At 72.2% G+C, this 51,721-nt stretch carries 50 protein-coding genes; 20 read left to right on the top strand and 30 right to left on the bottom strand.

Annotated elements, in window-relative coordinates:
- Positions 1 to 380: 380 nt before the first annotated feature.
- The 3 genes from ABZZ17_RS33270 to ABZZ17_RS33280 all read left to right on the top strand — a co-directional run bounded on the left by ABZZ17_RS33270 (position 381) and on the right by ABZZ17_RS33280 (position 3,172).
- Complete coding sequence (locus ABZZ17_RS33270; RefSeq protein ID WP_356881792.1) at positions 381 to 1,976, top strand: serine/threonine-protein kinase; 1,596 nt, start codon at positions 381 to 383, stop codon at positions 1,974 to 1,976.
- Positions 1,977 to 2,057: 81 nt separating this feature from the next.
- Entirely contained in the window at positions 2,058 to 2,492 is a 435-nt protein-coding gene (locus ABZZ17_RS33275; RefSeq protein WP_356881794.1) for a nuclear transport factor 2 family protein, read from the top strand.
- 5 nt (positions 2,493 to 2,497) lie between these two features.
- Entirely contained in the window at positions 2,498 to 3,172 is a 675-nt protein-coding gene (locus ABZZ17_RS33280) for a LysE family translocator (RefSeq protein WP_356881796.1), read from the top strand.
- Between the two features lie 32 nt (positions 3,173 to 3,204).
- Here ABZZ17_RS33280 and ABZZ17_RS33285 read toward each other — a convergent pair whose 3' ends face one another.
- Entirely contained in the window at positions 3,205 to 3,684 is a 480-nt protein-coding gene (locus ABZZ17_RS33285; RefSeq protein WP_356881798.1) for a diadenosine tetraphosphate hydrolase, read from the bottom strand.
- A 219-nt stretch (positions 3,685 to 3,903) separates the two neighbouring features.
- On the opposite strand from ABZZ17_RS33285, the gene ABZZ17_RS33290 reads away from it, so the two are divergent.
- The 6 genes from ABZZ17_RS33290 to ABZZ17_RS33315 all read left to right on the top strand — a co-directional run bounded on the left by ABZZ17_RS33290 (position 3,904) and on the right by ABZZ17_RS33315 (position 10,711).
- Positions 3,904 to 4,908 (top strand): alpha/beta hydrolase, encoded by a 1,005-nt coding sequence (locus ABZZ17_RS33290; protein WP_356881800.1) that lies wholly within the window; start codon positions 3,904 to 3,906, stop codon positions 4,906 to 4,908.
- A complete protein-coding gene (locus ABZZ17_RS33295) occupies positions 4,901 to 6,160 on the top strand; it encodes an acyltransferase (protein WP_356881802.1) in 1,260 nt (419 codons plus the stop codon). The genes ABZZ17_RS33290 and ABZZ17_RS33295 overlap by 8 nt, the downstream gene beginning before the upstream one ends.
- A gap of 494 nt (positions 6,161 to 6,654) precedes the next feature.
- Positions 6,655 to 7,974, top strand: coding sequence for a sensor histidine kinase (locus ABZZ17_RS33300; RefSeq protein WP_356881804.1), 1,320 nt, complete (start codon positions 6,655 to 6,657; stop codon positions 7,972 to 7,974).
- Positions 7,971 to 8,642 carry a response regulator transcription factor gene (locus ABZZ17_RS33305; RefSeq protein ID WP_356881806.1) on the top strand — a complete coding sequence of 224 codons (672 nt, stop codon included), beginning with the start codon at positions 7,971 to 7,973 and terminating at the stop codon, positions 8,640 to 8,642. Before ABZZ17_RS33300 ends, ABZZ17_RS33305 begins: the two co-directional genes overlap by 4 nt.
- Positions 8,643 to 8,729: 87 nt before the next feature.
- The gene (locus ABZZ17_RS33310; protein ID WP_356881808.1) at positions 8,730 to 10,055 is read left to right on the top strand and encodes a histidine kinase; all 1,326 of its coding nucleotides are present in this window, start codon (positions 8,730 to 8,732) and stop codon (positions 10,053 to 10,055) included.
- Positions 10,052 to 10,711 (top strand): response regulator transcription factor, encoded by a 660-nt coding sequence (locus ABZZ17_RS33315; protein WP_356881810.1) that lies wholly within the window; start codon positions 10,052 to 10,054, stop codon positions 10,709 to 10,711. The genes ABZZ17_RS33310 and ABZZ17_RS33315 overlap by 4 nt, the downstream gene beginning before the upstream one ends.
- Positions 10,712 to 10,714: 3 nt before the next feature.
- Here ABZZ17_RS33315 and ABZZ17_RS33320 read toward each other — a convergent pair whose 3' ends face one another.
- Positions 10,715 to 10,846 (bottom strand): hypothetical protein, encoded by a 132-nt coding sequence (locus ABZZ17_RS33320; RefSeq protein WP_356881812.1) that lies wholly within the window; start codon positions 10,844 to 10,846, stop codon positions 10,715 to 10,717.
- Between the two features lie 351 nt (positions 10,847 to 11,197).
- Between ABZZ17_RS33320 and ABZZ17_RS33325 the strand changes: the two genes are divergently transcribed.
- The gene (locus ABZZ17_RS33325; RefSeq protein WP_356881814.1) at positions 11,198 to 12,415 is read left to right on the top strand and encodes a cytochrome P450; all 1,218 of its coding nucleotides are present in this window, start codon (positions 11,198 to 11,200) and stop codon (positions 12,413 to 12,415) included.
- A 50-nt stretch (positions 12,416 to 12,465) separates the two neighbouring features.
- Here ABZZ17_RS33325 and ABZZ17_RS33330 read toward each other — a convergent pair whose 3' ends face one another.
- The gene (locus tag ABZZ17_RS33330) at positions 12,466 to 13,056 is read right to left on the bottom strand and encodes a hypothetical protein (protein ID WP_356881816.1); all 591 of its coding nucleotides are present in this window, start codon (positions 13,054 to 13,056) and stop codon (positions 12,466 to 12,468) included.
- A 183-nt stretch (positions 13,057 to 13,239) separates the two neighbouring features.
- Positions 13,240 to 13,629: an Mth938-like domain-containing protein gene (locus ABZZ17_RS33335; protein WP_356881818.1), complete on the bottom strand. Its 390-nt coding sequence runs from the start codon at positions 13,627 to 13,629 to the stop codon at positions 13,240 to 13,242.
- 139 nt (positions 13,630 to 13,768) lie between these two features.
- Here ABZZ17_RS33335 and ABZZ17_RS33340 point away from each other — a divergent pair, with 139 nt between their 5' ends.
- A complete protein-coding gene (locus ABZZ17_RS33340; protein ID WP_356881820.1) occupies positions 13,769 to 14,143 on the top strand; it encodes a VOC family protein in 375 nt (124 codons plus the stop codon).
- A gap of 128 nt (positions 14,144 to 14,271) precedes the next feature.
- Here the strand turns inward: ABZZ17_RS33340 and ABZZ17_RS33345 are convergent, their stop codons facing one another.
- Entirely contained in the window at positions 14,272 to 15,084 is an 813-nt protein-coding gene (locus ABZZ17_RS33345; protein ID WP_356881886.1) for a diacylglycerol kinase, read from the bottom strand.
- Between the two features lie 184 nt (positions 15,085 to 15,268).
- Between ABZZ17_RS33345 and ABZZ17_RS33350 the strand changes: the two genes are divergently transcribed.
- Both ABZZ17_RS33350 and ABZZ17_RS33355 read left to right on the top strand, forming a co-directional pair.
- Positions 15,269 to 16,552: an adenylosuccinate synthase gene (locus tag ABZZ17_RS33350; RefSeq protein ID WP_356881822.1), complete on the top strand. Its 1,284-nt coding sequence runs from the start codon at positions 15,269 to 15,271 to the stop codon at positions 16,550 to 16,552.
- A 263-nt stretch (positions 16,553 to 16,815) separates the two neighbouring features.
- Complete coding sequence (locus ABZZ17_RS33355) at positions 16,816 to 17,409, top strand: hypothetical protein (protein WP_356881824.1); 594 nt, start codon at positions 16,816 to 16,818, stop codon at positions 17,407 to 17,409.
- A 45-nt stretch (positions 17,410 to 17,454) separates the two neighbouring features.
- Here the strand turns inward: ABZZ17_RS33355 and ABZZ17_RS33360 are convergent, their stop codons facing one another.
- On the bottom strand, positions 17,455 to 17,946 hold the full coding sequence (locus tag ABZZ17_RS33360) for a hypothetical protein (protein ID WP_356881826.1): 492 nt from the start codon (positions 17,944 to 17,946) through the stop codon (positions 17,455 to 17,457).
- Positions 17,947 to 18,127: 181 nt separating this feature from the next.
- A complete protein-coding gene (locus ABZZ17_RS33365; protein WP_356881828.1) occupies positions 18,128 to 18,895 on the bottom strand; it encodes a hypothetical protein in 768 nt (255 codons plus the stop codon).
- 184 nt (positions 18,896 to 19,079) lie between these two features.
- Here ABZZ17_RS33365 and ABZZ17_RS33370 point away from each other — a divergent pair, with 184 nt between their 5' ends.
- Complete coding sequence (locus ABZZ17_RS33370; protein WP_356881830.1) at positions 19,080 to 19,610, top strand: carboxymuconolactone decarboxylase family protein; 531 nt, start codon at positions 19,080 to 19,082, stop codon at positions 19,608 to 19,610.
- 1,086 nt (positions 19,611 to 20,696) lie between these two features.
- On the opposite strand, the gene ABZZ17_RS33375 is transcribed toward ABZZ17_RS33370, so the two are convergent.
- The 5 genes from ABZZ17_RS33375 to ABZZ17_RS33395 all read right to left on the bottom strand — a co-directional run bounded on the left by ABZZ17_RS33375 (position 20,697) and on the right by ABZZ17_RS33395 (position 25,594).
- A complete protein-coding gene (locus ABZZ17_RS33375) occupies positions 20,697 to 21,590 on the bottom strand; it encodes an alpha/beta hydrolase (RefSeq protein ID WP_356881832.1) in 894 nt (297 codons plus the stop codon).
- A gap of 172 nt (positions 21,591 to 21,762) precedes the next feature.
- Entirely contained in the window at positions 21,763 to 22,995 is a 1,233-nt protein-coding gene (kynU, locus tag ABZZ17_RS33380) for a kynureninase (RefSeq protein WP_356881834.1), read from the bottom strand.
- Complete coding sequence (locus tag ABZZ17_RS33385; protein ID WP_356881836.1) at positions 22,988 to 23,836, bottom strand: tryptophan 2,3-dioxygenase family protein; 849 nt, start codon at positions 23,834 to 23,836, stop codon at positions 22,988 to 22,990. The genes kynU and ABZZ17_RS33385 overlap by 8 nt, the downstream gene beginning before the upstream one ends.
- Before the next feature lie 128 nt (positions 23,837 to 23,964).
- On the bottom strand, positions 23,965 to 24,378 hold the full coding sequence (locus ABZZ17_RS33390; protein WP_356881838.1) for a DUF3151 domain-containing protein: 414 nt from the start codon (positions 24,376 to 24,378) through the stop codon (positions 23,965 to 23,967).
- A gap of 55 nt (positions 24,379 to 24,433) precedes the next feature.
- Complete coding sequence (locus ABZZ17_RS33395) at positions 24,434 to 25,594, bottom strand: CE1758 family FMN-dependent luciferase-like monooxygenase (protein WP_356881888.1); 1,161 nt, start codon at positions 25,592 to 25,594, stop codon at positions 24,434 to 24,436.
- A gap of 538 nt (positions 25,595 to 26,132) precedes the next feature.
- Between ABZZ17_RS33395 and ABZZ17_RS33400 the strand changes: the two genes are divergently transcribed.
- Positions 26,133 to 27,230, top strand: coding sequence for a transposase (locus tag ABZZ17_RS33400; protein WP_356881840.1), 1,098 nt, complete (start codon positions 26,133 to 26,135; stop codon positions 27,228 to 27,230).
- A 60-nt stretch (positions 27,231 to 27,290) separates the two neighbouring features.
- Here ABZZ17_RS33400 and ABZZ17_RS33405 read toward each other — a convergent pair whose 3' ends face one another.
- The 10 genes from ABZZ17_RS33405 to ABZZ17_RS33450 form a co-directional block, all read right to left on the bottom strand.
- Positions 27,291 to 29,231: a helix-turn-helix domain-containing protein gene (locus ABZZ17_RS33405; RefSeq protein WP_356881842.1), complete on the bottom strand. Its 1,941-nt coding sequence runs from the start codon at positions 29,229 to 29,231 to the stop codon at positions 27,291 to 27,293.
- 107 nt (positions 29,232 to 29,338) lie between these two features.
- Positions 29,339 to 30,109: a BTAD domain-containing putative transcriptional regulator gene (locus tag ABZZ17_RS33410; RefSeq protein WP_356881844.1), complete on the bottom strand. Its 771-nt coding sequence runs from the start codon at positions 30,107 to 30,109 to the stop codon at positions 29,339 to 29,341.
- Between the two features lie 160 nt (positions 30,110 to 30,269).
- A complete protein-coding gene (locus ABZZ17_RS33415; RefSeq protein WP_356881846.1) occupies positions 30,270 to 30,992 on the bottom strand; it encodes a ScbR family autoregulator-binding transcription factor in 723 nt (240 codons plus the stop codon).
- A 207-nt stretch (positions 30,993 to 31,199) separates the two neighbouring features.
- A complete protein-coding gene (fbaA, locus tag ABZZ17_RS33420) occupies positions 31,200 to 32,222 on the bottom strand; it encodes a class II fructose-bisphosphate aldolase (protein ID WP_356881848.1) in 1,023 nt (340 codons plus the stop codon).
- A 275-nt stretch (positions 32,223 to 32,497) separates the two neighbouring features.
- Positions 32,498 to 33,037, bottom strand: coding sequence for an orotate phosphoribosyltransferase (gene pyrE, locus ABZZ17_RS33425; RefSeq protein ID WP_356881850.1), 540 nt, complete (start codon positions 33,035 to 33,037; stop codon positions 32,498 to 32,500).
- A gap of 21 nt (positions 33,038 to 33,058) precedes the next feature.
- Positions 33,059 to 33,847: an aldose 1-epimerase gene (locus tag ABZZ17_RS33430; protein WP_356881852.1), complete on the bottom strand. Its 789-nt coding sequence runs from the start codon at positions 33,845 to 33,847 to the stop codon at positions 33,059 to 33,061.
- A gap of 19 nt (positions 33,848 to 33,866) precedes the next feature.
- Positions 33,867 to 34,745 carry an SRPBCC family protein gene (locus ABZZ17_RS33435; RefSeq protein WP_356881854.1) on the bottom strand — a complete coding sequence of 293 codons (879 nt, stop codon included), beginning with the start codon at positions 34,743 to 34,745 and terminating at the stop codon, positions 33,867 to 33,869.
- A 58-nt stretch (positions 34,746 to 34,803) separates the two neighbouring features.
- On the bottom strand, positions 34,804 to 36,444 hold the full coding sequence (locus ABZZ17_RS33440; protein WP_356881855.1) for a polyamine aminopropyltransferase: 1,641 nt from the start codon (positions 36,442 to 36,444) through the stop codon (positions 34,804 to 34,806).
- 137 nt (positions 36,445 to 36,581) lie between these two features.
- Positions 36,582 to 37,106, bottom strand: coding sequence for a DUF2617 family protein (locus ABZZ17_RS33445; RefSeq protein WP_356881857.1), 525 nt, complete (start codon positions 37,104 to 37,106; stop codon positions 36,582 to 36,584).
- A gap of 206 nt (positions 37,107 to 37,312) precedes the next feature.
- Positions 37,313 to 37,594, bottom strand: a complete 282-nt coding sequence (locus ABZZ17_RS33450) for a hypothetical protein (RefSeq protein WP_356881859.1) — start codon at positions 37,592 to 37,594, stop codon at positions 37,313 to 37,315.
- 297 nt (positions 37,595 to 37,891) lie between these two features.
- Between ABZZ17_RS33450 and ABZZ17_RS33455 the strand changes: the two genes are divergently transcribed.
- A complete protein-coding gene (locus tag ABZZ17_RS33455) occupies positions 37,892 to 39,067 on the top strand; it encodes a pyridoxal phosphate-dependent aminotransferase (RefSeq protein ID WP_356881861.1) in 1,176 nt (391 codons plus the stop codon).
- 131 nt (positions 39,068 to 39,198) lie between these two features.
- Here ABZZ17_RS33455 and ABZZ17_RS33460 read toward each other — a convergent pair whose 3' ends face one another.
- Complete coding sequence (locus tag ABZZ17_RS33460; protein ID WP_356881863.1) at positions 39,199 to 39,741, bottom strand: YbjN domain-containing protein; 543 nt, start codon at positions 39,739 to 39,741, stop codon at positions 39,199 to 39,201.
- Positions 39,742 to 39,864: 123 nt separating this feature from the next.
- On the bottom strand, positions 39,865 to 42,465 hold the full coding sequence (clpB, locus tag ABZZ17_RS33465; protein WP_356881865.1) for an ATP-dependent chaperone ClpB: 2,601 nt from the start codon (positions 42,463 to 42,465) through the stop codon (positions 39,865 to 39,867).
- A 116-nt stretch (positions 42,466 to 42,581) separates the two neighbouring features.
- Here clpB and ABZZ17_RS33470 point away from each other — a divergent pair, with 116 nt between their 5' ends.
- On the top strand, positions 42,582 to 42,986 hold the full coding sequence (locus ABZZ17_RS33470) for a TIGR03618 family F420-dependent PPOX class oxidoreductase (RefSeq protein ID WP_356881867.1): 405 nt from the start codon (positions 42,582 to 42,584) through the stop codon (positions 42,984 to 42,986).
- A gap of 180 nt (positions 42,987 to 43,166) precedes the next feature.
- Here the strand turns inward: ABZZ17_RS33470 and ABZZ17_RS33475 are convergent, their stop codons facing one another.
- Entirely contained in the window at positions 43,167 to 43,481 is a 315-nt protein-coding gene (locus ABZZ17_RS33475) for a (2Fe-2S)-binding protein (protein WP_267088552.1), read from the bottom strand.
- Positions 43,481 to 43,744 carry a hypothetical protein gene (locus ABZZ17_RS33480; RefSeq protein ID WP_356881869.1) on the bottom strand — a complete coding sequence of 88 codons (264 nt, stop codon included), beginning with the start codon at positions 43,742 to 43,744 and terminating at the stop codon, positions 43,481 to 43,483. The genes ABZZ17_RS33475 and ABZZ17_RS33480 overlap by 1 nt, the downstream gene beginning before the upstream one ends.
- 102 nt (positions 43,745 to 43,846) lie before the next feature.
- Here ABZZ17_RS33480 and ABZZ17_RS33485 point away from each other — a divergent pair, with 102 nt between their 5' ends.
- Positions 43,847 to 44,881: a helix-turn-helix transcriptional regulator gene (locus tag ABZZ17_RS33485; RefSeq protein WP_356881871.1), complete on the top strand. Its 1,035-nt coding sequence runs from the start codon at positions 43,847 to 43,849 to the stop codon at positions 44,879 to 44,881.
- A 121-nt stretch (positions 44,882 to 45,002) separates the two neighbouring features.
- Here the strand turns inward: ABZZ17_RS33485 and ABZZ17_RS33490 are convergent, their stop codons facing one another.
- The 4 genes from ABZZ17_RS33490 to dnaK are packed head-to-tail and all read right to left on the bottom strand — an operon-like array spanning position 45,003 to position 49,193.
- Complete coding sequence (locus ABZZ17_RS33490; protein ID WP_356881873.1) at positions 45,003 to 45,455, bottom strand: helix-turn-helix domain-containing protein; 453 nt, start codon at positions 45,453 to 45,455, stop codon at positions 45,003 to 45,005.
- 1 nt (position 45,456) lies between these two features.
- Positions 45,457 to 46,638: a molecular chaperone DnaJ gene (dnaJ, locus tag ABZZ17_RS33495; RefSeq protein WP_356881875.1), complete on the bottom strand. Its 1,182-nt coding sequence runs from the start codon at positions 46,636 to 46,638 to the stop codon at positions 45,457 to 45,459.
- A gap of 39 nt (positions 46,639 to 46,677) precedes the next feature.
- On the bottom strand, positions 46,678 to 47,346 hold the full coding sequence (gene grpE / locus ABZZ17_RS33500) for a nucleotide exchange factor GrpE (protein WP_356881877.1): 669 nt from the start codon (positions 47,344 to 47,346) through the stop codon (positions 46,678 to 46,680).
- The gene (gene dnaK / locus ABZZ17_RS33505) at positions 47,346 to 49,193 is read right to left on the bottom strand and encodes a molecular chaperone DnaK (protein ID WP_356881880.1); all 1,848 of its coding nucleotides are present in this window, start codon (positions 49,191 to 49,193) and stop codon (positions 47,346 to 47,348) included. The genes grpE and dnaK overlap by 1 nt, the downstream gene beginning before the upstream one ends.
- 196 nt (positions 49,194 to 49,389) lie before the next feature.
- Between dnaK and ABZZ17_RS33510 the strand changes: the two genes are divergently transcribed.
- Both ABZZ17_RS33510 and ABZZ17_RS33515 read left to right on the top strand, forming a co-directional pair.
- Entirely contained in the window at positions 49,390 to 49,923 is a 534-nt protein-coding gene (locus ABZZ17_RS33510) for a sugar transferase (RefSeq protein WP_356881882.1), read from the top strand.
- 110 nt (positions 49,924 to 50,033) lie between these two features.
- The coding region (locus ABZZ17_RS33515; RefSeq protein WP_356881884.1) for a (Fe-S)-binding protein at positions 50,034 to 51,721 on the top strand (1,688 nt) is incomplete at its 3' end.

The following is a 51,721-nucleotide window of genomic DNA, read 5'->3' on the forward strand; positions in this document are numbered from 1 at the left end:
CACCACCCAGCCCCGCCGGCGTTTGAGGCGCGGGGGTCCGGGGGCAGCGCCCCCGGCAACGACGCCCCACCCGCATCCGCAGGCGCGGACGCAGCCCGGCCCATCCAGTCCCACCCCTCCGGGCTCCGGCACGCCGGACTCCGGCCCCGCACAGCCCGCTCGCGCCCGGAGCCCCGCCCCACCACCCAGCCCCGCCGGCGTTTGAGGCGCGGGGGTCCGGGGGCAGCGCCCCCGGCAACGGCGCCGCACCCGCATCCGGATCCCGGCCGGCCAGGCCAACCGCAACCGCCCCCACGACCGGAACCGTCCCTCCCCCTGCGGAGCCCACCGCATTACGCTCGGCCCGTCCGGCCAGTGTCAGGGGGAAGGACCACCCGGCGATGGAACAGCTGCACCCCGCCGACCCGCACCACATCGGCCCCTACCGTCTCCTGTCCCGCCTTGGCGCCGGCGGCATGGGCCAGGTGTACCTCGCCCGGTCCGACCGGGGCCGTACCGTCGCCGTGAAGCTCGTCCACCCCGCCCTGGCCCTCCGCGAGGAGTTCCGCAGCAGGTTCCGCCACGAGGTCGCCGCCGCCCGCCGCGTCGGCGGGGCCTGGACGGCCCCCGTCCTCGAAGCCGACACCGAGGCCGAGGTCCCCTGGTTCGCCACCGGCTACATCGCCGGTCCCAGCCTGCGCCAGGCCGTCGCGCACGACTTCGGTCCCCTCCCCGCCCGCACCGTGCGGATCCTCGCCTCCGGTCTGGCCCGCGCCCTCCAGGACATCCACCGCGCCGGACTCATCCACCGGGACCTGAAGCCGTCCAACGTCCTGCTGACCGTCGACGGCCCCCGCGTCATCGACTTCGGCATCGCCCGGCCCCCGCAGCGGCCCCCGGGAAGCCCCGACGCGGGCCTCACCCGGACCGGCGAACTCATCGGCTCCCCCGGCTTCATGGCCCCGGAACAGGTGCTCGGCGGGCCCGTCACCCCCGCCGTCGACGTGTTCTGCCTCGGCGCCGTCCTGGCCTACGCCGCCACCGGCCGGCTGCCCTTCGGGGACGCGGAGCACCCCGGCGGCGGCGCCGGCCTCCTGCTCCGCGTCATCGAAGCGGAACCGGATCTGGACGGCGTACCGGCGGACCTGCGCCCACTCGTCGCGGACTGCCTGCACATGGATCCCGCCGCGCGACCGGATCCGGCGGCGATCCTGGCGCGGATCGGCGCGGGGGACACCGTCGCCGACGAACGGACCTCGGAGCCCTGGCTTCCCGCGCCGCTGGTGGCACAGCTCGGGCGGCACGCCGCCCAGCTCCTCCAGCGCGAGGACGGCGGCCCGGACCGCGCACCCGACCCCGCACCGGCACCGCCGCCCCCGCCCACACCCGCACCGGCTCCCGCCCGCCGGCCCCAGCCCGCCACGTACGCCTACGCGCCGGCCGCCCCCGAAGCGCCGCCCCGCCCGCACACGGCGTCGACGATCTTCCTGCTGGTGGTCGCCGTCGTCGTCGCCATAGCGGCCGGCGGCACGGTGTACGCCGTCATGAGCACCGACCCGGCGCCACGCTCCCCCGTGCCGCCCCCGGTCGTCGGCGCGGGCGGCCCGCAGTCCGACGTCCCTTCGGCCGGAAGCCGGAGCGCGCCTCCCACCGGAAGCCCCGCCGGAACCTCCCCCGGCGTACTGCCCGAGGCGTACACCGGTACCTGGCGTGCCACCTCCGGAACCTCGACCTGGCGCCTGACCCTCGCTCCCGGCTCCGTCGGCGACCCCGTCATGACCCTGCGCGTCGAGAACCCCGGCTACGTCTGCTCCTGGCGGGCGCCCCTGCGCAAGGCCCCCGATCCCGTGGAACTCGACGCCTCCGCCGTTGTCTCCGGCAACCCTCCGACCTGCACGTCCGGCAGCCCGAGCCGACTGCGCCTGCTGCCCGACGGCACCCTCCGGCGCGAGCTTGAGGAGGCATCGATTCCCCCTCTCACGTATCACCGGGAGTAGTCACAGGTCGATTGTGTCGAAGTCAATAAGCCTGCAAGCAAAGCTTGTTGCGTGCGAGCGGCCCGTCGCACACTGCGGCACATGGAGCCGTTGAGGGTAGTGGCACAACTGTGGGAGCGGATCGAGGCACGCGACTGGGACGGCGTGACCGGGCTCATCGCCGAGGACGCCGTCATCGAATGGCCGGTCAGCGGCGAACGCATCGTCGGCCGGGCCAACTTCATCGCCGTCCTCCGTGACGAGGGCGACGCGGCCGGCGGGAGCGGTCCGGACAGTGCGGACAGTGCGGACGAGAGGACCACCGGACCGGTAAAGGTCCTGCGCATCCTCGCGGACGGGGATCTCGTCGTCACCGAGGTGGAGATACCCGAGGACCACGTCCTCTATCGGGCCGTGTCCCTGTGGACCGTGCGGGACGGGGAGATCGTCGGCGCCCGCGAGTACTGGACCAGCCCCGGCCAGGACCCGGCACCCCGCTGGAGAGCGGGATACGTCGAGCCGCTGGTGGCAGACTGAGCCGGGTGCTCACACAACTCGTCGCCGCGACCGGGGTACTGGCCCTGCTGACCGTCGTACCCGGACCGGACATGGCGATCGTGACCAGGCGGGCCGTCTCGCGCGGGCGGGCCGACGGGCTGCGCACGGTCGGCGGGATCGCCGTCGGGCTGCTGCTCTGGGGCGCCCTGACCGTCGCCGGGCTCGCCGCACTGCTCGCCGCCTCGGCCGAGGTGTACCTGGTGGTGAAGCTCGCGGGGGCCGCGTACCTGTGCTTCCTCGGCATCCAGTCCCTGCGCCGGCCGGGCGCGGGCACGGAACCGGCAGCGGGCACGGGTACCGAGCCGGGCACCAGGAGCGAGCCGGGCACGGGCGGCGCCGCCGGCGGGGGCGAGCGCGGCGGAACGGCCGGCGCCTGGCGGACCGGTCTGGTCGCCAACGCCCTCAACCCGAAGGTCGCCGTGTTCTACACCGGCCTGCTGCCCACCCTCGCCCCGGAGGGCCTGCCCCCGGCGGCGGGAATGGCGCTCCTGGTCCTGGTCCACGTCCTGCTGACCGTGGCCTGGCTGAGCACCTACGTCTACGTGCTGTCCCGCGCCCGGCAGTACTTCGCGCGCCCGCGCGTCCGCCGGACGATGGACCGGGTGACGGGCATCGTCCTGATCGGCTTCGGCGTGCGCGTGGCGACGTCGACGACGTAGCTCCCGCGTAGGGCCCTCCCCCAACGGGCGGGCTACCCCACGAGCCGGTCGAGCTCCTCGGCGATGGCGGCGCGCACCGCGTCGTGGCGGGGAGCGAGCGCGTACCGGTCTCCGCGCCAGAACTCCTCGTCCTCGTAGAGCCAGACCGGCCGCCGGACGATGTCGTCGGCCTCCCAGTCGTAGCGGGGCCAGATGTGGGCGTGCAGGTACGGGTCGGTGTTGCCCAGGATCTCGATGTTCACGCGGCGGAAGGCCGGGTCGAGGCGCGCGCAGGCCCGCTCGACGGCCTCGGCGAGCCGCTCCAGGTCGGTGAGGTACGCGATCCGGCGCGCCGGCGGCAGTTCGGAGAGCCGGGTCACGGTGGGGTCGTCGGTGAGCAGCACGGTGTACCCGGGCAGGAACTGCCGGTCTCCGATGGCCGCGAAGCCCGAGTCGAGGCGGCGCAGGACGGTGGGGTTCTCCCCCCGGTGCGCGCTGCCGATACGGTCTTTTCGCCAGTCGATCTTGGTCATTCCCGGACCCTAACGGACGGCCGGGCGGGCGCGGCAGCCTCGGCAGACGCTCGAGACGGGCCTGCGGATGGCTCTCGGGTAGGGCTTGTCATACCTGAGAGCTACGCGCGAAGGCGGCTCCGTAGCGTGACGCCGACGAGGGTCCTTGATCCCTAACTTCGGTACCAGAGCGGGTGCTTGCCCGCTCAGGACCGCAGGACAGGGAAGAGGGAACGCGTCATGAGCAAGGGCAGCCGCATCCGCCGTACTCTGCTGGCCGGCCTCGTCGCCGCGGCCGTCGCGTTCCCCGTGTCCGCCGCCGCGTCCCCGCTGGTGCCCGCTCCCGGACCCCTGGCCTTCGCGGACTCCGCGAGCGCGCAGGAGAGGTACGCCGCCAACCTCGGCAACCTGGCGGAGGCGGCCCGGATGGCGCAGGACGCGGGCCGCGGGGACCGGGCCGCGAAACTCCGGGCCATGGCCGTGACTTCGGCCGACGGGGCGGAGCGGGCCGGTTCCGCGTCCCGGTTCCTCGCCTTCGACGGCCGGGGGCGGGGGCTCGCCGTCGAGGTGCTCGGCGACCTGGACACCGCCGACCGGATAGCGGTCCTGGTACCCGGCTCCGACACCACCCTGGACACCTACCAGCGCTTCCGTGAGGGGGCGTTCGCCCTCCAGCAGCGCCTCCAGGCCGATCATCCGCGTTCCGCCGTGATCGCCTGGCTCGGGTACGACACCCCGGGCACGGTCAGCACCACCGTCCTGACCGCCCGGCGCGCCGACCGGGCCACCGCCGAACTGGGCCCTTTCCTCTCCCGGTTGCGGACCCTGACCGCTGACGGGGCCCGGATCTCGCTCCTCTGCCACTCCTACGGCTCCGTCGTCTGTGCCCGCACCGAGACCGGACCCGGCGTGACCGACATGGCCCTGTTCGGCAGCCCGGGCACGGGGGCCGGGGCCGCCGCCGACCTGCCGACCGGGGCCCGGGTCTGGGCCGGGCGGGGCAGCGAGGACTGGATCGGCGGGGTCCCCCACGTGCGGCTCGGACCGCTCGGGTTCGGTACCGATCCCGTGGACCCGGCGTTCGGGGCGCAGGCCTTCGACGCGGGCTCCGCCGGTCACAGCGACTACCTGAAGCCGGGCACCGCTTCCCTCGACGCCCTGGCCCGCATCGTCCTCGGCCCCCCGTCTCCCGCAGGCCCTTCTCCGGCCGCTTCCGTCACCCCCGTGGAGGCCCGCCGTGCATAGGCTCTCCGCCCGCTGGTCCGCCCTCGTGGACCGCGTCGACCGGGCCACCCCCGCCCACCGGGACCGGTCCGTGGACGCCCTGCGGGCCCTCGCGATCCTCGGGGTGGTCCTCGGACACTGGCTGGTCACCGCGCTGACCACCACCGCCGAGGGTGGCCTCAAGACCAGCAGCCCGCTGGCCCACATGCCCTGGCTGGCCCCGGTCTCCTGGGTGTTCCAGACCCTGGCCGTGTTCTTCCTGGTCGGCGGTCACGTCGCGGCCCGGAGCCTCGCCTCGGCGCGAGCACACGAGGTCCCGTACGGCACCTGGGTCGGGCAGCGCCTCGGCCGGCTGTTCCGGCCGGTGGCCGCGGTGCTCGGCCTGTGGGTCCTCGCGGCGGGCGGGATGCTGCTCGGCGGGGCTCAGTTGGGCACCGCTACGACGCTGCTCAAGCTGGTGTGGTCGCCGCTGTGGTTCCTGCTGGTGTTCGCCGCGCTCACCGCGGCCACCCCGCTCGTCGCACGGCTCTCCCCGGTGGTGCCGCTGGCCGTGGTGGTGGGCGTGGACGTGTGGCGGTTCGGCTTCGGCGGGCCGGAGTGGACCGGCTGGATCAACCTCGCGGCCGGCTGGCTCGTCCCCTACACCGCAGGGATCGCCTGGTCCCGGGGCCTGCTCGCCGGACGCCGTCGGGCCGTGCTCCTGGCTGGCGGTGGGGCGGCCGCCACGGCGGCCCTGGTCCTGTGGTGCGGGTACCCGGCGTCCATGGTGGGGGTCCCCGGGGCGGCGGTCTCCAATCTGAACCCGCCGACGCTGGCCGCCGTCACCTTCGGTCTCGCCCAGTGCGGCCTGGCCCTGCTCCTCCGCGCACCGCTGGCGCGGGCCCTGAGCCGGCCCCGGAGGTGGGCGGTGGTGGCGCTGCTGAACATGTCGGCGATGACCGTCTTCCTCTGGCACCAGACCGCGATGATGGCCGTCACCGCCGTCGGGTTGTCGTTCTCCTCCGGACTGCCCGGGCTGCACACCGTGCCGGGCTCGGTGGCCTGGATCGGGGCCCGGCTGCTGTGGCTCCCGGTGTTCGCGGCGGCGCTGGCCGTCTGCTGGGCCGCGTTCCGCGCCCACGAGCGACCCCGGCCCCCGCGCACGGCGCCGCCCGGCAGCACCTTGCCGCGCACGTCCGGGCCCGCCCGCACAACCCCGCGCCCCGTCCGAACCGTGCCGATACCCACGCCCCCGCCGATACCCGTACCGACTGCGACCACCCCCCGCCCCTAACCCAAACCATGACCCCGCCCCGTCCCCGTACCGCTCCGGCCCGTCCCAGCCCGGCCCAGCCCGGGCCTGGCCCCGACCCCGCGTTTGCCCCGAGCTCAGCCCTGTGCCTGGGCCCGCACCCGTCCCTGAACCCGACCCCAGCCCTGTCGCCAAGACCGACCCCCGAGCACACGCCCGGCCCAGTCCTCAGCTCAAGGCCCAGCCCCAACGCTGGCCCTGACCCCGGATCCGGGCCCCGGCTCGGCCCCAAGCCCGGGTCGAAAACGGCCCCAAGCCCGGGACCAGCCCCCGAGCCCCGGACCGAGTCCGGATCCCAGATCCAGGTCCAGGTCCGGATCCCCGGTCCGCATCCCGAGTCCAGGCCCGGACCCCGGGCCGTCCGAATCCCGGGCCCGGGTCCGGGCCCTGGGTCCGGGCCCTGAGTTCGGGTCTGAAGAACGTTCAGGTCCGCCCTGCCCCCGTCGAGGAGATCGCCCATGCCTAGGCTGACCCGCGTGAGCAAGCAGCCCGCGTCCATGGACGCGCCTCCGCCCGCTGTCCCCGCGAAGGGCGGGAGTCTGGCCTCCGAACTCTTCACCCTGCGACGTGACCCGCTGCCCCGGATGTCCCGGCCGCGGTGGCTGGCCCGGCTGCCCCACGGGCTGGTCCTGGTCCTGGCCGCCTTCCTCGGGTACAGCACCAGCTTCGAGCTGACCCAGGCCTACCGCTTCAGCGGTGTGCTCCCGGTGCTGGCCTGGATCATGGCCTGGGGACCGATCGCCGTCGCGCTCTTCCGCCCGATAGCCGGCTGGTGGCTGGGCCTGGCCACGGCCGGTCTGATCTCCTGGATGACCCACGACCACGTGCGGCAGGGTGAGTCGTGGCCCTGGCTGCCCAGCGAGATGGTGGCCTTCGCCCTCGTCATCCTGCTGGTGGCACTGCGCGTGCCGGCCCGCGTCACCGCCTCGGTCGTCGCCCTCACCGCCGCCTTCTCGGGCCTGGCGCAGACCCTGTTCATGCCTGTCCAGGCCGGGAACAACCTCCCCGCCACGACCCTCGTCTTCGGCTTCGTCGGACTCCTCGGATCCGTACTGCGCGCACTGCGGCTGGCCCGCAGGCAGCTGGTCGTGCAGGAGAACGTGGCCGTGGAGGAGCGGGCCCGGCGGACCCTGCTGGAGGAGCGCAGCCGGATCGCCCGGGAACTGCACGACGTGGTCGCGCACCACATGTCGGTGATCTCCATCCAGGCGCAGGTCGCCCCGCACTTGGTGGAGAACCCCTCCGAGGAACTGAAGGAGAACCTGGCGGGCATCCGGGAGAACGCTCTGGAAGCGCTCACTGAACTGCGGCGCGTGCTGGGTGTCCTGCGGTCCGAACAGTCGGCGGATCCCGCCAATCCGCATCACCCGCAGCCGACCCTCGCCGACCTGGACGGCCTCGTCGACAACGTGCGGGGCGCCGGCTTGCAGGTCACCTCGGAGACGGCGGGCATACGCCGCCCGCTGACGCCGGGGGTCGAGCTGACCGCGTACCGGATCGTGCAGGAGGCGCTGAGCAACTGCCTGCGGCACGCGCCGGGTTCGCGGGTGGAGGTCGGCATCGCGTACGGGCCGCGCGACCTGCACGTGTGCGTGGCCAACACCGCTCCGACCCGGGCCGCCCCGCCCTCTCCGGGGACCGGACACGGGCTGCTCGGCATGCGCGAGCGGGCGGGCATGCTGGGCGGCGAACTGGCCGCGGGCCCGCGGCCCGACGGCGGTTACGAGGTGAGCGCCGTGCTCCCCATGGATCCGCCGGGCGGGTCCTCCTCCGAGACGAAGAAGAAGGACGCATGAGCACTCCGATCAGGGTGATGATCGCCGATGATCAGATGATGGTCCGGCAGGGCTTCACCGTGCTCCTCAACGCCCAGCCCGACATCGAGGTCGTCGGCCAGGCCGTGGACGGTGCGGACGCCGTGGCGAAGGTCGCCGAGCTGGGTCCGGACGTGGTGCTGATGGACATCCGCATGCCGGGGATGGGCGGGATCGAGGCCACCTCGATCATCACTAGCACTCCCGGCTCGGCGGTGAAGGTGCTCGTCCTGACCACCTTCGACCTCGACGAGTACGTGTACGAGGCGCTGCGCGCGGGCGCCTCCGGGTTCCTGCTCAAGGACGCCTCGGCGGATCAGCTCGCCGAGGCGGTACGGGTGGTGGCCGGCGGTGAGGCGCTGCTGTCGCCGAACATCACGAAGCGGCTGATCACCGAGTTCTCCCGGCTGGGGGCGCCGCGGGCCCCGTCGAAGGCGCGGATCGACGCGCTGACGGAACGGGAGACGGAGGTGCTGTCGCTGATCGCGCAGGGGCTGTCGAACGCGGAGATCGCGGAGCATCTGATCGTGGCTGAGCAGACGGTGAAGACGCATGTGAGCCGGGTCCTGGTGAAGCTGGGCCTGCGGGACCGCACCCAGGCGGCGGTGTTCGCGTACGAGACGGGTCTGGTCCGTCCGTCGGGCTACTGACGGACCGGTGTAGTACCTGAGGGGGACCCGGAGAAATCCCCTTCACTGGCGACGCGGACGACGGTGGCCCCCGCCTACGGTTTGTGTATGACCGACACGACCACCGGGGCCACCCCCCGGCCGCCCGAATTGCGGATGGCTTCGGGAATCATGCAGAGCCTGCGTGAGGACCTGATCACCGACGCCTTCGTCTACCGGCCGCTTCCGCCGATGCCCACGGACGGGCCGCTGACCCGCCGGCTGTCGAAGGGGCTGGCCGCGAAGGCGGCCTTCCTGCCCCATACGGCGATATGCGCGACGGCGTTCTTCGTGGTCCTGATGGCGAGTGCCGACGGCGGCGGCGGGATGCCCGTGGGGCACCTGGTGATGGGTTTGATAGCGGCGACGCCGCTGCTGATGACCCTGGTGCGGCCGGTGGGTGCGTTCTGGGTGGCGCTGGCCGGCACGGCCGTCCTGTCGGTCTTCCAGGACCGGGATCTGACCTGGCCGTGGTCGCCGAGCACGTTCGTCGCCTATCTCGCCACGATCACCGCCGTGGCGATGCGGACCCGTCCCCGGGTCGCCGGCTGGATGTGGGTCATCACGCTTCTGTTCGGGACGATCCTGCCGATCCTGGTCGGATCCTCCGATTCGGGGGAGGTCGCCCCGATGGCCTTCGCGTCGGCGGTGACCTTGCTGATCGTCACCGTGCGCAACACCCGTAGGGAGGCGCGGCAGGAGGTCACCGCGCAGCAGGAGGTGACGGCTGTCGAGCGGGACCGGCGGACGCTGCTGGAGGAGCGGACGACCATCGCCCGGGAGCTGCACGACGTGGTCGCCCACCACATGTCGGTGGTGGCGATCCAGGCGGAGGCGGCTCCGTACCGGGTGAAGAATCCGCCGCCGGAGCTGGAGGCGGCGTTCGTCACGATCCGGGAGAACGCGGTGTCGGCGCTGACGGAGCTGCGCCGGGTGCTGGGGGTGGTCCGTTCCGCGGACTACGAGGCGCCGGACGCCCCGCAGCCGACGCTGGCTTCGCTGGACGGGTTGCTGGCCAATGTGCGGGAGGCCGGTCTGAGCGTCGACAAGACGGTCACGGGTGCGGTGCGGGATCTGCCGCAGGGTGTGGAGCTGTCGGCGTACCGGATCATCCAGGAGGCCCTGAGCAACAGCCTGCGGCACGCGCCGGGTGCGGTGGCCGGGGTGGAGGTGTCCTACGTGCTGGGCGGCCTCGGGGTCCGGGTCGTGAACGGTCCGCCGGTCGGCGATGTCCGCCCTTCGCCGGGGGCGGGGCACGGGATCACCGGGATGCGGGAGCGGGTGGCGATGCTGGAGGGTGAGATGACGGCCGGGGAGACCACCGCCGGCGGGTACGAGGTCGCGGTGTTCATACCGGTGCGGAGCCGTCCGGAGCCCGAGGCGGAGTCGGCATGACGATCAAGGTTCTGATCGTCGATGACCAGATGATGGTGCGGGAGGGCTTCTCGGTCCTGTTGAACGCCATGGACGGCATCGAGGTGGTCGGTGAGGCCGTCGACGGCCGGCAGGCCATCGCCCAGGTCGCGGCCCTGCGGCCGGACGTGGTGCTGATGGACATCCGGATGCCGGAGATGAACGGCTTGGAGGCGACCCGGCAGATCGTGGCCGCCGACACGGACGCGAAGGTCCTGGTGCTGACCACCTTCGACCTCGACGAGTACGTGTACCAAGCGCTGCGGGCGGGCGCGTCCGGGTTCCTGCTGAAGGACGCGTCCGCCCGGCAGCTCGCGGACGGGGTGCGGGTCGTCGCCGCCGGGGAGGCGCTGCTGGCCCCCTCGGTGACGAAGCGTCTGATCGTGGAGTTCTCCAAGCTGTCGGAGGCTCCCCGGCTCGCCGACCCGGCTGGGGTGACGGAACTGACGGAGCGGGAGACGGAGGTGCTGGTCCTCATCGCCCAGGGCCTGTCCAACGCCGAGATAGCGGACCGGCTGATGGTCGCGGAGTCCACGATCAAGACGCATGTCAGCCGGATCCTGGTGAAGCTGGGTCTCCGGGACCGGACTCAGGCGGCGGTGTTCGCCTACGAGACGCGACTGGTGACTCCGGCGTAGTGCTCACTGGCAGGTGAGGGTGAACTTCACGTCTCCCGACTTCACGCCCGTCTCGCCGGCCTGCTGGGGAACGGAGAGCTGGACGGTGACCGTGGGTGCCGGGGCATTGGCCGCCGCACGGGGAGGCGCGGTCACGGTGAAGGAAGCGGTCCTGGTGCTGGGGGCTTTGACCTCGACGGTGGGCTGAGAGACCTTGCCGCCTCCACCACTAGGACGGACGGCGGGAACGACGCTGCGAAGGTGCGCCGACGCGGACCGGTCCCGAACCGGCCCGGCATGCCCGCCCGGTGTGGGCTGTCCGCGCGTCACCGCCGGCGGCGGCTCGCCGCCACGGCCCGCGCTGCCCACGAGCCCACGAGGGCGAGAGCGTCTTCTCCCGGCCGGCACCAGACCCGCGGGCCGGACCCGGCGGGGGCAGTACGGGAGACCTGGCCGCGGCGGGATTTCGCCGGTCCTCGACGGGGGGAAACGACCTAGTCTTCGAGGATGGGATTCGATCCGTGGGACGCCGCGTTCGTAGCCGATCCGTACCCCGCCTACCGGGAGTTGCGGGAGCGGGGCCGGGCCGTGTGGTCCGAGGCGACCGGGCAGTGGCTGGTGCCGCACTACGCCGATGTGAACGGGCTGCTGCGGGACCGCAGGCTGGGCCGGACGTACCTGCACCGTTTCTCCCACGAGGAGTTCGGGCGGCAGGCTCCGCCGCCGGAGCACGAGCCGTTCCACGTGCTCAACGACAACGGGCTGTTGGACCTGGAGGATCCCGCGCACGGACGGGTCCGGCGGCTGGTGGCGAAGGCCTTCACACCGCGCACGGTGGAGCGGCTCGCACCGGAGGTGGAGCGGCTGGCCCGGGAACTGGTGGGCGGACTGCGGGAGGCCGGGGGCGGGGACCTGCTGACGGCCGTCGCCGAACCGCTGCCGGTGGCGGTGATCGCGGAGTTGCTCGGGATCCCGCAGGCGGACCGGGGGCTGCTGCGCCCCTGGTCGGCGGACATCTGCGGGATGTACGAGCTGCGGCCGGACGAGGAGACCGCGCGGCGGGCCGTGGCGGCGAGCGTGGAGTTCAGCGCGTACCTGAGGGAGCTCATCGCGGAGCGCCGCGAACGCCCCGGGACGGATTTGATCTCCGGACTGATCGCCGCCCACGATGAGGAGGGCCGGCTCAGCGAGCAGGAAATGATCTCCACCTGCGTGCTGCTGCTGAACGCCGGGCACGAGGCGACCGTCAATACGACGGTGAACGGATGGTGGGCCCTGTTCCGCCATCCGGATCAGCTCGCGGCCCTCCGTGCGGGCTCCGGAGCGGCCGATCCGAAAAAGTTGTCCACAGCTGTGGATGAACTCATGCGCTACGACACGCCCCTCCAGCTGTTCGAGCGCTGGGTTCTCGAAGACATCCAGGTCGGAGGCACTCTCATCCCCCGCGGGGCCGAGGTCGCACTGCTCTTCGGGTCCGCGAACCGGGACCCCGCACGGTTCACAAACCCGGAGGAACTGGACCTCGAACGGGTCGACAACCCGCATCTCAGCTTCGGGGCGGGCATCCACTACTGCCTGGGGGCACCGCTGGCCCGGCTGGAGCTGGCGGCCTCGTTCGGGGCGCTGCTGGAGCCGGGCCTGCCGCCACTGAGGCTGGTGCGGGAGCCCCAGTGGCAGGACGGGTACGTGATCCGCGGCCTGCGCGAGCTGCTCGTGGAGTTCTGAGAGCACGGCCCTCGGCACGCAGCCCTCAGCCGCGCCCGACCGCCGGCCGGTTAGTCGCCTATGTCGACGTGCATGTTGAACCGCACTCCGTTGATCTTGACGAGGAGGTTCCCCTGGACCTTGCGCCGGGCCAGGGTCCCGCCGACGGCGCCCTTGCCGAGCGCGGCCTTGTCCTGCGGCTCGTGACTGACGAACGCGGTGAAGATCCCGCCCCCGGCGAGCCCGGAGGCCCGGCGCCACTCGTCGCGCAGCTCGGCGTACGCGTCCCGGTCCATCGCGGAGCCGCCGAGGCCGAGGTTGACGCGTTCCCCGCCCACGTAGGCGGCGGCGCACTGCTTGAGGATGGTCGGTACGAGGGTGTCCTTCAGGCTGTAGTGCGACGCGACGGCGGCCAGCAGACCGCTCGGGTCCCCCGCCAGTTTGGCCTTGCGGGCGTCCTTCGCGCCCGCCTTGACCATGTCCTCCCGGTCACTGTCGATGGTCTTGCGCGCCTGTTCGAAGCCGAGTTCGGGATCCTGGGCGATCCCGACCGACAGGTCCCACTTGCCGACGGGAACCCATTCGGGGTCGAACCCGATCTGCTCGCAGTAGTCCTTGAGGTTCTGGTCGGCTTCTTCCGCGGACTTGGCGTACTTGGGCACGGGTCCCCCTCGGGTGTCGGTCGTGGCGGGCGCGGTCCACGCTGCCACGCACCGGACGGTCCGTCAGCCGTTCGCCACAGACGGTGAACGGGGCCTACGGATGGGGCCACTGAGGTGCGCCACCAGGCCCGGGCGGCCCGCCCGGTTCGCCCGTACCACCGAATTCCGAACGGCCGTCCCGTGTCAGCAGGTCGAGTGGAAGAGCCCGCCGACTCGCCGCGCGCCGGTCAGGGCGTTGTACAGGGCAACGGCCTCGCGGGTCTCCGCCAGGTGCACCTCGGCCCCGGCCTCCCGCAGCACGGCCAGCGTCTCCGGGGGCACCCGCAGCCGCAGGTCCATGCCGAGGCTGAGGACGATCACCTCGGCGCCCCGGTCGAGCAGGTCGCGTACGTCTCCCGACTGGATCCCGGGGTCGTGCCGGGTGCCGTGTTCGGCCCAGTCCCAGGGGCGGCCGCCGCCCGGGTACAAGGCGAAGTCCTTGCCCGGGGCCAGCCCGTCGACCTCCATCCGGCCCCACTCCAGGGCGGTGATCCGCGGGGAGACCGCGCCGTCGGACGCACCAAGATCTGTCATGCACACCAGCATCGCAGGACCGCCCCCACACTCGCCCCCACACCCGCCCCCGGACCGCACCCCGGTCCCCGCACGGCGGGCCGCCGCCTCCGGAGGGACGATGGGAAGGGGATCCGGCACGTCTACGAACGGACTGATCATGTTCCAGGACACCAAGGCGTTCAGCGGATTCGCGGTCGACGACATCGCCAAGGCCAAGGAGTTCTACGGCGGCACGCTCGGCCTGCGCGTATCCGAGGAGAACGGCATGCTCTTCCTGCACCTCGCGGGCGACACCAGCGTGCTGGTCTACCCGAAGGAGGACCACGAGCCCGCCGGCTTCACGATCCTCAATTTCCCCGTACCCGACGTCGAGCGGGCCGTCGACGAGCTCACGGCCGCCGGAGTCACCTTCGAGCGCTACCCCGGCTTCGACGCCGACGACAAGGGCATCGTCCGCGCGGAGGAGGGGCCGCCCATCGCCTGGTTCAGGGACCCGGCCGGCAACGTCCTGTCGGTGCTCGAACCGATGTGAGTGCTGGTACGAGCTGATGTGAACCGTTACGTCCCGAGGTGACGGCTGGACGGCGCCCACCCAGCCCGCCCAGCCCGCCCGGCCCGCCCGGCCCGCCCGGCCCACCCCGCCCCGCCCGGCGGGGGCCCCTACCCCCGCGGCAGGGTCAGGTGCCAGGCCGCCGTCCGCAGGGTCCACGTGCGCCGCCGGACCGGGCCCGACAGGACGTGGTTGGCCCGGTACCGGAAGTCCGCCCCGGACACCGTCACCGTCCGGGCCCGGCCCGTCAGCGGCGGCGCGCCCGACAGCCGCACCACCACCTCCGCCGGCCCGCCCGGTTCGGGCGTGCGCACGCAGACGTCCTCCACGGGCTGGTCCAGGTCCACGAGCAGCACCCCGTCGACCTCCACCCGCAGCCGGTGCACCCGCCGGGCCGCGGGCGCCGCCGGGCTCGGCAGCAGCGTCCGCAGGAGCGAACGGTACGTACCGCCCCACCGCGTCACCGGCACCGTCCGCGGCGGGGACGGGATCCGCAGCCCGCCCAGCACCACCCCGTCGCTGTCGTCGACGAGGAGGTCCCGCGGCCGCGTCACCCCGTCCAGGGCCGCCCGCGCCGCCGGCACCGCCGACAGCGGTACGCCCAGCGCCCCGGCCAGTGCCAGCGACCCGGGCGGGCCCACCGGAACCAGCGAGAGCGCGCCGTCCCCGAGCCCCCGCTCCCGGTGCAGCAGCCCCACGGCACGCACCAGCGCACCGTCGTCACCCACGATCACGGGCCGCCGATGGCCCCGGCGGGCGAGTGCCCGCGCAAATTCCTCCTGCGAATCCGGGAGGCAGATTTTCGCCGCCGCTCCCGCTGACAACACATCCTTCGCGATTCGCACGGACTCGCCGTCAAGACGGCGGGCGACCGGGTCGACGAGCACGAGCAGGCCGCCTACCGGCGCGCCCGCGTGGCTCATGGTGGGCTCTGGAGCCGACACCTCGGTCCTTCCTCGGGTAGCATCTTTGTGCAAGAGGCCCTTGCGCTATTGCGCCAGGGCCTTCGTCTATTCCGGGGTACCGGTCCGACGGCTCAGCCTGCGGTGTACATCGTCGTACGCCCCCTGACCTTGGACATGCCCCATCCGGAAGAGGTGTACGCCTGTGCCCGCTCTTGTGCTGCTCGGAGCTCAGTGGGGTGACGAGGGCAAGGGAAAGGCCACCGACCTGCTCGGTGGATCCGTTGACTATGTGGTGCGCTACCAGGGTGGCAACAACGCCGGCCACACGGTCGTCGTAGGCGACCAGAAGTATGCACTGCACCTTCTCCCCTCCGGCATCCTCTCCCCCGGATGCACCCCGGTCATCGGCAACGGTGTCGTCGTCGACCCGGCCGTCCTGCTCTCCGAGCTGCGCGGCCTGAACGAGCGCGGCATCGATACCTCCAAGCTGCTCATCAGCGGCAACGCGCACCTGATCACGCCGTACAACGTCACCCTCGACAAGGTCGGCGAGCGCTTCCTCGGAAAGCGCAAGATCGGTACGACCGGCCGCGGCATCGGTCCGACGTACGCGGACAAGATCAACCGCATCGGCATCCGCGTCCAGGACCTGTACGACGAGTCGATCCTCACCCAGAAGGTCGAAGCGGCGCTGGAGGGCAAGAACCAGCTCCTCGCGAAGCTGTACAACCGCCGCGCGATCGAGGCCTCGGCGATCGTCGAGGAGATGCTCCAGTACGCGGACCAGATCAAGGGCTACGTCGCCGACACCACCCTGATCCTCAACAACGCGCTGGACGAGGACAAGGTCGTGCTCTTCGAGGGCGGCCAGGGCACCCTGCTCGACGTCGACCACGGCACGTACCCCTTCGTCACCTCCTCGAACCCGACCGCCGGCGGCGCCTGCACCGGCACCGGCGTGGGCCCGACGAAGATCAGCCGCGTCATCGGCATCCTCAAGGCCTACACCACCCGTGTCGGCGCCGGCCCGTTCCCGACGGAGCTCTTCGACGAGGACGGCGAGGCCCTGCGCCGCATCGGTGGCGAGCGCGGTGTCACCACCGGCCGTGACCGCCGCTGCGGCTGGTTCGACGCCCCGATCGCCCGCTACGCGACCCGCGTGAACGGCCTGACGGACTTCTTCCTCACCAAGCTGGACGTCCTGACCGGCTGGGAGGAGATCCCGGTCTGCGTCGCGTACGAGATCGACGGCAAGCGCGTCGAGGAGCTCCCGTACTCGCAGACCGACTTCCACCACGCGAAGCCGATCTACGAAACCCTCCCCGGCTGGTCCGAGGACATCACCAAGGCCAAGACCTTCGCGGACCTCCCGAAGAACGCCCAGGCGTACGTCAAGGCCCTGGAGGAGATGTCGGGCGCCCCGATCTCCGCGATCGGCGTCGGCCCCGGCCGCACCGAGACGATCGAGATCAACTCGTTCCTGTAGGCCCCGCCCGCACGAACACCGCACCACCCCCGAGCGGGGCAGCCGCGACGTCCGCGACTGCCCCGCTCGGGCGTTCCCCCGCGACCGACCGCGACCGACGGCGCCGGACCCCCGGTCGACACCACCGGCGCGCAGCGGGACGATGGGAACGGAGCGACGCGCCCCGGCGTCCCCCTTCACCGGCCGCCGCCAAGCGGCGCGAAGGATGCGGACACGCCCGCTCCAGGTAGCCACGGTCGCCGACGACACCCACGGGAACGGCCATGACCGGTAGCAGCACAGCACGTCTCACCGCCCTCGGCGCGGCACCGATCGCCGCCCTGCTCGCGCTCGCTCCGGCCGCCGCGGCCGCCGGCCCGGCCGCTCCCGCCGCCCCGGCCATCTGTCACCTCCTGAGCCAGCCCGCGGACCCGTACCACCTGGGCTGCCGGGAGGGCTTCAGGCTGGGGGTGGCGGCCGGCTACGCGAACGGCAAGCAGTGCCAGAAGCTCCCGCCCCCGCTGTCGCCGGTGAACCCCAACGCGTTCGAACAGGGGAAGCGGCAGGGATACGTGGACGGCTACGAACAGGCCTACAAGCACACCTACGACCGGAACTGCGACCTGCCGCAACTGCCCCCGGCGCAGAAGCAGCCGCCCCCGCAGACGCAGACACCGCAGAGCATGGCCGCCGCGGGCCAGGCGGCGGGAACCACCTGGGGCAAGGAGGACGCCAGGCTGACCTGCACCCGGGAGCACGCGAACCTGGTCCCGCCGACGACGCCGAACGTGCTGATCACCGCGTACCAGAACGGCTACCGCGTCGGCTACGACGTCGCGTACGACGAGGCCTACCGCCAGATGTGCCCGAAGAAGTGACAGCGGTCCCTGAGGAAGAGACCGCGTTCAGCAGGTTCAGCAGGTTCAGCAGAAGGCTTCCTTCGCCACCGCCGCGCCCTTGTTCCAGCCCTGGCTGAACTGCTGGTTGGACTGCGGCGGGGCCTTCGCGTCGCAGTTGCCCTTGACGGCGTCCCAGCCGGCGACGATGCCGGCCTTGAGGGTGGTGCCGCCGGCCTGCACGGCCGCCACGCTGCCGCCGCTGCACTTGGTGACCGTCGAGCCCTGCTGGACCGAGTACTGGCCGTCCTTCGCCTTGGCGATGTTGAAGGTGCCGTCCGGATTCATGCTGAAGCCGGCACCGTCACCCGTGGACGACTGCAGGAAGGCGGGCCCCGGCTGGAACCCGCCGCCGGAGATGTTCACCGTGCCGTCGGCCAGGACGCCCGACGTGGAGCAGGTGGCGGCGGGAACGGCCGCGGGGGCCGCGGCCCCCGCGAGGGCGGCGGATCCGAGGGCGAGGGAACCCGCCATCACGGGCGCGAGGAGGATCAGGCGCGTACGTCGGTTCAGGTTCATGGTGCTTCCTCCCGTAAGGGAGAGACGGAAAGACGGGGGTCGCGGAGGACCGGGAGAACGTCCCGAAGAGGTGCGGGCCCTCACGGGCCGCACGGCACCGGCCCGGCGACCGAGGGGCCGGAAACGTCCGTCGTTCCCATCGTCTCCCGCCCGGCCGCCCGTGTCGACCCAGGTCGAGCGGCTACGAGGTCCACCGGCGCGGAGCCGAGTAGGTGCGCAACGTGATGCCGTGCCGGGTGTGGAGCCGGAACAGCTCGAAGGCGGCCACGGCCGTCGTCGCCACCGCACCCCCGACGGGCAGCGTCCAGGCGTCGGCGGGCCAGCTCCCGACGGAGTAGAACACGCTCTGGATGACGAACTCCCAGGCCAGGACGACCGTCAGCAGCGCGGGCAGCGCCTGGTGGACCTCCACCGTGCGGAACATGTGCCGGGACACCGCGGGCACCGCGAACCAGATGAAGGCGACGCCCCGCGCGGCCAGGCCGATGCCCACGACGATGGCCGCGGCCATGAACACGAACGACCACGCCGACCAGCTGCCGACGGTCTGCGGCACCAGGACGATGAGCACGACCCCCGCCGCCACCAGCACGACGTGCCCCAGCAGCGCCCCGACGGCGGTCAGCGGCCCGCGGAGCTTCGCCCGCATCGGCCCCCGGTGCCCGGGCCGGGCGGCGCCGATGAACAGGCCCACCACCAGCGGCACGCTGACCAGCAGCAGCACCGGCGTCAGCGCCACTTTGAGCAGCCCGTCCAGCGCCCAGACGGCGAGGTACTTGTTCTCGTTCGCGGCGATCGGCACCTTCACCAGCAGCGCCGTCGCGAGCCCGCCCCAGAACCGGACCGCCTGGAGGGTCCGTACGTACGGGTCGTCCAGCACGGACGCGCCGTCCGGCTCCATGTACCGCCGGACGAGCATCCGGTCACGGTTGACACTGATTTCTCCCAAGTCCCCCTGCATACCCAGATGTTGGCAGGCCACAGAGGCGGAGGACAGGCTTCCTCAGGGCGCTTCCAGGGCGTTCCCCGGGCACTTTCCGCCACTCCGGAAAAATGTCTTTCCCGGAGCTGTCACACTCCTGCCGCGCCGTCCGTCAGTGCTGTGTAGACGACGACGAAGGAGAGCAGCAGCCATGACGAACACCTCCAGCTCCGCATCCGCCTCCACTCCCGCCCCCACCTCCGCCTCCATTTCGCGGATGCCCAATCCCGGCGATTTCGTCCCGGAGCTGAACGACGTCAGCGCCGCCCTGTTCCGCGCCACGGGCAACCGCTCGGTCCCCCGCGCCACGATGAGCCTGGTCCACCTGCGCGCCGGCCAGATCGTGGGCAACACCTACCTCACCGTCCTGAACACCGGTTTCCTCCGCAAGGCCGGGGAGTCCGAGGAGCGCATCACGGCCGTGTCGTCCTGGCAGGACGCCCCGTACTTCACCGAGGCCGAGCGGGCCGCGCTGGCCCTGGTGGAGGCCGTCCTCCAGCCGGCCCCGACCGGCAAGGAGCGCGTCCCGGACGAGCTGTACGCGCGGGCGGCCGAACACTACGACGAGAAGGCGCTGGCCACCCTCACCATCGCGATCGGCCAGATCAACTTCTTCATCGCCCTGGCCCTGATCGGCAAGCCCCAGCCGGTCACCTCCCTCGCCGACGAGCAGTGGGGCTGAGGGGGGCGGGGTCGGGGGGCGGGGTCCCACCGGGGCGAGGTCCCGGTCCCACCCGGGGGCCTGAGGGCCGGGTTCCACCTGGACGGGGCCGGTCAGCCCGGGTGTTGGGGCCGTCCACCAGACGAGGGTGTCACCGGTCCGGTCCGGCCCCTCAAGGGCGCTCACTGCGTTCGCGTCGCTCCGCGATGGCCTACGGCCACCCTTGACCGACCGGCCCGGACCGGCAGGCATTTACTGCCTGGCGGACGGCCCCAACAAAAGGACGCCCAGGGGGACGCCTTCTCCCTTTTCCGGCCCGTCCCGCCCAACCCCCACCGGAGACCGGCCGCACCGCCTCCCCCGCAGTCATGCCGACCGGGCCTCCCCACGCAGCCGATCGCTACGCACCGCGCGTCGGCTCAGCGTCCGACGGCAGCCTGTGGCTGGACATAAACACGCACCGGATCGCTACGCACTGCGGCTCGGTTCGGCGTCCGCCGCCCGTCCGGGGCCGAGATGCGTCTGACCACAGATCACACCGCCCTGACCAACCTCAGGCGCAGTCAGACCCACCGGACGAGACCATGAGGAGTCCAGCAGGCAGATACGGACGACCTGACCGACCTCAGGCGCAGTCAGAGGCAATGGACGGTGGCCAAGAGGAGAGTGGGCAGATGCGGCCGACCTGGACGGGGTCGAGAGGGGGCAGTAGGCACAGGCGGCGGGGGTGGACGCCGAACCGAGCCGCAGTGCGTAGCGATCAGATGCGTGCGTGTGTGCGTGTCTGCGGCGGTCGGGGAGGTACGGGCCCCAGCCCGCCACGGTCCTGTCGCCAGGCCCCCTCCCCCCGGCGGCCCGGACAGTCTGTGTCGTTCCGGGACGGGGGCCGGGGTCTAGGGTGGCCGCAGGCCATCGCGTAGCGACGCGACCGCAGGGAGCGCCCTTGACGCCGGACCCCGGCCCGGGAGGACACTCGGACTGACCGGGCCGCCGGGGTCCCTCCCGAGGGCATCGACCCCCGGCCCCTCCTGGCCGTCCGCCGCCCGGCCTGCGCAGTCCGCCCCGCGGTAGCCACCCGGGGCCCCGCCCCACCCGCAGCCTCCGCCCCTACCAAGCCAGTTGTGCGATCTCCTCCGAGACCACCGCGCAGGCGTCCGCCGCCGGGTCGATCAGGGGGAAGTGGCCCACCCCGTCCAGCAGGGTCAGTCCGACCATCTCCCCCGCCTTCGCGGCGGCGGCGACGTACGACTCCGCCACCGCGTGCGGGACCACGATGTCCTCCCGCCCGTGCACGACGGCGGTGGCGATGCCCGTCGGGAGCAGCGCCGCCGGGTCGGCGAAGGGCAGCCGCTCCGCCCAGTGTTCCGCGCCGCCCAGCAGCTGCGCGGACGCGCCCCCGCACACCTCCAGTTCCTCGGCCACCGCGAAGTCCGCGATCGGGGCCAGTGCCACCACGCCGCGCAGCGGCGGCGGGGTGGGGAGCCGCCACGGGGAGCCGGCGGGGAGCACGTGCCGGGCGGCCGCCCACAGGGCGAGCTGGCCGCCCGCCGAGTGTCCCGTCACGACGGTGCGGCGCGGGTCGGCTTCGGGGAGGGCGGCCGCGGTCAGGGCGGGCAGGGCGTCCATGGCGGCGGCGACGTCGTCGAAGGTCTCGGGCCAGCGGCCGGCGACGGCCGGTCCCGTCCCCTGGTGCGGGATCGAACTGCCGCGCCGGTACTCGACGTTGGCGACGGCGAAGCCCTGGCGGGCCAGGAATCCGGCGAGCGGGGTGATGTGCCGGCGGTCGTACGGGGCGCGCCAGGCGCCGCCGTGGAGGACGACGACCAGGGGGGCGGTGCCGGGTCCGGTGCCGGTGCCGGTGCCGTCGCCGTGCGGGGCGTAGAAGTCGATGACCTGGTCGGGGTGTTCCCCGTACGCGGCGGTGGCGTCGGGGTCGACCGGGGGGTGGGAGAAGGCCGAGGCGGCCTCGGCGGCGTCCCGTTCGACTGCGGGGTCCGTCATCGGCTCAACCTCTCGGTAACGCGTGTGACAGCGGGGACTGGTGTTCCGGTATTCCGGCAGAGCGGGACCGTATCAGGCTAGAACCCGCCGTCCAGTGGCCGGACAGCGCTTCGCTGGAGCGGGCGGGGCCGTAGCCCCGCCCGCCCGACTGCTGTGACGTTTCGCTACCGCGTCACCCGAAAATGTGACCCAGTGTGCGGGCGGCGCGCTCGGCGTCGGCGAATCCGACGTAGAGCGGGGTGAACCCGAAGCGCAGGACGTCGGGGGCGCGGAAGTCCCCGACGACGCCCCGCGCGATGAGTTCCGTCATGACCTCGCGCGCGTTCTCGGTGCGCAGCGAGACCTGGCTGCCGCGCTCCGCGTGTCCGGCCGGGGTGACCGCCTCGACGCGGCCCTCGGGGACGTACGCGGCGACGCATTCGAGGAAGAAGTCCGTCAGCGCGAGGGACTTGGCGCGGACGTCGTCGACGTCCACGCCCTCCCAGACGTCGAGGGCCGACTCCAGGGCGAGCATGGACAGGATGTCCGGGGTGCCGACCCGTGCGCGGGCCGCGCCCTGCGCCGGCTCGTAGGCCGGGTTCATCGCGAAGGGCTCCGCGTGACTGTTCCAGCCGGGCAGCGGGGAGTCGAAGGCACCCTGGTGGCGTTCGGCCACGTAGATGTAGGCCGGGGCGCCGGGGCCGCCGTTGAGGTACTTGTACGTGCAGCCGACCGCGAGGTCGACGGAGTGTGCGTCGAGGCCCACGGGCAGGGCGCCCGCCGAGTGGCACAGGTCCCAGACGACGAGCGCGCCGGCCGCGTGCGCGGCGGCGGTGAGGGCGGGCAGGTCGTGGAGGCGGCCGGTGCGGTAGTCGACGTGGTTGAGGAGCACCACGGCGGTGTCGGGGGTCATCTGCGAGACGGCGTCGGCGGGGTCGACGGCGACGACGTCGAGGCCGGTCATCCGGGCGGCGGAGGCGGCGATGTAGCCGTCCGTCGGGAAGGTGGCGGCGTCGACGAGCATCCGGGTCCGGCCGGGCGCTGCCAGCCGGGCGGCGCCGACGAGCGCCTTGAAGAGGTTGACGCTGGTGGAGTCGCCGACGGTGACCTGGCCGGGGGCGGCGCCGATCAGCGGGGCGATGCGGTCGCCGATCCGCTCGGGGGCGGTCCACCAGCCGCTCTCGTCCCAGGAGCGGATGAGGAGCTCGCCCCACTGGCGCCGTACGACGTCGGTGACGGCGTCGGGGACTGCGGCGGGGAGGGCGCCGAGGGAGTTGCCGTCGAGGTAGACGACGCCTTCGGGGAGGGCGAAGCGGTCGCGGAGCTTGCCGAGCCCGTCGGCGGCGTCGAGGCCGGCGGCGCGTTCCCGGAGGGCGTCTTCCGCCGGATGGGGGACGGAGCCCGCTATCGGGTGCGTGTCAGACATGGCTGCGGGCCGTCCAGAGCTCGGGGAACACGTTCTTCGTCGCGCGCTTCTCCAGCCAGGCCACGCCGGCCGAGCCGCCCGTGCCCGTCTTCGCGCCCATCGCGCGCCGGGTCGCGACGAGGTGGTCGTTGCGCCAGCGCCAGACCAGCTCGGCGACGTCGGTGAGCACCTCGCCGAGGCGGTGCAGGTCGGCGTGCTCGCCGGCGGGCTCGTTGTACAGGGCCGTCCAGACGGCCTCGACCTCGGGGGACGGCTCGTAGCGCAACGCCAGGTCGCGGTCCAGGACCTGCTGCGGGACCGGCAGGCCGCGGCGGGCGAGCAGGCGCAGGGTCTCGTCGTAGAGGCTGGGCTCGTGGAGGGCCTTCTCCAGCTCGCCGTGGACGCGCGGGGCGCCGCGGTGCGGGACGAGCATCGACGCGGACTTGTCGCCGAGCAGGAACTCCATCCGCCGGTACATCGCGGACTGGAAGCCGGAGCCCTCGCCGAGGGCGGAGCGGTACGCGTTGAACTGGCCGGGGGTGAGCTGTGCGAGGGGGCGCCAGGAGGCGTTCAGCGCCTCCAGCTCGCGGAGGGATCGTTTCAGCGCGTCCATCGCGACGGGGATGTCGTCCTCGCGCAGGGCGCGCGCGGCGGTTTCCCACTCGTGGACGATGACGGTGAACCACAGCTCCATGACCTGGGTCGTGACCAGGAAGACCATCTCGCCGGGGTCGTCCGAGCGGAGGTGCTGGAGGTGGGTGAGGACGTCGGCCTGGACGTAGTCCTCGTAGGGGGTGGTGCCGGCGAAGTCGAGGTTCGGGGTGTCCGAACCGGCTCCGGAGGCATCAAGGGCGTGCGACATTTCTGTCTCCTCGACACGTGCTTCCGGGTAGCGGTCCGCTCCTTCCGGTGAGGTAAGTGGAGCCCCGGTCCCCTGCTCGCATCATAAACAGGGGATCCGGAAGCCCTCTAGGGCAGTCGGGGTGCCCGTTATGCGAGCGTGTCCGCCGCGGTCTCGGAGGAGTCCCGCAGGAAGGTCGAGCAGCGCTCGTACTCCTCCTTCTCGCCGATCGCGCCGGCGGCGCGCGCCAGGGCGTTCAGGGCGCGCAGGAAGCCGCGGTTCGGCTCGTGCTCCCACGGCACCGGCCCGTGGCCCTTCCAGCCCGCGCGGCGCAGGGCGTCCAGGCCCCGGTGGTAGCCGGTGCGGGCGTAGGCGTACGACTCGACCGTGTTGCCGGCGGCGAAGGCCCGGTCGGCGAGGGCGGCCCAGGCGAGGGAGGACGTGGGGTGCGCGGCGGCCACCTCGGCCGGGTCGGTCCCGGCGGCGAGCGCCTCGCGGGGCGCGGGCTCGTCGGGCAGGTGGGTGGGGGCGGGGCCCCCGAGCAGGTTCTGGTGAATCGACATGGGATCAGTGTGGCCGATGGCCGGGCGGGCCGGGCGGCCCGTCACCGAGGGGCCGTCACAGCCCGGACAGGACCGCCGCCGCCGGGTGCGGCACCGCGGCCGCCACGGCCGCCGGGTCGGCCTGTGCCGCCGGGGCGCCCCCGTGCCGGGGCACCGCGGCCGCCGCCGGGTGTCGGGGCGCCGGGACGCAGGCCGGGGGGCGGGCCGAGGCCAGTTCCCGCCGTAGGACGGGGACGATCCGCTCCCCCAGCAGGTCGATCTGCTCCAGCACCGTCTCCCGCGGCAGCCCGGCGTGGTCCACGAGGAACAGCTGGCGCTGGTAGTCCCCGTAGGCCTCCCGGAAGGTGAGGATCTTCTCGATGACCTCGTCCGGGCTGCCCACGGCCAGCGGGGTCCGCGCCGTGCACTCCTCCAGGGACTCGCGGCCCCCGTACACGGGCGAATGGTCGAAGTACGGGCGGAACGCGCGCACCGCGTCCTGCGAGCGCGCCCGTACGAAGACCTGGCCGCCGATGCCGACGACGGCCTGCTCGGCGGTGCCGTGCCCGTGGTCGGCGTACCGGGTGCGGTACAGGTCCACCAGCCGGGCGTAGTGCGCGGCGGGGGCGAAGAGGTTGTTCGCGAAGAAGCCGTCGCCGTAGTGCGCGGCCTGCTCGGCGGTCTCCGGCGAGCGCACCGAGGCGTGCCAGACGAAGGGCGGTACGCCGTCCAGCGGGCGGGGCGTGGAGGTGAAGCCGTCGAGGCGGGCCCGGGAGCGGCCCCTCCAGTCGATGTCCTCCTCCCGCCAGAGGCGGTGCAGCAAGGCGTAGTTCTCGCGGGCGAGCGCGAGGCCCTCGCGGAGGTCCTGGCCGAACCACGGGTAGACGTTGGGGGTGTTGCCGCGGCCCAGCGTCAGGTCCACCCGGCCGTCGGCCAGGTGCTGGAGCAGGGCGAACTCCTCCGCGATCCGGACGGGGTCGTTGGTGGTGACGAGGGTGGTGGCGGTGGACAGGAGCAGCCGCTCGGTGCGGGCGGCGACGTACGCGAGGAGGGTCGCCGGCGAGGAGGGCACGTAGGGCGGGTTGTGGTGCTCCCCGGTGGCGAAGACGTCGAGGCCGGCCTCCTCCGCCCGGACGGCGATGGCCGTCATCGCCTTGATCCGCTCGTACTCGGTCGGCGTACGGCCGGTGAGCGGGTCGGGCGCGACATCGCCGATCGAGAAGACGCCGAACTGCACCACCCCGTCACCCCTCCGCCGTGGACGCCCCCGCCGGGCGCCCCGCGGCGCCGGTGCGGTGCCGGGGGGCAGGCCCCGGCACCGCGGCTCGTGGGGGGCCTGACCGGGGCCCCTCGTACAGGACCGTGCCGGATGCCGGGGGGAGCGGCCACGTCCGTTCCGGCAGTCCGTCAAGTCGCGGTGCGCCGGGGCGGTGGTGGTGGGGACCCCACCACGTTCCGCCCGAGTGCGGTGACGGGCGCACCTCCCCGCGCGCGGGGTCGAGGACGGACGGTGGGGGTGCAGTCGATGCACGTCTAGGGGGCATGTCGTGAAAGCGGTCATGAGCAGTACAGCCGTGAGGCCGGCAACCGGGCCGGCCGCGGTGACGAGGACGAGGACGGACGCGGGAACGGACACGGGAACGGACACGGGGACGAGAACGGCGACGGAGACACGGACGGGTACGGGTACGGGCACGAAGACGGGCACGGGAACGGGAACGCGGACGCAAGCGGGGACGGAAGCGGGGCCGCGCCGGCGGGACCCGGCCCGTGAGGTGGCCGACGACTTGTGCGCCGCCGTCCTGTCCTCGCTGCGCCGCAAGGACCAGCGGGAGAAGGGCCGGCAGTACGTCCAGGGGCTGCTCGCCCTCCAGGGCCGCAAGTCGATGCGCGGCATCGCCGGCCAGGTCGGGGGCGCGGCGGCGGAACAGAGCATGCACCACTTCATCTCCAGTTCCACCTGGGACTGGGAGCCCATCCGCGCCTCCCTCTCCGCGTTCCTGGAGGCGTCGACCCCGTTGACCGCGTGGGTGGCGCAGCCGATGGCGATCCCGAAGGGCGGCGACCGATCGGTGGGCGCGGCGCACCGGTTCGACCCCCACCAGGGGCAGATGTTCCGGGGGCAGCAGGCCTTCGGGACCTGGTTCGCGTCGTCCGGGCTCGTGACGCCGGTCGGGTGGCGGATGTTCCTGCCCGACGCGGAAGGGCCGTCGGACGCACTCGACGAGCACGCCGCGCAGGCCGCGTACGAGCAGTCCGCGGCGGCGGCCGTCATCGAGACGGTGCGGCGCGGCGGTGGCGGGGCGCGCCCGGTGGTGCTCGACATCCGGCAGATCGGCACCCGGTCCACGATGAACCGCTTCGCGGAGGCGGGACTGCCGGTCATCGCCCGGGCGGCGGCGGCGACCCCGCTGCTGGTCACGGATCCGGCCCTGCCGGGGTACGGCGCGGGGGTCCGTACCGCGCGGGAGATCCTCCAGTCGGTGAAGGGGCTGTGCACCCCGGTGGAGTGGACCGATCCCGATCCGGGGCACCCGGGGGGCCGCCACCGCAGCACCCTGGCCGTCGCGGTGCGGGTGATGATGCCCGACCCGTCGCCGGCCCGGCGCCGCCACCTGCTGCTCGTCGGCGAATGGACCGACCCGCGGCGGCCCCCGACGGATCTGTGGGTCACCGACCTCGTACGGCTCCCCGTGGGCCCGCTGCTGCGGCTGACGAAGCAGGGCCGCCGGGTGGACTTCGCGGCGGAGCACAGCGGTCAGGAGGCGGGTCTGCGCGACTTCGCCGGACGTGCCCTGCCCGGCTGGCACCGGCACGTCACCCTGGCGTCGGTGGCCCACGCGGCCCGTGCCCTGTCGGCGATGGACCACTGACGGGGACGGGGCGGTGACGGGAACACGGCTCCGCGGGAGCGCGTAGGAACGGGTGGCCGGCTACTCCGGCCGGCCACCCGCGACGCGGCGGTCGTGGAGGACCGTACGGGCCTTGCGCAGGCGCAGGGCCATCTGGATCTCCAGGGCCCGGCCGGGCTTCTGCCAGTCCGCGCCGAGGAGTTCGGCGATCCGCTCCAGACGCCGCGACACCGTGTTGGGGTGCACGTGCAGGGCCTCGGCCGCGTGCGTGGGGCTGCCCCCGGAGGCGAAGTACGCGTCCAGGGTGCGGGTGAGCCGCGTCATACGGTCGGTGTCGTACTCCAGGACGGGGCCGATCGTCGAGGCGATGAAGGCCTCCACGTCGTGGTCGGCGGACAGCAGCAGCCCGAGGAAGCCCAGTTCGCGCAGGGAGGCCGTGCCGCCGGCCCCGTCGAGGGCGGTCAGCGCGTCGAGGCAGCGCACGGCCTCCGCGTACACGCGGGCCACCTCGCCCGGGCCGCCGGTCGGGCCGGCGGCGCCCGTGGAGACGGCGTGCCCGAGGAGCGGCGACAGTTCGCCGGAGGCCCGGTGCGCGGCCGCCGAGGCGTCGGTGCCGGGCAGGACGAGGACGATGCAGCCCCGGCGCACGCCCTTGAGCCCGCCCATCCGGTACGCGTAGGAGGAGGCCCAGGCGACGGCCTTGCCCAGTTCCCCGCCCTCGGGCCGGGCCACGATCACCACGTGCGGGCGGTCGAGGTCGATGCCGAGGCGGCGGGTGCGTTCGAGCAGGTGCAGGTCGACGGAGTGCGGCCGTTCCAGCAGGTCGGCGAGGAGTTCGTCGTGGACGGGCCCCTCGGCGGCGACCGTGCCGCGCTGGATCAGCATCAGCGAGGCCACCGATTGGGCGGCCAGCTGGAGCAGCCGTACGTCCTCGTCGGCGAGCGGCGCGGAGGCGCAGAGCAGCAGCACCCCGAGGTCCTCGGCGCCCGCCAGGACCGGGGCCAGCCACAGCTCTCCGGCCAGCCGTACGGGCCGCCGGTCGGTCAGGGCCTGCATGGACCCCTTGGCCACCGAATCCTCGTCCAGGCCGGGCAGCTCGCCGGTGGCGGTCAGCGGCCGGCCGCCCGGGTCGCGTACCTGGAGCACGCCGTCCAGCGCGTCGGCGGTGGCCCTGGCCAGGGTGGCCAGTCCGGCTCCGTCCAGCACCAGGCCGGCGAGCCGGGCGTGACACTCCCACAGGTACCGGACCCGGGTGAGCGCGGTGTTGGTGCGCGAGCCGAAGGCCTCCAGTTCGGTGACCTCGTCCCGGGTCTGTTCCAGCAGCCGGGCCTTCTCGATGGCGACGGCGGCCAGGTCGGCGAGGGAGAGCAGCATCCCGACCTCGTCCGGGGTGAACTGCCGTACGGAGCGGTCGGATCCGTACAGGGCGCCCAGGGTGGAGTCCCCGCGCCGCAGCGGTACCGCGATGATGGCGTGCAGGCCCTCCGCCGCCACGACGGCGTCGATGCCGGGGGCGTGCACGATGCCGGGGTCGGCGAGGTAGTCGGCGGTCCACACCGGGCTCCGCCGCTCCTGGGCGATGCTGCCGAGCCCCCGGCCGGTGCCCAGTTCGAGCCCCGCGTTCAGTGCGGTGGTCTCGCCCTCGGAGGTGCGGACGTACGCGGATCCGTCCGGGCGGGACAGCGACAGCCAGGCCATGTCGAAGCCGAGGAGGCGCCGGGCCCGACGGGTGATCAGGCGCAGCAGCCCGTCGATGTCGTAGGGCGAGGTCAGGTCGTGCGCGGTGTCGACGAGGGCGGTGAGGGCGGCCTCGCGCTGCTTGCTGCGGCGCGCGTGCGCCCGTACGGCACGGGCCAGTTCCACCGCCCGGCCGAGTTCCGCGAGGTGTGCGTCCCCGGCGCCCGCACGGCGGGCCTCGTCGAGGAGGGTGTCGTACCGGCCCTGCGGGGCTTCCGCCGCGAGCAGTTCCAGTACGGCCAGTGGCCCCGGTGCTCCCCGTGCCCCTGCGTCGCCCCCGTGCATCTGCCGCCCCCCGTCCGACCAGCCAGTTTGTCCCGCGTCCCGAACCTAGGTTCCGTGCGGCGGAGGGTCAAGCAGGCGGTGGTCGGGCGGGGCGGGCCGGGCGCCGGTCAGCAGCGGGCGGCTCCGGCGAGGGTGAGGCGGGCAGCGGGACGGGCCAGGGTGAGGCGGGGGGCGGGGTGGGCCAGGGTGACCTGGGGGGCGAGGCACTCCGCGCGGAGTGCCTCGACGCGTTCCTCGGCGATGCGCAGCGCGTCCAGGTAGGGGCAGCCGGGGTACTCGCTGGCCCGGCGGCCCCGGCCGCGCATTCCGGCGAGTTCCAGGCGCAGTTCGCGGTGGCGGCCGAGGGCGAGTTCGGCTTCGACCCACTGGCCGAGGACGGAGAGGCGTTCGGTGTCGAGGACCTCGATGCGGGTGCCGAGCCAGGCGCCGGCGGGGATGCCGTCGAGGGCGGGGCCGGTCCACAGGCCGAGGGCGCGGCGCAGTCTGAGGGCCGCCCGCTCGAAGTCGCCGCGTTCCATGGCGCGGTAGCCGGCGCCCGCCTCGCGGGCGAATTCCTGGGCGTCGGAGCGGCCGCCGCCGGTGTCGAGAAGATACCCGCCGGATCTGGTGGAGAGCACGGTGTCGGGAGTGCGTACCGAACCGGCCCCGAGGGCCTCCTCGAACCGCTCGCGGAGGCGGCGTACGGCGGTGTGCAGGACGGCGCGGGCGTTCTCGGGAGGGGTGTGGCCGGCGAGTTCGTCCGCGAGGACGGAAACCGGCACCACCCGGTCGGGCCAGGCGGCGAGGACCGCCAGAACGTGCCGGGACTCCGGCGTGGGGGCCGTGATGGGCACACCGTTCTCGATGACCCGCGGCTCTCCGAGTACCTCAATGTCCACAGTGTTCCCCCTGGGCAGCTGAGCGAAAAAAATAATACCCGGAAGGATCTTTTTTGGAAGGGGAAACAGCGGATCGGGGGACATCCGCGGGCCGGGCGAGGGCGGTCCGGCCGGCCGAGCGAGGGCGGTCCGGCCCGGTCCGGCCCGGTCGGGTCCGGCCCTATGCGGGGATCTCCTCCAGGGGCGAGCCCCCGGACGGCACTCCGCCGGGGCAGCCCTTGCTGCACGCGTGCACGCCCTGCGGGCCGTACAGCGCCCGCGCGCCCCGGCGGGGAGCGGTGTCCAGCCGGATCGCCACGGCGGGGACCACCACGCTCGGCATCACGTACGTGTACAGCTCCGAGACCTGTTCCTCCAGGTCCAGGCCCAGGGTGTGGGACATGGTGTTCAGTCCCGCGAACGAGCCCACGATCATCCGCGAGGGAACCAGCGGGTCGACGTTCGGCAGCAGCTCGCCACGCCGCTGGGCCTCCTCCAGCACGGCGACGTGCAGGTCGATCCACGCCGTGTACGGAGCCGCCTTGTCGAGGTTGCGGCCCGCCTGGTCCAGGGTGAGCCGGGCGCTCGCCCGCATCAGCACCTCGTGCCGCATCCGGTGCGAGAAGACCATGCCCATGTCCAGGAACTCCTGGGCCTTGTACTCCTGGGGCAGGACGGTGGGCTGCTGCTCGTTCTGCGCGTCGATGACGGCCTGGGCCAGGCCCTCCTTGGAGTCGAAGTGGAAGTAGAGCGCCCCCTTGGTGACCCGGGCGATGTTGACGATGTCCGAGAGCTTGGCCGCGTCGTACCCCTGCTCGTCGAAGACCACGGCCGCCGCTTCCAGGATCGCCTGACGGGTGCGCACCGCCCGGTCCTGCTTCACCTGGGGTCGCTCTGTCCTCATATGACGTGTCGCCTCTCCTGCCCCGACGGGTTACATAACCGCGGGTACGTTTCTCTGAGAGTAGATTTCACACCATCACGGGGCCGCAGTCCACCGCCGCATGTCACCTCGGGCACCTCGGACACGTCGGGCACGCAGGCGGGCGCGCACGCACGAAGGGGCCCGCCGGTCCGAGACGGACCGGCGGACCCCTTCAGGTCTTCGGTACTACTTCAGCCGGGTACCGGTGGAGCGCAGGTTCGCGCAGGCCTCGGTGACGCGCTTGGCCATGCCGGCCTCGGCCAGCTTGCCCCAGGTGCGCGGGTCGTAGGTGGACTTCTTGCCGACCTCGCCGTCGACCTTCAGGACACCGTCGTAGTTGCGGAACATGTGGTCCGCGACCGGGCGGGTGAAGGCGTACTGGGTGTCGGTGTCGAGGTTCATCTTCACGACGCCGTTCTCCAGCGCGGTGGCGATCTCCTCGGCCGTGGAGCCCGAGCCGCCGTGGAAGACGAAGTCGAACGGCGAGGACTTGCCGTACTTCTCGCCGACACCGGCCTGGAGGTCCTTCAGGAGCTCGGGGCGCAGGACGACGTTGCCCGGCTTGTAGACGCCGTGCACGTTGCCGAAGGAGGCGGCCAGCAGGTAGCGGCCCTTCTCGCCCAGGCCCAGGGCCTCGGCGGTGCGCAGCGCGTCGTCGACGCTGGTGTACAGCTCGTCGTTGATCTCGTGGGTGACGCCGTCCTCCTCGCCGCCGGTCGGGGTGATCTCGACCTCAAGGATGATCTTCGCGGCGGCGGCCTTGGCGAGCAGCTCCTGGCCGATGGCCAGGTTGTCGGCCAGGGTCTCGGCGGAGCCGTCCCACATGTGCGACTGGAAGAGCGGGTTCAGGCCGCGGGCCACGCGCTCGGCGGACACCTCCAGGAGCGGACGTACGTAGCCGTCCAGCTTGTCCTTCGGGCAGTGGTCGGTGTGCAGCGCGACCGTGATGTCGTACTTGGCGGCGACGACGTGCGCGAACTCGGCCAGGGCGACCGCGCCGGTGACCATGTCCTTGTTGTACTGGCCACCCAGGAACTCCGCACCACCGGTGGAGATCTGGATGATGCCGTCGCTCTCGGCCTCCGCGAAGCCGCGCAGGGCAGCGTGCAGGGTCTGGGTCGAGGTGACGTTGATGGCCGGGTAGGCGAACTTGCCTGCCTTCGCCCGGTCGAGCATCTCGTTGTAGACCTCGGGGGTTGCGATGGGCATCTGTCCGCTCCTTGGATGTGCGGGGAGTGTGCTTATTGCGGGCCCTGACCTGGGGGCGACGTCATCGTCGCGCCTATCTTTCCAGACTCGGCGCGACACTCCACCCCTCCGGTCACCCCGTGCGGGGTGAGCCGGGCGCAGTGTTTCACGTGAAACACCGCACCCGACCGCAAAGCAGCAGGTCAGGGCCCAGACGGGGACTTCTGAGGACCTTCGTCACCAGTTGTTCCGGTTCCGAGCGAGGCCCGACCACGATCCGAGATGCCGGAACGTACTCAGGCGAGGCCGAGGTCCCCGAGCTGGTAGCCGGTGAGGTAGGGCAGGCCCGCCTCGGCGATCGCGTCCGCGGCGCCGCGGTCCACGATGGTGGCGACGGCGACGACCTCGCCGCCGGCCTCACGGACGGCCTCGACGGCGGTCAGCGGGGATCCGCCGGTGGTCGAGGTGTCCTCGACGACCAGGCAGCGCTTCCCCTTGACGTCGGTGCCCTCGATGCGGCGCTGCATGCCGTGGGCCTTCTGGGCCTTGCGGACGACGAAGGCGTCCAGGCGCTGGCCACGCGCGGCGGAGGCGTGGAGCATCGAGGTCGCGACCGGGTCGGCGCCCAGGGTCAGACCGCCGACGCAGTCGAATTCGAGGTCGGCGGTGAGGTCGAGCATGACCTGCCCGACCAGCGGGGCGGCCTGGCCGTCGAGGGTGATCCGGCGGAGGTCGATGTAGTAGTCGGCCTCCTTGCCGGAGGAGAGGGTCACCTTGCCGTGCACGACGGCCTTGTCCTTGATCTGCTGCAGAAGCGCATCGCGTACGTCAGTCATGCCCCCGAGCTTAAATGGGGCCTAGGCCAGCCGCCGCCAGGTCCAGGTCGTGGAGACCTCCAGCGGGTCGACCGGCGTGACCAGCAACGGGGCGGTGTTCAGGCCGTTCGGCGGGCCGGACTGGGGCTCGACGCAGACGGCCTCGGGCTGCTCGTCGTAGACGACCACCCATTCGGTCCGGGCGGTGACCTTCAGTTCCAGCTCGCCGGGCCAGGTGAGGGTGACGTCCACGCCGTCGGGCATCCCGAAGCAGTCGTCCCAGGGCCCGGGGGTGGGCTCGACGCGGCGACCGGTGGGGAGGTGGTCGGCGCCGCGCTCCTCCTGCCAGGCGGGCTCGAAGGCGATCTGCGCCTCCGCGCCGCCGGCCGTCAGGGTGCGGTTGAACCACGGGTGCCAGCCGGCCTGGGCGGGGAAGGAGTCCTGGTAGGTCTCCACGCCCATGGTGAGCGTCAGCGCGTCCTCGGACAGTTCGAAGACCTGCGTCACCCGGCCCGCGTACGGCCAGGGTTCGGCGAGGTCGAAGGTGAACGCCGCCCGGGTGCCGGTCACCCCGGCGCGGCGCCAGGACGTGTCGCGGCCGAGACCGTGGATGGCGTGCGGCGGGTGGTTCAGGGGCAGCTGATGGACCGTCGCACCGTCGCGGAACCGGCCGTCCGCGGTGCGCCCGCACCAGGGGACCATCGGGAAGGCCCCGTAGTGCGCGCCCTGGCGCAGGAGCTCGGTCCCGTCGACGCGCAGACTGCTGATCCGGCAGCCGTTCTCCTGGTCGATGGTGATGTCGGCGCCGCCGGCGCTCAGTTGCGTGCTCATACGGCGACCCTACGGCGAGTCAGCGGCGGCGGCGCAACGCCCGTCCGACGACGACGGCCGAGGCGATGGCGAGGGCCGCGGCCGGGGCCACCCAGCGCAGGCCGCCGCCCGCGGTGACGGTGGAGGGGGCCGGGACGGGAGCGTAGCGGCCGCGCGGGGGCGCGTGGTCGACCTCCTCGGCGCTGCGGCCGATCATCGTGCGGCGGGCGTGGGCGGCTTCGGCCGGCGGGCGGGCGGCGGCCTGCGCCGGGCCGTCGGCGTCCCGGAAGTCGCCCGCGAGGAAGGGGTCGAGGGACGGGGGCGGCACGTCGGTGTCGAAGACGGACGCGGTGACCTCGTCCGCGGGCCCGTCGGCCTCGGCGTCGCCATCGGTGGCGTCGTCGTCGGCGGCGGCCTCTTCCGCCTCGGCGACGGGATCGTGCGGGTCGGTCTCCGGCAGCCAGGTCTCGGGGGCCGCGGCCGGGGCCGGGGCGGCTTCGGCGGCCAGGTTCGCGGCGAGCCGGTCCAGCAGGCGGCGGGCGGCGACGGCGGTGGCCGCCGGTGCGAAGGCGGCGGCCCTCCCGTCGGCGGTGGCCGCGCCGGTGAAGTCCAGGCGGGTCCCGTCCGCGTCCGGGGTCAGCCGCAGCCCGAGGGAGAGCTTGACGGTGCCGTGGCCCCGTACTTCGGTGCCCTCGCCCTCGGCGGTGAACCGGTCCGGTCCCCCTTCGGTGACGGTGAGGGAACCGCGGTAGGTCACGGTGTGCCCGCCGACCCGTACCTTGAGCCGCCCGGCCGGCGGCCCGGCCGCGGTGTCGGCGTCCTGCTGGAGCCCGGGTACGCAGCGCGCCACCCGGGCGGGGTCGCGCAGCACGGCGCGGAGGTCTTCCGCCGGGACCGGAACGAACACCTGATGCTCCATGCGGTCGAGCCTACCGACGAGACCCGCCCGTGCACACGGACACGACAGTCCTCCCTGCTCAGGAGTAGCGCGGGTGCGGCAGCGTGGAGGGCGGCAGGCCGTGCACGCGGGTCCGGGCGGCGTCCCGGGCCGCGTCCCGCAGGGCCCGCGTGGACACCGCGCGCAGGGCCGGGGTGGCCTGGTCGACGCGCAGTTCGGGAGCCCGTTCGCGGGCGGCGAGGACGAAGCCCCAGTCCTGTGGCGGCGCGCCGGTGCCGCCGAGGGTGCGGTCGGGTCCGGCGGCGAAGCCGGAGAGGCGGCCGCCCGCGCCGTAGGGGGTGGTGAGCAGGCCGGCGGCGCGCAGTGTGGAGTCGACGGTCCAGTACGTGCGGGTCCGCGTGGTGAGGGCGCCCGCGTGGACGGCGATCCGCCCGCCGGGGTTCAGGGCCCGCGCGGCGAGCCCGTAGAACTCCTGTGAGTACAGCTTCGTGCTGGGGGTGATGCCGGGGTCGGGGAGGTCGGAGACGATGACGTCGAACCGGTCCCTGGCCGCGGGACCGCGCAGCCAGCGGAAGGCGTCCTGGGTGACGACGGCGAGGCGCGGGTCGTCGAGGGCCCGGGCGTTGAGCGCGGAGAGCATCGGGTCGGTGCGGGCGAGCCGGACGACGCCGGGGTCCAGCTCGACGACGGTGACGGAGGCGACGTCCCGGTAGCGGAGCACCTCGCGGGCGGCCAGTCCGTCGCCGCCGCCCAGGATCAGGACGCGGGCGTGCGGGCCGGTCATCGCGGGGTGGACGAGCGCTTCGTGGTAGCGGTACTCGTCGTAGCCGCTGACCCGCAGCCGTCCGTCGAGGTACAGGTCGAGGGAGCGCGGGGATCCGGTGGGGGGCCCGGTCAGTACGAGTTCCTGCACCTCGGTCTGTACGGCGACCCGTACCTCCCCGCCGTAGACGGCGCGGCGGGCGACCCGCTCGAAGTCGTCGGCGAGGAGGGTCGCCGAGCCGAGGACGACGAGGACGGCCGCGTTCGCGGCGATCAGGAGCCAGCGGCAGCGGGGGCTGAGGTCGCGGTGGAACAGCCACAGGACGAGTCCGCCGCCGGCGAGGGCGTTGACGGTGCCCGTGAGCATGACGCCGGTGAGCTGGCCGAGCATCGGGAGCAGCAGGAAGGGGAAGGCGAGGCCGCCGGCGAGGGCGCCCACGTAGTCGGCGGCGAACAGGTCGGCGACCGCGCCGCCCGCGTCCTGCCGGCGGATCCGCTGGATCAGCACCATCAGCAGCGGGATCTCGGCGCCGATGAGGACCCCGATCCCGAAGGAGAACGCGACGAGCGCGGGCCGGGACTCGCCGAACCAGGCGAAGCTCGCGTACAGGGCCATGGCGGAGAGCCCGCCGAGGAGGGCGAGCGCGGCCTCGATGGCGGCGAAGCCGAAGGCGGGCCGGCCGCGCAGCCGTTTCGCGAGGAGCGATCCGACGCCCATCGCGAAGACCATGACGGACAGCACGACGGAGGCCTGGGTGACGGAGTCGCCGATCAGGTAGGAGCCGAGGGCGAGCAGCTCCAGCTCGTACACGAGCCCGCAGGCGGCGCAGACGAACACGGTGGCCAGGACGAGGAGTCGGCCGGTCCGTGGCTGTACGGGCAGGGCGGCCGGGACGGTCTGCACGCCCCGCGGCTCCGGCGCCGGGAGCACCCCGCGGGGGGCGGAACGGTCGATCATGAAGCGAACCGTACGTCACCGCCCACCGACACCCTGTCACCCACATGGGTGCAAGTACCCCCCGGATCGGGCCAGTTGGCGTAACGGTGCGGCAATGCGGACCCGAACGCCCCCCGCCCCGCCCGCAGACGCGCGGCCTAGGTCGGGACGGCGGCGCCCATGCGTACGCCCACCCGGGTGCGGGTGGCGACGAGCTGGCCCTCCTGGGGGTAGGCGTGCCAGGTCCGCCAGCGGACCTGGCCCTCGTAGCGCTGGGCCAGCATGGCGGTGAAGGCGTGGGGGCTGCCGGGAAAGGTGCCCGCTAGCCCGTTCGGGTGGTCCGCGACGAGGGCGAGGAGCTCCTGGGCGCGGCCGGCGAAGGAGCCGCGCGAGAGGTTCTCGACGCGCGCGGCGAACTCGTACTCCCAGTCCCCGACGCGCTTGGCCACGCCGAGCGGAAGCGGGGTACTGCTTCCGGGCATGCACGCGACGGTCTCGGAACAGAGGACCTCACCCTCCTCCAGGAGCACCTGATGAGAGGCCCCGAGCAGGCGCAGCTCCACCTTCGCGTCCGCGAGCTGGAGGTTCAGTACGGCCAGGGCGGGCAGCCGGTCCCGTCCGAGGGCCCAGGCGAGATCGGCGGCACGCGTGTCGGTATAGGTGGTCTGGAGGGTCGTGAGCATGAGTCGGCTCCGCAAACGCGCGAGGGAGATGGGCCGGGGCCCGCCAGCGGTAGTCAACGGGTGGGGGGACACCGGCACGGGTCCACAGGAAGTCCAGGGAGGTCCGAGGACTGGTCTACTCAACCGAGGGAATCATGAAAGGCACGGCACTCACAGCGTTTTTACCCAACTTGACGGGGTTTACATCCCCCCGGGGGCTACTCGGTTCACGTGTTCAACAACATGCCGCCCGTACGCCGTAGTGCCGGGCCGAACAAGTAGACGCCCGAGGGAAGTTGTCCCCGCCGGGCGCCCTGTTCAACACTCCTCGCCCGGCCTTCCGGGAAGGTCAGCTGGAGCCGCAGCCGCCTCCGCCACCGCAGGAGGACGAGGATCCGCCACACGAGGAGGACGAGGACCCGCAGGAGGACGGCGAGGACGGCGAGGACCCGCAGGTGACGGACGACGATCCGCAGGAGGACGTCGTGCCCGCGCCGCCCGCGGCCCACCAGCTCGCGGAGCCCGAGTCACCCGACCGGCCGCGTGAGGAGGACCGGGAGGAGTGCGGCCGGTACCCTGCGGCCCGCTTCTTCCGCGCGAGCGCGCCCCACGCGAAGGCGCAGGCCAGCACCACGAACGACAGCACCAGAACAAAGACCAGGACCATGGCCCCCGCCTCCTCTTCGACACCCCGGTTCCCCGGGGCGCGGGATCCCCTTCGTCCCGCGTGCAGGAGGGATGCCCCCGGGCCGCGCGCCCGAAAGCGCACTTGAGCAACTCCAGAGGTTGCCCGCAGGATGGCGCTCATGACCGGATCCGCGAGCAGCAGCCGCCCCTTCCTCAACCGCCGTCTGGCGGCCTTCGGCACCACGATCTTCGCGGAGATGTCGGCGCTGGCCGCCCGCACCGGGTCGATCAACCTGGGCCAGGGCTTCCCCGACACCGACGGCCCGGCCGAGATCGCCGAGGCGGCGGTGCGTGCGGTCCGCGACGGCCGGGGCAACCAGTACCCACCCGGGCCGGGCGTCCCGGAGCTCCGTACGGCGATCGCGGAGCACCAGCGGCGCTTCTACGGGCTCGCGTACGACCCGGACACGGAGGTGCTCGTCACGGCGGGTGCGACGGAGGCCATCGCGGCGTCCCTGCTGGCCCTGCTGGAGCCGGGTGACGAGGTCATCGCCCTCGAACCGTTCTACGACTCGTACGCGGCCTGCATCGCGATGGCCGGGGCGGTCCGCGTCCCGCTCACCCTGCGCGCGCCGCTGTTCCGCCCCGACCTGGACGCCCTGCGGGACGCGATCACCCCGCGCACCCGGCTGCTCCTGCTGAACACCCCGCACAATCCGACGGGCACGGTCCTCACCCGCGAGGAGCTGGCCGCGATCGCCGAGCTGGCCGTCGAGCGGGACCTCCTCGTCGTCACGGACGAGGTCTACGAGCACCTGGTCTTCGAGGGCGGCCACGTCCCGCTGGCCTCGCTGCCGGGGATGCGCGAGCGGACGGTGACCATCTCCTCGGCGGGGAAGACGTTCTCGTTCACCGGCTGGAAGGTCGGCTGGGTGACGGCGCCGCCGGCGCTGGTCTCGGCGGTGCGGTCGGCGAAGCAGTTCCTGACGTACGTGGCGTCGGGACCGTTCCAGTACGCCGTCGCGGAGGCCCTGGCCCTGCCGGACGCCTACTACGACGCCTTCCGCACGGACCTCGCGGCCAAGCGCGACCTGCTCGCCGACGGCCTGGAGGCCGCCGGCCTGGAGGTCTTCCGCCCGCAGGGCACGTACTTCATCACCACGGACGTCTCCCCGCTGGGCGAGAAGGACGGCCTGGCCTTCTGCCGCGCCCTCCCGGACCGCTGCGGCGTGGTCGCCATCCCGAACCAGGTCTTCTACGACGACAAGGCCGCGGGCGCCACCCAGGTCCGCTGGGCCTTCTGCAAGCGCACGGAGGTCCTCCAGGACGCCGTGGAACGGCTGCGCCGGCTCTAGTGCCGTGACCGGAAAGGTCCACCGGGTCGCGACGCCCGGCACGGCTCTAGGGACACGGCGAAGGGCCCGGCCCCCGGGAAGCGGGGGCGGGCCCTTCGTCGTGCGCGGGCGCGGGGCGTCCGGCGGGGCGACTAGTTGTCGCCCTCGTCCTTCTTGTCGTCGCCCTCGGCAGAGTCGACTTCCTTCTCCAGTCCGAGCTGCTCGATGAGCCACTTGTCGAACTCGATGGACGCGCGGACCCAGCTGACCGTGGAGGACACGAAGTGCTCCAGGCTGACGCCGGTGCCGATCAGCATCTGCGCCTCACCGATCAGACGGACGGAGCCGTCGTCGTGGGTGTGGCTGTAGACCTTCGGCCACAGGGTGCGGCGGTTCCAGTCGTCGATGGACTCCAGCAGCTGCGGCTTGTCCTCGATCGCGTGGGGGCGGTCGTAGAAGGTCCGCACGGAGAAGACCTGCTGCTCGTCCTCGCCGCGGAACATGAAGTACGTGCGGAAGTCCTCCCACGGCGCCGCGAGGTCACCCTCGTCGTCGACGACGTACTTGAGCTCCATCTGCTCCAGGAGCTGCTTGACCAGGTCCTGGTCGGGGACGACGGGGCCCGCCGGTCCTGTGGCCTGCGGATCGGGCTGCTGCCCTCCGAAGTTCGGAATCGAGGCCGGGTCGATGCTCACCGTGTACTTCCCTTCGTGCGGATACCGCCATCCTCCCCCATCGCGCCTACCCCGTGTCCACCCCTGCACGCGCGATCCGCTCCGGGCGGACAGGAGTAGGACCGGGGTAAGCGCCGACGGTCCTTACAGGGCCCGTCCGACCAGCAGGTCTTCCCCGGCCACGTCGACGCGTACGGTGTCCCCGTCCTTGACCTCGCCCGACAGGATCTCCTTGGCGAGCCGGTCGCCGATCGCGGTCTGGATCAGGCGCCGCAGCGGCCGGGCCCCGTACGCGGGGTCGTTCCCCTTGTCCGCCAGCCAGGCCAGCGCCGCGGGGGTGATGTCGAGGGTGAGGCGGCGGTCGGCGAGCCGCTTGGCGAGCCGGCCGATCTGGAGCTCGGCGATGTGGGCCAGCTCGTCCCTGCTGAGCGCGGAGAAGACCACCAGGTCGTCGAGCCGGTTGAGGAACTCGGGCTTGAAGGAGGCGCGGACCACGTCCAGGACGCGTGCCTTCTTGTCCTCCGCCGAGGTCGCCGGGTCCGTCAGGAACTGGCTGCCCAGGTTGGAGGTGAGGATCAAGATGGTGTTGCGGAAGTCCACGGTGCGGCCCTGGCCGTCCGTGAGCCGGCCGTCGTCGAGGACCTGGAGCAGGACGTCGAAGACCTCGGGGTGGGCCTTCTCGACCTCGTCCAGCAGGACCACGCTGTAGGGGCGGCGGCGGACGGCCTCGGTGAGCTGACCGCCCTCCTCGTAGCCGACGTAGCCGGGCGGGGCGCCGACGAGGCGGGCCACGCTGTGCTTCTCGCCGTACTCGGACATGTCGATGCGGATCATGGCCCGCTCGTCGTCGAAGAGGAAGTCCGCGAGGGCCTTGGCCAGCTCCGTCTTGCCGACGCCGGTGGGGCCGAGGAAGAGGAACGAGCCGGTCGGGCGGTCCGGGTCGGCGATGCCGGCGCGGGTGCGGCGCACGGCGTCGGAGACGGCCCGTACGGCCTCGCCCTGGCCGATCAGGCGGCGGCCCAGCTCGTCCTCCATGCGGAGCAGCTTCTGGGTCTCGCCCTCCAGCAGGCGGCCGGCGGGGATGCCGGTCCAGGCGCCGACGACGTCGGCGATGTCGTCGGGGCCGACCTCGTCCTTGACCATGCTGTTCTTGGCCGCGCCGGACTTGGACGCCTCGGCCTCGGCCTCGGTGGCCTCCGCGAGCTCGCGCTCCAGCGTCGGGATCTCCCCGTAGAGCAGCTTGGAGGCGGAGTCGAAGTCGCCGTCGCGCTGGGCGCGCTCGGCCTGTCCGCGCAGGTCGTCGAGGCGTTCCTTGAGTTCGCCGACCCGGTTGAGGGACTGCTTCTCCTTCTCCCAGCGGGCGGTGAGGCCCCGCAGGTCCTCCTCCTTGTCCGCGAGGTCCTTGCGCAGGCGCTCCAGGCGTTCGCGGGAGGCGGGGTCGGACTCGTTCTTCAGGGCCAGTTCCTCCATGCGCAGCCGGTCCACGGAGCGCTGGAGCTCGTCGATCTCGACGGGCGAGGAGTCGATCTCCATGCGGAGCCGGGACGCGGCCTCGTCGACGAGGTCGATGGCCTTGTCGGGGAGGAAGCGCGAGGTGATGTACCGGTCGGAGAGGGTCGCGGCGGCGACGAGGGCGCTGTCGTTGATGACGACCTTGTGGTGGGCCTCGTAGCGCCCCTTGAGGCCGCGGAGGATCGCGATGGTGTCCTCGACGGTGGGCTCGGCGACCAGCACCTGCTGGAAGCGGCGCTCCAGCGCGGGGTCCTTCTCGATGCGCTCGCGGTACTCGTCGAGGGTGGTGGCGCCGACCATGCGCAGTTCGCCGCGGGCCAGCATGGGCTTGAGCATGTTGCCCGCGTCCATGGCGGAGTCCCCGCCGGCGCCCGCGCCGACGACCGTGTGCAGTTCGTCGATGAAGGTGATGATCTGGCCGTCGCTCGACTTGATCTCGGCGAGGACGGTCTTGAGGCGCTCCTCGAACTCGCCGCGGTACTTCGCGCCGGCCACCATCGCACCCAGGTCGAGGGAGACGAGGCGCTTGTTCTTCAGGGATTCGGGGACGTCGCCCTTGACGATGCGCTGGGCGAGGCCCTCGACGACGGCGGTCTTGCCGACGCCGGGCTCGCCGATGAGCACCGGGTTGTTCTTCGTGCGGCGCGACAGGACCTGGACGACGCGCCGGATCTCGTGGTCGCGGCCGATGACCGGGTCGAGCTTGCCCTCGCGGGCGGCTGCCGTGAAGTCCGTGCCGAACTTCTCCAGGGCCTTGTACTGACCCTCGGGGTCGGGGGTGGTCACCCGCCGTCCTCCTCGTGCGTTCTCGAAGGCGGACAGCAGCTTCTTCGCGGTCGCGCCCTGGGCGGAAAGGACCTCACCGGCCGGTCCGCCCTTGGCGGCGATGGCGATGAGGAGGTGTTCGGTGGAGAGGTACTCGTCGCCGAGCCGGCCGGCCTGGGCGTCGGCCTCGGCGAGTACGGCGAGCAGGTCGCGGCTGGGCTGCGGGGGCGCGACGGTGGAACCCGTGACGCTGGGCAGGGCGGCGAGGAGCCGTTCGGCGCCCGCGCGGACGGCGGCCTGGTCGGCGTCGGTCGCGGCGAGCAGGTCGGTGACGTTCTCGTTGTCCTCGCCGGCGAGCAGGGCCAGCAGCAGGTGGGCGGGGGTCAGGTCGACGTGGCCGTCCTTCACGGCCCTGCTGGTGGCTGCGTTCAGGGCGTCGCGGCTCTTGTTGGTCAGCTCGGCGTCCACTCTCGGCTTCTCCTCTCCGACGGGGGTGCGTAACTCTGACAGCTACAGCGTCTGCAAAGTTGAGTCTATTCCACTCAAGGCAGAGCCGTGCACGCTTCCTGCGTACTCTTCGGCCCATGTCCCATGACGTACTCAACCCGACGCCCGAGTACCTCGCCTTCTGGCGGGAGCGGCACGTCTGCACCCTGACCACCCCGCGCCCCGACGGCACCCCGCACGTGGTGCCGGTGGGCGTGACGTACGACCCGGTGGCGGGGCTGGCCCGGGTGATCAGCAACAGGCACAGCAAGAAGGTCCGCAACATCCTGGCGTCGCCCGACGGCGCGGCGCGGGTGGCGGTGTGCCAGATGGAGGGGCGGCGCTGGGCCACCCTGGAGGGCCGGGCGGTGATCCGCACCGACGCGGCGTCGGTCGCCGAGGCCGTGGAGCGCTACGCGGAGCGCTACGGGCGGACGCCCTCGCCCAACCCCGACCGGGTGGTCATGGAGATCACCCTCGACCGGGCGATGGGCCGGGCCTGAGGTCCGGCACGACGGGGCCAGGGCCGCGGGGACCTGGGCCGGGACCGGAACACGGCCTGTTGATTGTCCGGTTCAACCACTGGACGCGGACATCACAACGGCGCCATCGTGGTCAGGTCCACGATGGCGCCGTTGTGTGGGGGAAGCACCTGAGCGATCTGCAACGACGGGGGGATCGCTTCAGGCACTGCGGGGGGTGGCGGCGGTGATGTCGGGTTCGAAGAGCTGGTGGTCGCGCTGATCGAGGTTGACGAAGACCATGCCGTACCGCACTTCGCAGCGGACCGGCTGCGGTGCGCCCCGGGGGCGGCGCAGGCAGCGGTAGGCGCGGACGTCCTCGTCCTCCTCGCGCACGACGACGATCGGCTGGCCGAACAGGGTGACCATCAACGAATCGCCGGCGTAGGGAATGGCGGTGGCGAGATCGATGAACTGCCACCCGGACCGGTACGCCGAGGCCATCTCGCGTCGGAAGTCTCGGTCGTCGGGGGTCATCAGAGCGCCTTCACGGGTGCGGTGTTCCAGCCGCTGTCGGGCTCTCCGGCCTGCCCGGCGGGCGCGGTGTTCCAACCGCTGTCCACCGGTGCGCTGTTCCAACCGCTGTCCGTCTTGCCCGTCGGACCCGTCGGCACGATGTTCCAGCCGCTGTCACTGGCCAGAGCGCTCCCCGCATCGCCATTGACGGCGCTGACTGCCCCAAAAACCGCAACAGCGGAGAAAACAACGGCAAGCGCCGAGCGAAGCATTCTCTTGTACATGGTCGGCTTCGTCCTCACTTGATGGAATCCTCTCCCCCGCACGTCAGACCATGGCTCATTCAGGCACGTTACGGCCACAGGGACGATGCATCATGTTCTTGCATGTTCAGGACCCTGGGGGGTGGAGATTTGCCCATAAACGACACAAACCCGACACATCCCCACCCCGTCACGTCCATGTGCGACGAGGGGGCACGACTTTACGCGGCGGCGCTCAGCGCCGGCCGGGTACCTCGCAGCGAGGTGGAAAACGTCCCCTGCCTGCTCGAATTCGCTCTGCTGCGACCCGACCCGGATGACGCGAACCAGCTCCGCGCGGTTCCCCCGGCGGTCGCCCTGGCGCAGCGTCTCCATCCTCTCGAACGGGAGATCCAGGACCGTCGGCGCAGCGCCGTGGACCTCACCGATGCATTCGAGCCGTTCCTGACCATCAGTGCGCAAAACCCCGCGAACACCCACGCCATCACGGTGCTGGAGGGCTTCGACCAGATCAACGCCGCACTCGACCTGGCCACCGCCGAGTGTCACACGGAAATGCTGACGGTCCAGCCCGGCGGCGCCCGCCCCTCCTTCGCCCTCAGCGAGGCCCTGGAACGGGACGCCCCGCTCATCGACCGCGGCGTGAGCATCCGGACCCTCTACCAGCACACCGCGCGCCACAGCCAGGGCACCCTCGCCTACGTCGACCGCATCTCCACGGGCAAGGTGGAGATCCGCACCCTCGAAGAACTCATCGAGCGGCTGATCGTGTTCGACCGCACCGTCGCCTTCATCCCCGTCAGCGACGACCGCCGCGTGGCCCTGGAGCTGCGCCACCCCGGGCTCGTCGACTACCTCATCAAGGTCTTCGAGCAGCTGTGGCGGCGCGCCGTACCGCTGAGCCAGGAGGTCACGTACACGCACATGCCCGACGGGATCTCGGGCGTGCAGCGCTCCATCGCCCAACTGCTCGTCGAGGGGCACGTGGACGAGGCGATCGCCCGCCGACTGGGCATGAACGTACGGACCTGCCGCGCGCACATCGCGAAGCTGGCCACCGCCCTCGGCAGCGGCAGCCGCGCCCAGCTCGGCTTCCTCATCGCCCAGTCGGGCATCCTGCGCGACTCCTCGGGCCCGCCGCCGCTCCCGGAGCCCTGAGGGGCCCGTGAGGGGCCGTCAGGGGCCCTCCGGGCCCGCCGCACAGGGCCGGACACGGGAAGGCCCCGCCCGGAGCGTTCCGGGCGGGGCCTTCCCGCTTGTCGCGTGCCGCGCGGCGCCGTCAGTCGAGCGGGCGCTTGGGGCTGGGCCGCCAGACGACCAGGGCACTGCCCGGCTGCGGCGGCTGATACGGGACCAGGTCGCGCCGGTACGAGGCGTGCACCTGGGCCTCGCGGGCCTGGAGGGCGGCGGCCGCCCCGTCCACGGCCGAGGACAGTTCGGCGACGCGCTGCTGGAGCGCGGCCACCTGGTTCTCCAGTTCGATGATCCGCTTGATCCCCGCGAGGTTGATGCCCTCGTCCTGGGACAGCGCCTGCACGGTGCGCAGGAGCTCGATGTCCCGGGCCGAATAGCGCCGGCCGCGGCCGGCCGTGCGGTCCGGGGAGACCAGGCCGAGGCGGTCGTACTGGCGGAGGGTCTGCGGATGCAGGCCCGAGAGCTGGGCGGCCACCGAGATCACGTAGACCGGGGTGTCGTCGGTCAGCTGGTAATGATTCCTGCGGCGGCCGTCCATCTCATGCTCCCTTCACGGACTCGAACAGCGCGGCGCGCGGGTCTTCGGCCCCCGTCGCGTCGCGGTACATCTCCAGGGCCTCGCGGGCCTTGTCGGACAGTTCGGCCGGGACCGTGACCTCCACCGTGACGAGCAGGTCGCCGCGGGTGCCGTCCTTGCGGACCGCGCCCTTGCCGCGGGCCCGCATCGTACGGCCGCCCGGGGTGCCCGGGGGGAGCTTCAGGGTGACCGCGGGGCCGTTCAGGGTCGGGACCTTGATCTCGGCGCCCAGCGCGGCCTCGGCGAAGGTCACCGGGACCGTCACCGTCAGGTTGTCGTCCTTGCGGCCGAACACCGGGTGGGTGTCGACGTGGACGACCACGTAGAGGTCGCCCGCCGGGCCGCCGCGCTCGCCCGGAGCTCCCTTGCCGCGCAGCCGGATCCGCTGGCCGTTGGACACGCCCGCGGGGATCCGGACCTGCATGGTCCGCGAGCTGCGGGCGCGCCCGCTGCCCTTGCAGACGTCGCAGGGGGTCTCCGCGATCAGGCCGCGGCCCTTGCAGTCCGCGCAGGGGTCGGTCAGCGAGAAGCCGCCGCCGCTGCCCCGCGAGACCTGGCCGGTACCGACGCAGGTCGGGCACACCCGGGGGGTGCCGTTCTTGTCACCGGTACCGGAACAGGCCTTGCAGGGGGCCTGCGAGGACATCCGCAGGGGGACGGTCGCGCCGTCCACGGCCTCCGTGAAGGAGAGCGTGACCTCGGACTCGATGTCCTGGCCGCGGCGCGGCTGGGCGCGGGTTCCCGCGCCGGGGCCGGTGCCGCGGTTGAACAGACCGCCGAAGACGTCGCCCAGACCGCCGCCGAAGCCGCCGCCCGGACCGCCCTGCTGCTGTCCTCCGAAGAGGTCGCCGAGGTCGAAGTTGAACGAGCCGCCGCCCCCGCCCGGACCGGGGCGGAAGCCCCCGTTGCCGAACAGGGCGCGGGCCTCGTCGTACTCCTTGCGCTTCTTGGCGTCGCCGAGGATGTCGTTCGCCTCGGAGATCTCCTTGAAGCGCTCCTCGGCCGAGGCGTCGCCCTTGTTGGCGTCCGGGTGGAACTCGCGCGCGAGCTTCCGGTACGCCTTCTTGATCTCGGCCTCGGTCGCGTCCTTCGGGACACCGAGGACCTTGTAGTAGTCCTTCTCGACGAAGTCCTTCGTGCTCATCCCCGGTGGCCCTCCTCTCGGTTCCCTACATGGTGGACGTCAGCCCTTGTCGGGGGCATCCGTGTCCTTGTCGGACGGCGTGTCGCCGTCTGCGGACTCGGACTTGGCGGCGGGAGCCGCGCCCGGCTGGGGCTCGGCCACCGCGACCCGCGCGGGGCGGATCGTGCGCTCGCCGATCCGGTACCCCGGCTGCAGGATCGCCACGCAGGTCGTCTCGGTGACGTCCGGCGCGTACGAGTGCATCAGGGCCTCGTGGATCGTCGGGTCGAAGGGCTCGCCCTCCTTGCCGAACTGCTGCAGCCCCATCTTGGCGGCGGCGGTCTCCAGCGATTCGGCCACCGACTTGAAGCCGCCGACCAGTTCGCCATGCTCCCGCGCCCGGCCGATGTCGTCCAGGGTCGGGAGGAGTTCCGTCAGCAGGGACGCGACCGCGATCTCCTTGACGGCGATCCGGTCCCGCTCCACGCGGCGACGGTAGTTCTGGTACTCCGCCTGGAGCCGCTGGAGGTCCGCGGTGCGCTCGGAGAGCGCGGTACGGGCCTGGTCCAGCTGCGCCAGCAGAGCCACATCTGCTGCTGCGGAGTCCCCGGCCGGGGCCGCCTCCCCCTCCGGGGAGGAGTCGGCGGCCTTCGGCTCGGCGGCGTCGTCAGGCGTGCCGTCGGCGGGGACTTCGGGCTTCTCGTCAAAGCCCGGGGTCTCCTCCGACATCAGGCAGCGCCACCCTTCGGCTTCTCGTCGTCGACGATCTCCGCGTCGACGACGTCGTCGTCGGCCTTGGCCTGGCCCGCGTCACCCGCGGCGCCACCGGCCGCCTGGGCGGCCTGGGCGTCGGCGTAGATGGCCTGGCCGAGCTTCTGGCTGACCGCGGCGAGCTTCTCGGTCGCGGTGCGGATCTCGGCGGCGTCGTCGCCCTTGAGCTTGTCCTTCAGCTCGGTGACGGCCGTCTCGACCTCGGTCTTGACGTCGGCCGGAACCTTCTCCGCGTTGTCCGCGAGGAACTTCTCGGTCTGGTAGACGAGCTGCTCGCCCTGGTTGCGGGACTCGGCCGCCTCCTTGCGGCGCAGGTCCTCGTCCGCGTACTGCTCCGCCTCCTGGCGCATGCGGTCGACCTCGTCCTTGCCGAGCGAAGAGCCGCCGGTGACGGTCATCTTCTGCTCCTTGCCCGTGCCGAGGTCCTTGGCCGTGACGTGCATGATGCCGTTCGCGTCGATGTCGAAGGAGACCTCGATCTGCGGGACGCCACGCGGGGCCGGCGGCAGGCCGGTCAGCTCGAACATGCCGAGCTTCTTGTTGTACGCCGCGATCTCGCGCTCGCCCTGGTAGACCTGGATCTGCACCGACGGCTGGTTGTCCTCGGCCGTCGTGAAGATCTCCGACCGCTTGGTCGGGATGGTCGTGTTGCGCTCGATGAGCTTGGTCATGATGCCGCCCTTGGTTTCGATACCGAGGGACAGCGGGGTCACGTCGAGGAGCAGGACGTCCTTGACCTCACCCTTGAGCACGCCCGCCTGGAGGGTCGCGCCGATGGCGACGACCTCGTCCGGGTTGACGCCCTTGTTGGCGTCCTGACCGCCGGTGAGCTCCTTGACGAGCTCGGCGACGGCCGGCATGCGGGTGGAGCCGCCGACCAGGACCACGTGGTCGATCTCGGACAGCTGGATGCCGGCGTCCTTGATGACGTTGTGGAACGGGGTCTTGCAGCGGTCCAGGAGGTCCGCGGTGAGCTGCTGGAACTGGGCGCGCGTGAGCTTCTCGTCCAGGTGCAGCGGGCCCTCGGCGGAGGCCGTGATGTACGGCAGGTTGATCGAGGTCTCCGTGGAGGAGGACAGCTCGATCTTCGCCTTCTCGGCGGCCTCGCGCAGGCGCTGGAGCGCCATCTTGTCCTTGGAGAGGTCGACGCCGTGACCGTTGGCGAACTGCTTCACCAGGTAGTCGACGACGCGCTGGTCCCAGTCGTCACCACCGAGGTGGTTGTCACCGTTGGTGGCCTTCACCTCGACGACGCCGTCGCCGATCTCAAGGAGCGAGACGTCGAAGGTGCCGCCACCGAGGTCGAAGACGAGGATGGTCTGGTCGTCCTTGTCGAGGCCGTAGGCCAGGGCGGCGGCGGTCGGCTCGTTGACGATGCGCAGGACGTTCAGACCCGCGATCTCACCGGCCTCCTTCGTCGCCTGACGCTCGGAGTCGTTGAAGTAGGCCGGGACGGTGATGACCGCGTCCGTGACCTTCTCACCCAGGTAGGCCTCGGCGTCGCGCTTCAGCTTCTGCAAGATGAAGGCGCTCATCTGCTGCGGGTTGAAGTCCTTGCCATCCAGGTTGATCTTCCAGTCAGTGCCCATGTGGCGCTTGACGGAGCGGATGGTCCGGTCCACGTTCGTGACCGCCTGGCGCTTGGCGACCTCGCCGACGAGGACCTCGCCGTTCTTGGCGAAGGCGACGACGGACGGCGTGGTCCTGGCGCCCTCGGCGTTGGTGATGACGGTGGGCTCGCCGCCTTCGAGAACGCTGACGACGGAGTTAGTGGTGCCCAGGTCGATGCCGACCGCACGTGCCATTTTGATTCCTCCAGCTGACTTGAGTGGAACAGGCTCAAGAATGCCCCACCTTCGCCCGTCCGTCAACAGAGCTGAGTCGAGGGGGCTCAACCTTTAGACCTTCCTTACGCGCAACCCGCGCGGGGCGGGGGCCGAGCGGGGGAACCGCGCCGCGCGGCGCGCCGGGGGCGCGGGGGCCTTCCGGCACCGTGCTGGCATGCCCCTGCTGCTGACGCTCCCCGCCCGGTGGACCCTGCCCGCCAGGCCGCCCGCCAAGCGGGTGCTCGACCTCGCCGGAGCGCTGGTACTCCTGGGGGTGACGGCCCTCCCGCTGCTGCTGACCGCCGCCCTGCTGTACGCGGCCGGCCGCGCGGGCGTCCTCGTACGGACCCCGGCCGCCGGACTCGGCGGGCGGCCCTTCCGCACCTGGCGGCTGCGCACCGAGGGTGCGAGCCGGGTCGGCGCGGCGGTCCGGCGCTGCGCGCTGGACGGGCTGCCGCAGCTGCTGAACGTGGTGCGGGGGGAGATGTCCCTGGTCGGCCCCCGCCCGGAAGGCGGTACGGACCGCCCGGAGCGGCTTCTCGTGCGCCCCGGTATGACCGGTTTGTGGCAGGTCAGCGCACGCTCCGACCTCCCCTGGGAGGAGATGGCCCTGCTCGACCGGCACTATGTGGAGAGCCATTGGCTGGGGATGGATCTCGCGATCCTCGCTCAGACGCCCCGGGCGGCCTACCGACAGAGGCAAGCCTGAGCGACACAGATCACCGCACGCGCGCCTACATTGCGACGCGGGGAATGGGTAACCTCAAGCCTTGACTCAATAAGTTACCGCTTAGTAAGTCCCGCCCGAGGAGCCCTTCCATGCAACTCGCCGCGATCATCGTTTCGATGGTCATCACGGTGGTAGCCGTCGCGCTGTTCGGCCGAGCCATCGCACAGATCTACCACTTCGTGCGCCTCGGCCAGCCCGTGCCCGCGGGCACGCGCACCGGCGACCCCACGCAGCGCACCGTCACGCTGGTCAAGGAGTTCCTCGGCCACACCCGCATGAACCGCTGGGGCATCGTCGGCGTGGCGCACTGGTTCGTGGCCGTGGGCTTCTTCTCGCTGCTGCTGACCATCGTCAACGCCTTCGGCCAGCTGTTCCAGGCCGACTGGCTGATCCCGATCATCGGCGACTGGCTGCCGTACGAGATCTTCACCGAGTTCCTCGGACTGATGACCGTGCTCGGCATCCTGACCCTGATCGTGATCCGGCAGCTGAACCGGCCGGGCGGGGCGGGCCGCAAGTCCCGCTTCACGGGCTCCAAGACCGGCCAGGCGTACTTCGTCGAGTCCGTCATCCTGATCGTCGGCATCTGCATCATGACGCTGCGCGCGCTGGAGGGGGCCCAGCACGGCGTCGACGGCTGGGAGCCGGGCTTCTTCGCCTCGTACCCGCTGATCGCGGCCCTCGACGGGCTGAGCCTGAGCACGCTTCAGTACCTCACCTACTTCTTCGCGGCGCTCAAGATCGTCACCTCCTTCACGTGGATGATCACGGTCTCGCTGAACACCAACATGGGTGTGGCCTGGCACCGGTTCCTCGGTTTCCCGAACATCTGGTTCAAGCGGAACGCCGACGGCGCGGTCGCGCTGGGCGCGCTGCTCCCGATGACCAGCGGGGGCAAGGAGATCGACTTCGAGGACCCGGGCGAGGACGACTCCTTCGGCGTGTCCCAGGTCGAGCAGTTCTCCTGGAAGGGCATCCTCGACTTCTCCACCTGCACCGAGTGCGGCCGCTGCCAGTCCCAGTGCCCCGCCTGGAACACCGGCAAGCCGCTGTCCCCCAAGCTCCTGATCATGTCGCTGCGCGACCACGCCCACGCCAAGGCCCCCTACCTCCTCGCGGGCGGCGGCAAGGACATGGAAGGCAACGAGAAGGCCACCGCCGAACAGCTCAAGGACGTCCCCGCCGCCGCACTGGCGGAAGCCGAACGCCCGCTGATCGGCACCGCCGAGGAAAACGGCGTCATCGACCCCGACGTCCTGTGGTCCTGCACCACCTGCGGCGCCTGCGTCGAACAGTGCCCCGTCGACATCGAGCACATCGACCACATCGTCGACATGCGCCGCTACCAGGTCATGATCGAGAGCGCCTTCCCCTCCGAGGCGGGCACCATGCTCAAGAACCTGGAGAAGAAGGGCAACCCCTGGGGCCTGGCCAAGAAGCAGCGCGTCGAGTGGACCAAGGAAGTCGACTTCGACGTCCCGATCATCGGCAAGGACGCGGAAGACCTCTCCGAGTTCGACTACCTGTACTGGGTCGGCTGCGCCGGCGCCCTCGAAGACCGGGCCAAGAAGACCACGAAGGCCTTCGCGGAACTCCTGAACATCGCCGGCGTCAAGTTCGCGATCATGGGCGGCGACGAGAAGTGCACCGGTGACTCCCCCCGCCGCCTGGGCAACGAACCGCTGTTCCAGCAGCTCGGCCAGGAAAACGTCGCGATGCTGAACATGGCCTTCGGCGAGGACGACGACGACCCCGCGACGAAGAAGCCCAAGTCCGC

This window comes from Streptomyces sp. NPDC006512 (assembly GCF_040611935.1).
GTDB lineage: Bacteria > Actinomycetota > Actinomycetes > Streptomycetales > Streptomycetaceae > Streptomyces.

Excerpts from the sequence above, each read along its gene's own strand:
- ABZZ17_RS33270 (WP_356881792.1), top strand. The coding sequence starts at position 381 with ATGGAACAGCTGCACCCCGCCGACCCGCACCACATCGGCCCCTACCGT.
- ABZZ17_RS33275 (WP_356881794.1), top strand. The coding sequence starts at position 2,058 with ATGGAGCCGTTGAGGGTAGTGGCACAACTGTGGGAGCGGATCGAGGCA.
- ABZZ17_RS33285 (WP_356881798.1), bottom strand. The coding sequence starts at position 3,684 with ATGACCAAGATCGACTGGCGAAAAGACCGTATCGGCAGCGCGCACCGG.
- ABZZ17_RS33290 (WP_356881800.1), top strand. The coding sequence starts at position 3,904 with ATGAGCAAGGGCAGCCGCATCCGCCGTACTCTGCTGGCCGGCCTCGTC.
- ABZZ17_RS33305 (WP_356881806.1), top strand. The coding sequence starts at position 7,971 with ATGAGCACTCCGATCAGGGTGATGATCGCCGATGATCAGATGATGGTC.
- ABZZ17_RS33310 (WP_356881808.1), top strand. The coding sequence starts at position 8,730 with ATGACCGACACGACCACCGGGGCCACCCCCCGGCCGCCCGAATTGCGG.
- ABZZ17_RS33315 (WP_356881810.1), top strand. The coding sequence starts at position 10,052 with ATGACGATCAAGGTTCTGATCGTCGATGACCAGATGATGGTGCGGGAG.
- ABZZ17_RS33325 (WP_356881814.1), top strand. The coding sequence starts at position 11,198 with ATGGGATTCGATCCGTGGGACGCCGCGTTCGTAGCCGATCCGTACCCC.
- ABZZ17_RS33335 (WP_356881818.1), bottom strand. The coding sequence starts at position 13,629 with ATGACAGATCTTGGTGCGTCCGACGGCGCGGTCTCCCCGCGGATCACC.
- ABZZ17_RS33340 (WP_356881820.1), top strand. The coding sequence starts at position 13,769 with ATGTTCCAGGACACCAAGGCGTTCAGCGGATTCGCGGTCGACGACATC.
- ABZZ17_RS33345 (WP_356881886.1), bottom strand. The coding sequence starts at position 15,084 with ATGAGCCACGCGGGCGCGCCGGTAGGCGGCCTGCTCGTGCTCGTCGAC.
- ABZZ17_RS33355 (WP_356881824.1), top strand. The coding sequence starts at position 16,816 with ATGACCGGTAGCAGCACAGCACGTCTCACCGCCCTCGGCGCGGCACCG.
- ABZZ17_RS33360 (WP_356881826.1), bottom strand. The coding sequence starts at position 17,946 with ATGAACCTGAACCGACGTACGCGCCTGATCCTCCTCGCGCCCGTGATG.
- ABZZ17_RS33370 (WP_356881830.1), top strand. The coding sequence starts at position 19,080 with ATGACGAACACCTCCAGCTCCGCATCCGCCTCCACTCCCGCCCCCACC.
- ABZZ17_RS33375 (WP_356881832.1), bottom strand. The coding sequence starts at position 21,590 with ATGACGGACCCCGCAGTCGAACGGGACGCCGCCGAGGCCGCCTCGGCC.
- kynU (WP_356881834.1), bottom strand. The coding sequence starts at position 22,995 with ATGTCTGACACGCACCCGATAGCGGGCTCCGTCCCCCATCCGGCGGAA.
- ABZZ17_RS33385 (WP_356881836.1), bottom strand. The coding sequence starts at position 23,836 with ATGTCGCACGCCCTTGATGCCTCCGGAGCCGGTTCGGACACCCCGAAC.
- ABZZ17_RS33390 (WP_356881838.1), bottom strand. The coding sequence starts at position 24,378 with ATGTCGATTCACCAGAACCTGCTCGGGGGCCCCGCCCCCACCCACCTG.
- ABZZ17_RS33405 (WP_356881842.1), bottom strand. The coding sequence starts at position 29,231 with ATGCACGGGGGCGACGCAGGGGCACGGGGAGCACCGGGGCCACTGGCC.
- ABZZ17_RS33415 (WP_356881846.1), bottom strand. The coding sequence starts at position 30,992 with ATGAGGACAGAGCGACCCCAGGTGAAGCAGGACCGGGCGGTGCGCACC.
- fbaA (WP_356881848.1), bottom strand. The coding sequence starts at position 32,222 with ATGCCCATCGCAACCCCCGAGGTCTACAACGAGATGCTCGACCGGGCG.
- pyrE (WP_356881850.1), bottom strand. The coding sequence starts at position 33,037 with ATGACTGACGTACGCGATGCGCTTCTGCAGCAGATCAAGGACAAGGCC.
- ABZZ17_RS33430 (WP_356881852.1), bottom strand. The coding sequence starts at position 33,847 with ATGAGCACGCAACTGAGCGCCGGCGGCGCCGACATCACCATCGACCAG.
- ABZZ17_RS33435 (WP_356881854.1), bottom strand. The coding sequence starts at position 34,745 with ATGGAGCATCAGGTGTTCGTTCCGGTCCCGGCGGAAGACCTCCGCGCC.
- ABZZ17_RS33440 (WP_356881855.1), bottom strand. The coding sequence starts at position 36,444 with ATGATCGACCGTTCCGCCCCCCGCGGGGTGCTCCCGGCGCCGGAGCCG.
- ABZZ17_RS33445 (WP_356881857.1), bottom strand. The coding sequence starts at position 37,106 with ATGCTCACGACCCTCCAGACCACCTATACCGACACGCGTGCCGCCGAT.
- ABZZ17_RS33455 (WP_356881861.1), top strand. The coding sequence starts at position 37,892 with ATGACCGGATCCGCGAGCAGCAGCCGCCCCTTCCTCAACCGCCGTCTG.
- ABZZ17_RS33470 (WP_356881867.1), top strand. The coding sequence starts at position 42,582 with ATGTCCCATGACGTACTCAACCCGACGCCCGAGTACCTCGCCTTCTGG.
- ABZZ17_RS33475 (WP_267088552.1), bottom strand. The coding sequence starts at position 43,481 with ATGACCCCCGACGACCGAGACTTCCGACGCGAGATGGCCTCGGCGTAC.
- ABZZ17_RS33480 (WP_356881869.1), bottom strand. The coding sequence starts at position 43,744 with ATGTACAAGAGAATGCTTCGCTCGGCGCTTGCCGTTGTTTTCTCCGCT.
- ABZZ17_RS33485 (WP_356881871.1), top strand. The coding sequence starts at position 43,847 with ATGTTCAGGACCCTGGGGGGTGGAGATTTGCCCATAAACGACACAAAC.
- ABZZ17_RS33490 (WP_356881873.1), bottom strand. The coding sequence starts at position 45,455 with ATGGACGGCCGCCGCAGGAATCATTACCAGCTGACCGACGACACCCCG.
- dnaJ (WP_356881875.1), bottom strand. The coding sequence starts at position 46,638 with ATGAGCACGAAGGACTTCGTCGAGAAGGACTACTACAAGGTCCTCGGT.
- grpE (WP_356881877.1), bottom strand. The coding sequence starts at position 47,346 with ATGTCGGAGGAGACCCCGGGCTTTGACGAGAAGCCCGAAGTCCCCGCC.
- dnaK (WP_356881880.1), bottom strand. The coding sequence starts at position 49,193 with ATGGCACGTGCGGTCGGCATCGACCTGGGCACCACTAACTCCGTCGTC.
- ABZZ17_RS33510 (WP_356881882.1), top strand. The coding sequence starts at position 49,390 with ATGCCCCTGCTGCTGACGCTCCCCGCCCGGTGGACCCTGCCCGCCAGG.